This is a genomic window from Niallia sp. FSL K6-0212 (assembly GCF_038007605.1).
In the GTDB taxonomy this organism is placed as follows: Bacteria; Bacillota; Bacilli; order Bacillales; family Cytobacillaceae; genus Niallia; species Niallia circulans.
The window spans coordinates 1-57,671 of record NZ_JBBOXL010000001.1; the positions used below are offsets into that span (position 1 = coordinate 1).

Below are 57,671 nucleotides of genomic sequence, written 5' to 3' on the forward strand. Positions count from 1 at the left end.
ATATTCTGCAGCTCTTCCTGATCCAGCCATAATAGATGTCGGTGTCGCAAGCCCTAATGCACAAGGACAAGCAATAACTAAAACAGCGATCAGCTTTTCGAGACTTTCCGCAAAATCACCAGGTGTAATGATAAAATACCAGAAAAGAAAAGTAATCAGCGCAAGACTCACAACAATGGGCACAAAAATACCAGAAATATGATCGGCCAAACGCTGAATGGGCGCTTTCGAACCTTGTGCTTCTTCGACCACTTTAATGATTTGTGCCAGTGCGGTTTCTTTGCCAACCTTTGTTGCTTTTATTTTTAAAAAGCCATTTTTATTTATGGTGGCCCCTATAACAGTGTCCCCAGCCTGTTTATCAACTGGAATGCTCTCCCCCGTTAACATGGATTCATCAATGGCAGACTGTCCTTCGATAATTTCTCCATCAACAGGAATTTTTTCACCTGGTTTTACAAGCAGTATCTCACCAGCCACAACTTCTTCAAGCGGTATTTCCATTTGTTCTCCGTGGCGAATAACAACCGCTGTTTTTGCTTGAAGCCCCATTAATTTTTTTATCGCCTCAGAGGATCTTCCTTTTGCTTTGGTTTCAAATAATTTACCTAATAGAATTAAGGTAATCAAGATTGCACTTGTTTCAAAATAAAGCCCTGCAGGGTGGCCAGAATGTCCCAATGCTTCAAAGGATAAATAAACGCTATAAAAATAGGCAGCGGAAGTTCCTAACGCAACTAGAACATCCATATTAGCGCTCTTATTTTTCAATGCTTTATATGCCCCTACATAAAACTGCTTCCCGACAAAAAATTGAATAGGAGTTGCCAATGCCATCTGAACCCATGGATTCATCAATAAATCTGGGACATATAGAAAAGAAGTAAAGGAAAAGTGGCCCACCATTGTCCATAAAAGAGGCAGTGATAAAATCATCGAGAAGATAAATTTGCGTTTTTGTCTCTTAAATTCTGCTTCTTTTTGATTGATGGATGCTTGTTTGGATTCTTTCTTCGTTGCCCCATAACCAAGCTTTGTTACTTTACTAATTAGTTCCTCAGGTACCACAGTTGCTGGATTATATTCTACCGTGGCATTTTCTAAAGCCAGATTAACGGTTGCTTTATTCACCCCAGCCATTTTATTAAGTCCTTTTTCAATTCTTGTTGCACATGCTGCGCAGGTCATTCCTGAGATGTCTAATTCAATTTTTTCCGTAACAATTCCATAACCTAACCCTTCCACTTTTTCTTTAATCTTGCTTGGAGAGAGTTCATCCACCCTATATTTAACTGTCGCTTGTTCCAGCGCCAAATTTACAGTAGCATTCTCTACACCTTGCATTTTATTTAATCCTTTTTCAATACGAGTTGCACAAGCAGCACAAGTCATTCCCGTAATTTCAAAGGTTTGTTCTTTTACTTGCTCTTTCCTTTTCATAACACTTTGTTCCGCCATATCACAAAACTCCTTATACCTATATAGGGTATATTTTATTGAAAATAAAAATGTGCAAAAAAACAGCACATTTCCTCTTTAAATTACTTTACATCATAACCTTGCTCATCAATTGTTTCCTTAATCATGTCTAGAGTTACTTCATTTGCATTGTATGAAACATCAACTAATCCTTCTTTTAAATGAACTTTGACAGCAGAAACTCCATTAAGCTCTCCTACGCTTCCTTCTACCGCTTTCACACAATGATTACAAGACATGCCCTCTACTGTTAATGTTACATTTTCCATTTAAAACACTCCTTATTTTTTCATTAATTTCTGAATAGTTGTTAAAACCTCGTCGACTACTTCCATGTCGCCTTCTTGGATACGTTCAACAACACAGTTTTTTAAATGTCCTTCTAATAAAATCTTTGCTACACTATTTAAAGCAGATTGAGTCGCAGAAATTTGTGTAATAACATCATCACAATACGTATCTTTTTCGATTAACCCTTTTATGCCTCTGATCTGGCCTTCAATCCGATTTAGCCTAGTAACTAAGTTTTGCTTTACTTTATCTGAATGATGACTTTTTCGGTCACTCGTTAAATGGCAATTATCTATTCCTTGTTCCTTCTTCTCCAATAAGTCTCCCCCCTTCTTCCATATTCCACCTTATATTTATATCATACCCCCGTATCGTATAAATGTAAACAATAAAGTATGACAAAATAGTGAAAAATACTCTTTTTCCCTAATATAACCAAATTATGATATATTATTGCTATGAAAAATATTAGGCATATTCCTCGTCAATCATTAAGAGATCAAGTATACGAACAGTTAAAATCAGCAATCATTCATCTTGAATTAACACCAGGGGAAAGAATTAACGATAAGGCACTGGCTGAACAATTTGGTGTAAGCAGAACCCCTGTACGAGAAGCAATCAAAAAATTGGAGGATGAAGGATTAATTGTAACTTCTCCAGGTTCAGAAACCATTGTCAGTCTAATAGAAGTAGACCAAGCAATGCATGCCTTAACAGTCGTTGCCGCGCTCCATGCATTAGCAGCTAAATTAGCTTCTATTACTTTGTCTTCTACCGATGTCGAAAAAATGAAGGCCATTAATAACGAATTTGGTGAAGCACTCAAATCTGAGGATAAGTATAAAGCAATTCAAAAAGATGACCAATTTCATGCCGTTATTTTAGAAGCATCTCAAAATCCAGAAATAGTTATCGCTCTAGAACGACTTCTCCCTAAAATTCGGCGTTTAGAATTATTAAAATTTAATACTATTGATGGGAAAAAGTCGATCAAACAGCATCACGAGATTATTACATGTATTGAAAAGGGAAACAAATCCCTGCTTCCAACCTTAATCGAGAATAATTGGCTAAGCTTGGTCGAATATTTAGCAGAAAAATGAAAGTAGGAGGGGAATTTTTTATTCCCCTCCTACTTTCATTTTTCCTTCTCTACCGTCACCATATTACTCATTAATTCTGGATAAATCTTAAATAGTAAGGAAAGTAATTGCTGCTCCTCTTCTTCCGTTAGATTTTTCGTCATCTCTTTATTTAATCTTTCTAGCACTTTTTGTATTTCTGGAAAAATGTTCAATGCTTTTGTAGTTGGATATAAATTATAGGCACGCCGATCGTTATCATCTGTATGCCTAACAATATATCCCACGCTTTCTAGATGTTTTACCGCTCTAGCTGTTGTTGCTTTATCAAATTTTAAAACAAAGGAAAGTTCGTCTTGATTAATTCCTGGTTTCGCAATAATTGTTTTCAAAAAAGCTTGCTGCCCACCATTTCCTAATTTATAAGGTTTTAATTCCTTGGAAAGGAATTTCTGATTCTGCCTGTGAATCATCGATACAATCCTTCCAATTGGTATATCGCTCATTATGTTCCTCCCCCCCTCGGATAGTTTCGCTTCGGAAAGCGAACACTAAAATCACTGATTGTAGCATACAAAATAATAGTTGCCTGCGCAACTAACTTATTTTAAAATAAAGCAATAATAGTTGCTCATGCAACTAAATAAATGAGGTGATTATTTGCATACTTCTGTAACTGAAAATAAAAACGAAGGTCATCAGCGCCGATGGCTCATTTTTATTGTTTTAAATATATTCACATTTATGGGGACGCTCGATGCGAGTATTGTCAATATTGCGCTTCCGACTATATCTAAACAATTAAGTCTTGCTTTTGCTAACTCTCAATGGATTGTGATTAGTTATTTACTAACCATTTGTACCGTTATCCTTTTTTTCGGAAAACTGGGAGACATATTTGGGAAAATCAAAGTTTTTAAATGGGGATCTGTTCTGTTTATTATTGGTTCTTTTCTTTGTGGCTTGAGTGGTTCGCTTGCTTTTTTAGTCTTTTCTCGAATTATCCAAGCAATTGGTTCAGCTATGACGATGGCAAATAGCCAAGGGATTGTGACAGAAATTTTTCCAGTTAAAGAAAGAGGAAAAGCCCTAGGACTTATTGGTACCTTTGTCTCTCTAGGAAGTATTACTGGACCAAGCTTAGGAGGAATTATTATTTCAAGTTTAGGATGGGAATACATATTCTGGATTAACCTCCCCATTGGCGTTATTGCTATATCACTAGCATGGAAGACCCTGCCTAAGGATATAACACTAACTAAGACAAAAATCGATGTAGCAGGAAGTTTATTATTCAGCATTGCGATTATTCTCCTTATCGGCGGCTTACTGCTTGGTCAGCAATATGGCTACAACAACTGGATGATTATTGCTTCTATCCTAATCGGTTTGATTACATTCATCAGTTTTGTCATGGTGGAATATCGAAGAGAAAGCCCAATGTTAGAGCTCTCGATTTTTAAAAATCCACTTTTTTCTATTAGTATTTTTTGTGCATTTATCGTTTTTATTGCGAACTTCTGCTTTAATATCCTATCACCATTTTACACACAGGACATTCTTGGGATGTCTGCATTACATTCAGGATATATTCTGATGCTCTTTCCGATTACGATGGCCATTGTGGCTCCAATAAGCGGCTCGTTATCGGACAAAATTAGCGGTCAGGCCATTACTTTTGCTGGATTATTAGTAATGATTGCTGCTCAAATTGGACTAACATTCCTTCATGAAGGAAGTTCTATAACTCACCTTGCCTTGTGGATTATTATGCTTGGTGCGAGTTCGGGTCTCTTCCAATCCCCTAACAATTCGCTAATTATGTCAACCGTAGAGCGAAAGCAGTTAGGAATAGCTGGAAGCATTAATTCACTTGTTCGAAACTTAGGAATGGTTGTTGGTATTTCTCTTGCTACAAGCATCTTATTCTCTGTGATGAGCATGAAAGCAGGATACCGAGTAACTGCCCTGATTCCTGGTAGACCTGATATTTTTCTAAGCGGTATGCATGTAGTATTTCTTGTATCCAGCAGCCTTTGTTTCATTGGTTTGCTTCTCACCGGCTGGAGATATGCTGCATCGCACAAAGCGGATGAAAAAAAAGTTCGAAACGCTTCTTAATCGATAACTTGTTAAGAAAGCTCCTTGATTTTCATCAAGGAGCTTTTTCATTAACTAGCTATTAATCAGAATCCATACCGGTATAAATTAAAATAGCTTCGCGTAAAAACGCTGTCGTCCCTACTTGCACCTTATCATAATATGCCGTAAATCGTTCATCAGCAATATACATATCAGCAAGTCCTGCATGTGCCTCTTTCTTGTATTCTGGCCAATTGAAGGTTAGCCATTGGCGATGTAAATCAGCAGCATTCTGAGCAGCTTTCCCAGCAGGATTACCTTCTTTTAGCGCTTCTTTAAGAGTGGAAAAAAGCTTATTTTCTATCTCTATCATATTGCGGTAATCCTCTTCAGACATATTCATTAGTTTCGCATTAGATTGGTCGATAATTTTTTCGCCATACTTTTCTCGCAGTTCTTTCCCATACTTTGCTTCATTATCAGAAATCAGCTTATTCTTAAAGCCCTCGAACTTTTCTTTATCAGACATTGTCATACTCCCTTCTAATGTTTTCATCGTTTTCTCAACATTTTCAATCAATTGTATTAACTGTTTATGCTTTGCCAGAAGTTTTTCGTGATGCTCCTTTAACGCTTCTTTGACGTCAAAAGAAGGAGAAGCCATCATTTTTTTTATTGTTTCTAATGGAACATCTAATTCGCGGTAAAAAAGAATTTGCTGTAACCTATCTACTTCATTTGGTCCATAAATCCGATATCCTGATGAATTGATTCTCGCCGGCTTGAGAAGATCAATTTCATCATAATAGCGTAATGTTCGTGTGCTTACTCCAGCTAACTTTCCTAATGACTGTACGGTATATTCCATCTTTTCATCTCCTGACTATTCCATCATAAAAGATTAACGTAACGTTAATGCAAATTGTTTTTTTCATACTTGAACAAAAAAGCAGTTATCACATCGAAGGATAACTACTTTTTTGATTAAAGACAATCAATCTCTCATTTAATTAGTTAAGGAAAAAGATTTCGTCATTCCACCTTGTTTGTATCCAATGATATAAAAACAGACTAAATGAATTTTCCCTATAGTGTTGAGCCACCAATTTATCTTTTTAAATTTACAGTTGTTACTTCAAATTTGTCATAGCGGTGACGGGAAAAGGAATACTCAAATGGAACGCCATTGTTTAAATATCCTACATGCTCTACTTCTAGAATTGGATCATTTAATTCACATTCCAGATGTTCATGGTCCAATTCTGTTGATTTACATGCTCTTATTTTTCGATGGGAACCAGCTATGGTTAACCCTAATGTTTTGGTAATATGCTCATAAACCGATCCATATAACACTGCATCATTTAATCCCGAAATAACTGTCGTTGGCATATAAGTAATTTCTAAAACATATGGTTCACTTTTTACAGATCTTAATCGGATTAAATAATATACAGGTGTTTTAATATCTATCGCTAAGTGGGCTGCAACCTCCTCGGAAGGAAAATGGACTTCAAATTTAATAATTTTGCTTTCAATCTTTTCGCCATCCAATAGCTTGGAAAGTCCAGTTATTTCATTTGTTAACACATTTACTCTGCTAGCATGCAAAGCGGATTGAACTATAAAGGTTCCATGCCCTCTTTTTCGATAGAGCAGCCCTTCCATCACTAGTTTGTCCAATGCTCTTTTCATTGTCATTCTACTGCAAGAAAACTCTTTAGATAATGATATTTCATCCGGTATTGGATGATCCAATGGGTAATAATTTTCTTTAATTCGACGTTTTACTTCGACTGCAATTGCTTCATACTTGTTCATACACGAGCCACCTTAATTAAGAAGAAATAATTCTAAATATGTTATTTGTTATTTTAATTATAAACATTTATCTTTAAAAGTCTATACTTTAAAAACCAACCCTTAGTATATCTATTTATAGTATAGTACATTTTCTTATAAATCGTATACTTTTTTAAAAACGCTTTCAAAAAAATAACAAAGAGAGATAGCCATCTCTCATGCGACTATCCCTTGCTCTTTTTTATTTATTCTTATCAAATATGGGTTATTTCTTCGGAATTTCGCAGCCTTCATCTGTACAAATAGCACCTTCTGCATCAGTTCCTGAAAGATCTTGAAATTTAGGGGCTGGATGGTCTTCCTGCCACACTTGTTCAAGCACACGTTTGAAAGTCTCTGTAGGCTGCGCACCAGAAACAGAGTATTTTTGATTGATTACAAAGAATGGGACACCAGTTACGCCGATTTGGCTAGCAAGCGCTTCGTCTATTCGGACATCATTAGCAAAGCTTGTGGAATCAGCCAATACTTGTCTTAGTGCTTCCTCTTCCAACCCTACTGATTTCCCTATTTCCACCAAAGTATCTGGATCACTTATTAGTTTTCCTTCTGTAAAGTAGGCATGCAATAACTGCTCGGTTAGCTCTTTATCTTTTCCAACCGTTTTCGCATACTTTGTTAGTCGATGGGCATCAAATGTATTGGTAGGTTTCATATTATCAAAATCATATTTCAAGCCTGTGCTTGCAGCTTGACTTCCTACATTGTTATTAGCATTTTTTGCTTCTTCAATACTCATTCTGTATTTACCAGCAAGTACTTCATGAATACTTTTACCACTGTAAACTTCAGCATTTGAATCTAATTCAAAGCTCTTAAATTCTACTTCCACTTGATCTTTATAAGGAAATTGCTCTAAGGCAATCTCTAAACGGCGTTTTCCTATATAACAAAATGGACACACAAAGTCTGACCATACTTCAATTTTCATCATTTCACCTTCTTCATAATGATCCTATAATCCTATCACACCAACAGAAATATTACTTCTATTTTGCTTTAGGTAATGCTGCCCATCTCTTACTAATAGAAAAACCCCTGTTACAGGAGTCCTTCTGGTTATCTTGTTTATTTATATATTTTCACGCGATCCTCTAATGGTTTGAATTCTTTTTCTCCTGGTTCTGCTATTGGCTTGCCGAATGGCATTTGGGCAACAAGCTTCCAAGAAGAGGGTATCGACCATTCTCCTTGTACTGCCTCATCAATAAGTGGATTGTAGTGTTGTAAAGAAGCTCCGAATCCCACTTCCTCCAGAGCAGTCCAAATGACTAATTGATGCATGGCATTTGTTTGATTAGCCCAAACAGGAAAATTCTCAGCATATAGGGCAAATTGTTTTTGTAGTCCTTCTATCACTTCCTGATCTTCGAAGAACAAAATCGTTCCATATCCTGCTTTAAAAGAATTTATTTTTTCTTTTGTAGAAGAGAAATTCTCAGCAGGAACAATTTTTTCTAACTCACTTGCTGTCATATCCCATAGTTTATCATGCTGTTCCTGTAATAAAACCACCACTCTTGAACTTTGAGAATTAAAAGAAGAAGGCGTATGTAGCACAGCTTCATCTACTATTTCTTGGATTTTTTCATCCGACACAACAGCTTCTTTGCTTATACCATAATAGGAACGACGATTTTTTATTGCTTCTAAAAATGCACTCATTTTTTCCTCCAGTAAAAAATTTTTTCTTCTATAATATTACCCATTTGTCTTATTCTTAAAATGACTTCTAAAAAATTTTACAAGGCTTTATCTCTTCGATATTTCTCAAAAAAGAGAGTAATCTTTAAAAGGCTTACTCTCTGTACTGCATTATCCACGAATGGTTTTTAATGCAGTGCTCCAAGCGACTACTTGGTCAAGCATCGCATTCATATTTTCTAAATGTAGAGGTGCTGGTTTAAAGGTTGTAAAGTTCTCAAAATCTGTAAATAGTGAAAGGGTAGGATGAACGCGAACATCTGCAATATGTAATTCGCCCAGAATTCCTCTTAAGTGTTCTGCTGCACGTGCACCACCTGTGGATCCATAACTTACGATTCCTGCTGCTTTATTATTCCATGCTTCTCTTGCAGAATCTAATGCATTTTTTAATGCGCCAGAAATACTGTGATTATATTCCGCTACAACAAATACGAAGCCATCCAGGCTTGCTAACTTTTCATTCCATGCTGCAACATTCTCTTGTCCTTCAGCTGCACCTAAAAATGGTAAGTTAAATTCGGCAATATCAACGATTTCATATTCGGCATCGCCACGCTTGTCAGCAATTTCCTTTACCCATGCCCCAACTTGTGGACTTACTCTTCCTTGACGAGTGCTGCCTAAGATAATTCCAATTTTCATCATCCAACCTCCAAATTTTTAAAATATTATTACATTTTTTATCCTAATACTGAGATTATTTAATTGCAAGCAAAAACACTTACTATTATTCAAAACGTTATTAAAAGTAACTAACTTGTACTTATGTTATTTAAGAGTTCTAACAAACGTCCTTGACTATTTCCCCCAAATTTGTAATTCCCTTTATAATCTTTTCTTCTGACATATAAGAATAATTTATTCGGCAATGATTTTTCTCTTGCTTATTAGGGAAAAAACTCTCTCCAGGAACATAGGCAACCTTAGCGATTGGTAAACTGTGTTCCTGCATGAGTATTTTTGTATCGATATGCTGTGGAAAAGTAAGCCATGTAAACAATCCTCCCTGTGGATTTGTATAGGTAATACTATTAGGAAAAGTATCGCGTAAGGTTTGGAACATTACTTCTTTTTTCTGTTTATACGTTTCACGAATATGGGCAATATGTTCATCTAAATCATACATGTCCATAAATCGGTTCACTGCATACATATTTAAGGTAGAATTTTGTGTATCGGAAGCCATTTTTAATAGGCTTAGTTTTTCCGCCAAATCACGATTAGCAATTAACCAACCTAGGCGGAGACCTGGACTAAGAATTTTTGAGAAGCTGCCAATATGAATCACTCTTCCCTCTGTATCAAAACTTTTAATCGCTGGTAAATCCTTCCCTTCATAACGTATTTCCCGATATGGACTATCCTCTACGATAACCACATTATATTTATTGGCTAAGCTTACTAGGGCCTTTCTTCTCTCTAAGCTCATTGTCACACCTGTAGGATTCTGAAATTCAGGAACCGTATAGATAAGCTTTGCATTGGGATGCTTCTGTAATGCCGCTTCAAGCTCGTCCATACGCATCCCATTTTCATCCATCGAAACACCTACATATTCCGGTTCATATGGGTTAAACGCAGCAAGTGCTCCTAGAAAAGTCGGATTCTCTGTAATTATGATATCTCCTCTATCGATAAATGCTTTAGCTGTAAGGTCTAAACCTTGCTGACCTCCTTGAATAATAAAAAGATTATCAACACTACAGCTTATCCCAATCGTTTTTACTCGACTTACAAGCTTTTCTCTTAATGACATTAGCCCCTCTGTCCCTGTGTATTGAAGCGCTAATTTTCCTTCTTCCTGCAAAACCTGATCATACACCTTCCTTAATTTTCCAATAGGAAAAATTTCCGGGTCTGGATATCCGCCCCCAAATGAAATAATAGCTGGATCTCCACCTAATCTTAATAATTCGCGGATAGCTGATGGCTTTACTCTTTCTATTCGATTAGCAAATTTATATTTCATTTTGTCCTCCTTATGTCTATTCCCCTCTTTTTATTGTAGGCGGAATTTTCAGTATATTTATTCATTATATGGTAATGTTTCAATCTTGGAAATATTATTTTTTAAGATATGAGTGGATAATGGCAAAATAAAAGCTATTCTCTTCCATAGAGAATAGCCCAGCTTGTCGACAAAAGGATATTGGAGAAGTAAAAATGCATTTTCATGCGTTGCTTGGAGTGGAGGGGGTGAGACTCCCTCGAGGAAAGTTGATATACCAACGTTTACAGCGTTATTTTTTTAGTCCAATATTTTTTTAGGAAAACTCTTTGAATCATATTTTAACTAACTATTCCATTAATTATAATATTTGGTAAGTAAGTGGACGCGACGCTAGAGCCAATAGGGATTTATTGACAAATATACACTATTAGATGCATCCGGTATCTCTACTCTTCTTATGAGGACGTACCCTCCCATGTCTCTTAGCGTCGCGCGCTTACATTCCTTCGTTTGGTCTCATCATAAGGCAGAGGCTGGTATCATGCTCCTGTATGGACTCTAAGTCGTAAGTCTCTCTAAAAGCCAGCTTTCCTGTCATCTTTTTGAATATAACCGTCTTATAGATTTTTATTTGGGTTGGAGGATAGAGAGATCTTGTCTCATTCGCTCCTTATCAAACAGTACTTCTTGCTGACAAAGTCCATGAAAAATTTTTAACATTTTATTACATAGAACGACTAATGCTTCTTTCTTCTTCAAAGGGTTTTCTTTTCTAGAGATATAATACTGATATAAATCATAAAAGGTTTCATTATTTCTAATCAAAGGCAAGACAGCACGATAGAGAAGGGCTCGCAGCTTTCTTCTCCCTCTTTTGGAGATTCGCTTTTGTCCAATCATCTTTCCAGAAGAGTTCTCTCGTAAGGTTAATCCCGCTAATTTAATAAGTTGGCGTGGATGTTTATAATGCTTGAGAGAACCCACTTCTGCTAGTAAATCTATAACGGTAGTTTCCCCAATGCCAGGGATTGATAATAAATAATGATATTCCGCTTGTTGCTCTGCTAGTGTCTTTAAACTTTCATTTACCTGTTCTAATTGCTTTGTCAGAAGTTCGTATTGAGTAATTAAAGAGTAAATTTCTATACGAGCCATATTGGAGCCTTCTGTTAATCCAATAGATTGTACCGCCACTCTCTTTAGTTGTGCTATTTTAGGTCTTGCTGGATACTTTAGTTTTTCCTTTTCCAAGTATAAAAGGACTAACTCCTCGATTTCTTTTTCCATTAAGTCTACTGGTAAAGGGGTATGTTTTAATATGGCACATGCATTCAGCCCTAAATCTTTAAATGCTACTTTAAATTCAGGAAAGTAACGATCCGTCCAGCGAATGATACGATTTTTCACTTTCGAAATGTCCTTTTTCAGATTCCACCGAATAGAGGAACCTTCTCTAAGCTCTGCTTCTATTCCTTCTATTTGACGAGGATCACTAAAGTATCCATTGGTTATTAGTTTAGCAATGACTCTCGCATCCTTCTTATCATTCTTCGTTTGTAAGTTATCATCCAACTCCTTGGAACGATTCACATGTAGAGGATTGACCATGACAAAACGAATATCATTTTGGGTAAGAAAAGCAGCTAAATTCATCCAATAGTGCCCAGTAGGCTCGAATCCAATCAATAAATCATCCTTTTGATGAATGGCCTTTAGATTTTGAAGCTTGAGATAAAATTGATGAAAACCATGATGAGACTGGTGGATAGAAAAAGAGGTACTTAACTCAACCCCTCGATCGTCCACCGCACATGCATAGTGTGTATTTTTAGCAATGTCAATTCCAATGATTAAAGTGGAAGTAGACACTTGATTTAAACGGTGATTACGGGTATTATTCATAATAGATTCTCCTTCTGACGCTGTGTTGATTGGTCTCAATATAAGCATCATAAAGGAGGATCTTTTTTTGTGCAATACCACAGAAACTAATCCCACAGGAATGCTCCTGTGGGATTAGCGAGACAGTCTGAGACCCTGCAGGCTGTAAGCAGACCGCGGCTCAGCGCGAGCCCCACGGAAAGCGAACCCCCGGAGCGGAAAGTAACGTCTAAATTCAAAGAGATTAATAAATATACTTTACTCAAACTTCTATTTCCAACATACAGGAGTTTGTCTACAGTCTGAGCTATTCTCTTCCATAGAGAATAGCCTTTTAAAGAAAAATTATATTTTGGTTGGAGTGATTTTTTTTATCCTTTTTTCCATCGTTACCGCTTTGACGGACAGCCCATTAGGATTAGGAGCTGTCTCTTCTTTTGTGATGACAAATCCTATTTTTTCGTATAATTGGATATTTTTTAGGACATTCGCTCTTACTTTACACACTACTTTCTGCTTGCCATTTTGGATGGCATATTCTTCTATCCAAGCTAGCAGTTTTTTAGCTATTCCTTTCCCTCTTGCTGACGGAATGACAGAAAGTCTGGAAAAATAGAGAGAATCATCTTGAAGCTGCAGACGAGAAGAACCAAGGGGAACATCATCTATCCAACATATGATTGCTTGCTCTGTTCCATTTTTAAGAGCATAAAGGAATTTGTCAGCTGGTTCCGTTAGTGCACTAGAAGGTACCTCGCTATAACGGTAATCTTCAAATGCTTCTAGCATTAGTCTATGAACAATCGGAGCATCTTCTTCTGTCACAAGCCTTATCCGCTCTTTTCGCTTCCTATCTATTAAGATACCCTTTAAGGAAGAAATACTGCCTGCAATAAATGTTGCCTTTACTTTGTTCAGCTCGTCATAGGACCCATAGCCGTAAGTAACACCGATTGAATCTATTCCTGCATTGTTCGCTCCAATAATATCATGTTCCCGATCTCCTATCATCACAAACTCTTCAGGCTTATACGCAGGATACAATTCTAATATGTATTGAATTATTTCTGTTTTCGATGATCTAGTGCCATCCAGATTACTTCCAATTATGTGGGTAAAGTACGTTTCTATTTGAAAATACTTCAAAATCTTTTCTGCGAATATAGTTGGTTTTGAAGTTGCCACAATCATAATACAGCCTTTTGCTCTTAAGCTTTCAAGTAATGGAATAATTTCAGGATATAGTTCATTTTCATACATTCCTAACTGCGTAAACCTCTCTCTATAATAGGAAATCGCTTGATCCGTTATTTCTTGATTATAACCATAATATTCCATAAATGATTCTTGTAGAGGTGGTCCAATAAATCTTTCTAGTTTACGTAAATCAGATTCTTTCTTTCCAAGCTTTTGTAGTGCATATTGAATAGATTTTGTTATTCCTTCTTTAGGATCTGAAATCGTACCATCTAAGTCAAATAATATTATTTGATAATTCCCCATTAAGACACCTCTTTTTCTATACTAAAAAACTCAAAATTCTCAATCTTCTCATCCTTTTGCCCTATTATAACGAATGGTTCCCCTCGCCTCAATAGAAATTTTGCCATACAAAAAAATATGATTGTTTATTTTAATTCCTTCTTAACCACTATGAATAGTCAATTATTTGTTGTATAATAAAAGAAAGCTTCGGCAAACTTAATAATTATTATTCTAGTGCACTCAAATTCACTTATTAATAGGAGGAAGTAAAATGGTTTACTATGATAAATCGAAAACCGTTAAAAATATATTGATCCAAAAGATTGTTTGCAATAGCGGTCTCTCCTCTGAAATGCTACAAACTCTCTCTATTCCTGAATTAAAAGAAACATTAAACAAAGTTTACCCCAGCACACATCCACATAATGGCTGCGGTTCTCTTAAATGGAAAAAAGTACGATAATTTCACATACAACCAAAAGGAGAGTGGGACATAACAAAATAATTATTGGAGAAAGACGAACAATCTCTAAATTAGTAGGGAAACCAATTCGTTCCATTACGCTACAGACACTCTATGCGCCAGTGAGCAAACTAAGCCTGTGGGGTCTTAGGCTTTGCTCTACTTCCCGCAGGAGTTGAGTGTCCTCCGCTCCATTTCACTCCGTTTTTAAAGATTATTTAGTTCTAGCATTTTTTTCAAAAGAAAATAAAACGGAGCAGACTGAATACACTGCGCTCGGAAAGCGCAGTGTATTCAGTCTGCGGCGATTACCACAAACCTTCTTTCTTAAAATAAATAAAAAACCCAAACAATTATACGATTTTTTTTAGTGTACACATATAATTGTTCGGGATTAAATTTAATTGAAATACTTATGTCTTAGTATGTTTTTATATGGAGAAATCTTCTGGAATAAATACTTTTAATTGATTGGGCTTCACGTAAACCTGGTCTTTTAAATGAATAGAAAGTGACCGATACATTTCTTTTGTAATTTCTGCTTCTAAAAATTCATCTGAATCCTCTCTCTTTAATTCTAAATGGACAATCGGACCGACTATATGAATATGATGAATCGAGGCTAAAATTGAATCATCTCCTTGTTCTTCTTTACTTATATGAATATCATGGGGACGAACATATCCTATTGCTTGCTTGTTATGTTCATGCTTCCACTCTGGAACAGAAAAACTACTCTTTCCTTGAATAAGCTTTCCAGCTTCAAGTCTGCCATAGAATAAGTTTACATTGCCGAGAAAGTCATATACAAACGGACTATTTGGGTGTTCATACACTTCTTCCGGTGAACCAATTTGCTCTATTTTCCCTTCATTCATAACAACTATTCGATCAGCGACGTCCAGTGCCTCTTCTTGGTCATGGGTAACAAACACACTTGTAATATGAAACTCATCATGTAGCCGCCTTAACCACCGTCTTAAGTCCTTTCTAACCTTTGCATCTAACGCACCGAACGGCTCATCCAGCAATAGCACCTTAGGCTCCACTGCCAATGCCCGTGCTAAGGCGACTCGTTGCTTTTGGCCTCCAGATAATTGGGAAGGATAGCGGTTTTTTAATTCTTCCAGTTTCACTAATTGTAATAATTCATTTACCTTTGATTCGATATCATGCTTTGCAGGTCGGTCTTTTCTTGGTTTTACCTTTAGTCCATAAGCAATATTATCAAAAACAGTCATATGGCGAAAAAGAGCATAATGCTGAAAGACAAACCCAACATTTCTCTCCTTTGTGCTTATTTCCGTCATATTATTTTCTCCAAAGTAAATGACTCCTTGATCCGCGGTCTCCAATCCAGCAATAATTCTTAATAGAGAGGTTTTTCCGGATCCTGAAGGACCTAGTAAGGCAACTAATTCCCCTGAATTAATTTCTAAATGTATATCCTTTAATGCTTGGAAAGAACCAAATGCTTTGGAAACATCTTTTATTAAAATACTCATCCCTATTTCCTCCTCTCATATGACTAATTATTCATAAGCTGTTTTTTTGGTCTTCCACTCTAGTAAGCTTTTAATAATTAACGTGATAATAGCTAATATCGACATAAGTGTTGCGACTGCGAATGCAGCGGCAAAACGATACTCCCCATACAAGATTTCTATATGCAGAGGCATGGTATTTGTCAATCCACGAATATGGCCTGAGACAACAGACACAGCTCCAAATTCTCCGATTGCTCTTGCATTACATAGAATAACTCCATATAATAATCCCCACTTTATATTCGGCAATGTTACATACCAAAACGTTTTCCAGCCTCCTGCTCCGAGTGTCAGTGATGCCTCTTCTTCTGAAGTTCCTTGTGCTTGCATTAAGGGAATTAATTCTCTTGCAACAAACGGTAAGGTAACAAAAACAGTTGCAAGGACAATACCTGGAACAGCAAAGATAATTTTTATATTATGGGCTAAAAGCCATTCCCCAAACAAACCATGGGTACTAAAAAGCAGCACGAATACCAATCCAGCTATTACTGGCGATACGGCGAAAGGTAGATCAATTAATGTAATGAATAGATTCTTTCCTTTAAAATGGAACTTTGATACAGCCCACGCTGCAGCAACTCCGAAAATCGCATTTAACGGTACTGCAATCACTGCTACCAATAAAGTAAGCTTTATTGCAGCTAAAGCATCAGGTTCAGTAATTGCTGCAAGATATAGCTTAGCCCCTTGATCAAATGCTTGAATAAAAATAGTCGCTAAAGGTAGTAACAAAAACAAGGCCAAGAATAAAAGTGCAGCACTAATGAGTACCCAACGCAGCCATTTTGGCTCTGAAGTATTTGATGTAGTTTGAATTGGTGTGGATACTTGCTGTAATCGCACATTTCCTGCCATATTTCACTCCTCCTTTCTTAATTTGGCGTCATATTTCGATTTGTCCACCACTGTAATAGATTTATGCAGAAAAGCAAAATAAAGGAGATAAATAACATGACAGATGCAATCGCAGTGGCACCCGCATAGTCATACTGCTCCAGTTTCGTAATTATTAATAATGGCGTAATTTCTGTTTTCATCGGCATATTTCCCGCGATAAAAACAACAGAGCCATATTCTCCTAACGATCGTGCAAATGCCAGCGTAAATCCTGCAAGAATTGCCGGCAGCAGCTCTGGAATTATTACTTTAATAAATGTCTGGAGCCGTGATGCGCCAAGGCTTGCTGATGCCTCTTCTATCTCCTTATCTAAATTTTGCAAAACCGGCTGAACCATCCGAACGACAAAAGGCAATCCGATAAAGGTTAAGGCAATAGTTACCCCAATAGGCGTAAAGGCAACCTTAAACCAAAGGAGACTGCCTATCCATCCATTTGGAGCATAAAGTGTTGTCAGTGCAATCCCTGCCACAGCAGTTGGAAGTGCAAAAGGCAAATCAACTAATCCATCCACCATTCTCTTGCCTGGAAAGGGATAGCGAACTAATACCCATGCAAGCAGCACACCAAATACTACATTTATTAAAGCAGCCGTAAAAGAAGCTCCAAAGCTTAATTTATAGGAGGCAACTACCCTTGGATCTAGGACCGTATCCCAAAACCTCTCCCAGCCCATTTTGGTTGTATTAAAGAAAATCATCGTTAATGGCAAAATGACCAATATACTTAGATAGAGCATAGTATATCCCAAGGACAAACCAAAGCCAGGAAGAGCATTATTCATTTTAATCCTTCTTTTTTGTTTTTTTCCGTTCCTCATTTCTTCACCTCTTTAGCTTGTAAATTAAATTGTTTTACACAAATTCATCATCATTCCCATATAACTGTATTAAAGGGAATGATGATGTAAAAATATGTTTCTCATAAAAATGCCCTTTTTCTCGTTCACTTAATTAGAAGGTATATAGATTTGATCAAATGTCCCACCATCACTAAAATGTTTTTCTTGTGCCTTTGTCCAGCCGCCGAAATCATCATCAATCGTAACTAATTCTATCTCTTCGAATTGATCTGCATATTTTTTTAACACTTCTGGATTCCTTGGACGATAATAATTTTTTGCAGCAATTTCCTGTCCTTCCTCACTATACAGAAACTGAAGGTACTCTTTGGCAACTTCTGTTGTTCCCTTTTTCTCTGTAATTCCTTCGACAACCGCTACTGGCGGCTCCGCTAAAATACTAAGAGATGGACTAACAATTTCGAACTTTTCTTTTCCTAACTCATCAATTGCTAAATACGCTTCATTTTCCCATGCTATTAAAACATCACCTATTCCTCTTTGAACAAATGTGTTCGTAGAATCTCGCGCTCCTGAATCAAGAACTTCTACATTTTGAAATAGTGCTTTAATAAATGCTTTGATTTTCTCTTCATCGCCATTAAACTGTTTGGCAGCATAAGCCCATGCAGCTAGATAATTCCACCTTGCTCCACCGGAGGTTTTAGGATTAGGTGTAACAACAGAGACATCAGCTTTAATTAAATCATCCCAATCCATAATATTCTTGGGATTTCCCTTTCTGACAAGAAACACAATAGTTGACGTATAAGGTGTAGAATTACTTTCAAACTTTGTTTGCCAATCTTCTGGAATAGCTCCTCTTTCCTTTACAATCGCATCAATATCACCTGCTAATGCTAGTGTAACTACATCAGCTTCGATACCATCAATTACTGCTCGAGCTTGCTTTCCAGATCCGCCATGAGATTGTTGTATCGCTACATCCTGGCCGGTTTTTTCTTTCCAATGTCTTGTGAATGCTTTGTTATATTCTTGGTAAAGTTCTCTCGTGGGATCATAGGAAACATTCAATAGTTCTATCTTAGAAGCATTAGTATTTTCTCCACTACTTTTTTCGCCACTGCATCCAGAGAGTACTAGTGATGCAGCTAAGAGAATGGTAAACATCTTAACAAATGATTTGACCTGTTTTTTCATAAAATAACTCCCCCTCTTTTGCAATAAAAAAGGCTGTTACCCTCTTTATTTAAGGTAACAGCCTTCAGTTTATCTGATCAGCATTCTTCCAATTGGAATATTAAATATTTTCAATAAATTTATTATTATTAATTTATACTCATTTCTCTTATAAGTCAACTAGGAATTATATTTTTCTTAGTGTATTATTTATCTAACTCTCTTCCTTATTTAACTAGTTATCTTTCCATGGAAAAACTCTATAATAGAATTATTATTTAATAAAGAGGTGCATAATTGGAAAATAAAAAAAGCTGTTTCTTGAAGGGAAAGAAAAATTACATGTTTTCTTCTTTTATACAGGCATGCGAAACTATATGGAAGAAGTCCTGCGCTTTATTTATGCTGGTATCGAAGCAAGAGAATATGTAATCCTTATCGACAATGATCGAAATTGCAAAAGGATATTCGAATAATTAAAATACAAACTTACATCTTCGCAATTGAAACAGATCCATTATGTAAATAGCTTAGATTTTTATTTTTCAAGTGGAAGTTATCATCCACCAGCTATTACAGATTATTTTAATAAAATGGTTCAGCCTTATCTAGATCAAAGTATTCCCTTTCGATGTAGAATGGGCAACGATGGAAGAGCCTTTTCATTTAATCGGAAATTTTGAGAAAATAGTTAATAACGCTGCCAACCACGTTTCCTTTCCATTAATTTGTGCTTATGGAGAATGGAAAGTGCCAAGTGTCTTAGAAACTACCTTGCACGAGACTCATCCTTATATTTTAAAAGATGATAAGCTTATTTCATCAAAAAAATACATAACAGATACACCCTTTTATGAAAAAGACGACAATTGAACTTGATTGATACGTAATTAATCGTTTAAAGGAGTAGGAGCAATCACAGTCTTTAATAATTGCTCCTACTCCTTCCCATATATCTCCATTCCTCACTGCCTCCTTTTGCTTCTATTAAACCTCAAATCTGATCTCTATAATTTCCATTAGATTAAAAAAAGCTCGCATAATTTTTTTTACATATTTCACCACGAAATCCTTTACTCTACTAATATGTTAAATTATTTTATTGACAACTTCTTTTTTGGTATGGTAAATTTTATACATTAGTTTATCACTCTAATATATTATCGAACTAAAGGATTTTAGTTTTATAGATTTTTTGTACTGAAAACATAATTTATAAAGGTGGCTTTCACAACATGAAACGTTTAGCAATTAATTTAGTTATTTTGGCATCTGTATTTTTCATTTTTACGGCATGTTCCAACAATTCTAAAGATAATAAGGAAGATACATTAGTCATTGGTATTGATGATAAATTCGCTCCAATGGGGTTTAGGGATGACAATAATGAAATTGTCGGCTTCGATATTGATTATGCAAAAGCTGCAGCTAAAAAAATGAATATGTCAGTTGAATTTCAACCAATTGATTGGAAAACAAAGGAATCAGAATTAAGCAGCGGCCGGATTGACTTAATTTGGAATGGCTATACTATTACAGATGAACGAAAAGAAAAAGTTCTTTTCACAAAGCCTTATCTAAAAAATGCACAAGTTGTCGTAACATTAGCGGACTCAAAAATAACCAAATTAGATGATTTAGAAGGAAAAGTTGTTGGTCTCCAATCTCTTTCTTCTGCATCCGATGCATTAAATGGTAGTCCTATTAAATCAAAAATTAAGGAAGTTACCGAGTTTTCCGATAACGTATTAGCATTAAATGATCTGAAATCTGGTCGTTTAGATGCAGTTGTCATAGATGAAATTGTTATTGATTACTATATGACAAAAGAACAAGATTCCTTTAAAATCCTTGATGAATCACTTGCCCCAGAAGAATACGGAATTGGGGTTAAAAAAGGGAACGAAGCATTATTAGAGAAGCTTCAAAAAGCACTTGATGAGATGAATGAAGATGGCACAGCCGCTGAAGTTTCCGAAAAATGGTTTGGTGAAAATAAAGTATTAAAGTAACATCGCAAATGAATCATAAACAAAACAGGATTTCTTTCCGAAACCCTGTTTTGTTTTGTTGGAGGAATAGAAATGGAAATTGATTATATTATATCGATACTAAAACCAATGTTGGAAGGGGCCAAAGCAACCGTTCTTTTATTTCTTATTGCTATTGTAGTGTCCATTCCATTAGGTTTCCTATTAACACTCGCAATCCGATCTACCATCAAGCCAATTGCATGGCTGGCAAGCTGTTATGTTTACATCATGCGCGGTACCCCGCTCTTACTGCAATTATTGTTTATATGCTTTGGGTTACCAATGATTCCAGAAATAGGAGAATATTTAGTCCTAGATCGTTTTGTCGCTGCCTCTTTAGGATTTATTTTGAATTATGCAGCCTATTTTGCCGAAATTTTCCGCGGAGGTCTGCTTGCAATTGATAAAGGTCAGTATGAAGCTTCTCAAGTGCTTGGTTTAAGTAAATGGCAAACAACCACACGGGTTGTTTTACCACAAATGTTTCGAATTGCCCTTCCTGCTGTGGCAAATGAATCTGTCACATTAGTGAAGGATACAGCCTTGCTGTATGCTGTTGCTGTACCCGAGTTACTGCACTTTGCCCAAACGGCGGTAAACCGAGATTTTACGATTATGCCCTTTTTTATTGCTGGGATTATTTATCTTATCATGACCCTGCTATTAACAGCATTATTTAAATGGCTGGAGCGCAGATTTAAATTTGAATAAGAAGGACGGATACTTATGGCAATCATTGAAATAGAGAATATAAAAAAATCATACGATAAGGTCGAAGTATTGAAGGGGATAACCTTTGATGTCGATAACAATGATGTTGTGGCTGTTATTGGTCCCTCTGGTTCTGGTAAAAGCACAATGCTCCGTTGTCTTGTCGATTTAGAAAAAATCGATGGAGGAACGATTCGTGTTTCTGGAGACGAGTTAGTGAAAGATGGAATATATGCTCCGCAGCAAAAAGTCAAACAAATTACTGCAAGAATGGGAATGGTTTTTCAGCATTTTAATCTATTTCCACATCTTACTGTAATAGACAATATTCAGCTTGCACCAAAATTAGTGAAGAAAGAATCTGCTTCTTCCCTTCAAGAAAGAAGTATGACAATCCTCGAAAAAATTGGTCTATCTAATTTTGCTAATGTCTATCCTGCCAAACTATCTGGAGGACAAAAGCAACGTGTGGCAATTGCTCGAGCATTAATGATGGAACCAGAAATTCTACTGTTTGATGAACCTACCTCCGCTTTAGATCCCGAACTAACAGGGGAAGTCTTAGCAGTGATGAAAGGTTTAGCAAAAGAAAAAATGACCATGATTGTCGTCACACACGAAATGGGATTTGCCAAGGAAGTGGCAAACAAAGTGGTTTTCATGGACAATGGAGTAATCGAAGAATCAGGTCCACCAGAAAGTCTATTCTCAATCCCCAAATCTGCCCGTACAAAAGCATTTCTTAGTGGGAAATTGAAATAATAATAAATCGAAAGAGCTTGAGATTTCAAGTTCTTTTTTTGTAGGAGAGATTGTTGTAAGAAATGATTGTTATTATAACAGACCTATAATTCCTATTAAAAATGAAATAATCGGATGCCCTTAAAATGACTTTGTGTAGAGAATCATGTTGTTATAATTAATATAATATATTTCATTCCTTTTTTTAGTTATATGGTAAAACTTGACTGCAGACTCTGTCTGATCCAGGGTATATGCAGTCTTCTTTTATAGTAAAGAATTGTATCATTGGCTTCTATGAAATACGTGCAACTATCTTAATAAGTTATATATCTTGCAGAGATACTAGCTGATTTTATCATAAATAGATTATTGTTTATAGCAGTCTGATGTAGTTAACGTATATATATAGTACAGGCATCGATAAAAGATAAATGAAGGAGCGTGAAATTATGATTCATAGTTCAGTATCTTGGAGGTGCGATAAGTGACTGATTTTGCATCAATATTTACCATTGCTTCATTCCTAACTACGATGATTTTGATCTTTTGGCGTCCTAAGGGAATGAACGAAGCAACTGCAGCAACCATTGGTGCCGTGTTAATCTTAATTAGTGGAAGTGTAACATTTTCTGATCTAGCAGATATTGGCTCAAAGGTTACTGAGGCAGCTATAACTATCATTGCTACAATGGTTATGGCATTAACAATGGAAAGCATTGGTTTTTTCCATTGGGCTGCTACCCGATTATTAAAAGCCGCAAAGGGATCTGGAAAAAAACTCTTTTGGCTGACTAACCTTCTTTGCTTTCTTATGACACTATTTCTCAATAACGATGGAAGTATCATAATAACTACACCTGTTCTACTGATGCTGTTTAGAAAAATTGGTATGAAGCAAAAGGAAAAATTTCCTTATTTAATTAGTGGAGCACTTATTGCAACTGCTTCTAGTGTTCCTATAGGTGTAAGTAATATTGTTAATTTAATCTCTTTAAAAATAATTGGTTTGGATCTTTATATGCAAACTGCTATGATGTTTGTCCCAGGAATAATTGGTTTAGCATTCCTCTATTTTATGTTGCTGGGAGTATTTTATCGACAACTGCCTAAAAAAATACCACTTGTTACCAAGAATATAGATTATAGACATATCTCTTCCTTGCATCCATTACTTTCAGATCCAAATACAGAAGAAACAAAGCGACAAACAAAACTAATGGTTGGTGTATTTGTGTTCATTTTTATGGTAAGAATTCTTCTATTTGTAGCCTCTTATTATCATATCCCCATCTCCATTGTTGCCGTAACTAGTTCTCTTCTTCTGTTAAGCTGGCGATGGATTTACTTGAAAGTAACTCCAAATGATATGTTGAAAAAAACACCTTGGGATATTTTTCTCTTTGCTTATTCTATGTATATTGTTGTCTATGGACTCCATAACATTGGACTAACAGGTTTCTTAGTTCAATTGGTTGAACCAACCATGGGGGAGCATTTGTTTAAAGGAAGTATAACAATGGGATTACTCTTGTCTGTAATGTCGAATATATTTAATAATCATCCCGCCTTAATGATTGGAACATTTACATTAACTGAAATGAATTTAGAGCCTGTCGTTCTAAAGACTTTATATTTAGCAAATATCATTGGAAGCGATATAGGATCATTGTTGATTCCCTCTGGAACATTAGCTACTTTGATTTGGATGCACATCTTAAAGCGGAATAAAGTAAATATATCTTGGGGGCAATATCTTAAAGTTACCATTCTTGTAATTCCAGCAACTGTATTGTTTACACTAGCCCTTCTTTATATGTGGATAGAACTATTTTTTTACTAATAGAATGCTTCTTTGAGATTGTACTTGAAAACATAGCGCTCTATCCAAAAGCACTTAAAAAAGAATATAACTAAAGGCATTAACTTTTTGATAAAGATTTAATGCCTTTTAACCAGATATAATATCTTACTTTAATGATATGTTATGGCAAATGAACAGATTTTATATGGGAAAGTTTCCAGAAAACTATATTTGCCTCTGCATTAACTAGTTCCACAATATTGTTTGAAATGTTTTGTATTAAACCAACCTTATTTGGATTCTCACCTAAATCAAAAACAAGCAAATGGCCGATATATTTTTTCAATTGCTCTTCAAAAGTACGAGCTAGTGGAATAGTAGAAGGAACAACAGGTAAATCGGTATTGCTTAGTGTGTAAGGGGTTAGATTTGTACTATATGGTATAAGCCACTTTATGTGCTGCATAGATAGAAAAACGGTTTTAAACACAGGAGAGTAAAATACGATATAGTCATTTAAAACACTAGTGATATAACCGTGTATAGACCTATTTCCTGTAACACATAGTTCAATAAATTGACCTTTTGCATTCATTAATATTTTTCGAAAAGATATTGGTTCTGACTCCTCCAGAAATGGCATTTCAGAATAAGGCTTCTCAAGTGAATCCTCTGAATTATTTCTTTTTTTTATATTATGAAGGTGTAGTAATGGGATATACATGTATTTCCGCCCATTGTACAGCACTAGAATGTCTAAACCATTATCTATTAAAATACCAGAGAAATAAGCTTTTCCGGAAATCTCGATATCAACTTCTTCGTCAATTAAATCCTTGAAATTATTCATTGATTTAGCTCCTTTACATTGTGCTCATATCAGAGAGTACCTATTATCTTAATCACTATTAGTACTCTTTTTTTTAAAGATAACCAAATGCATTCTGGAATTGTCTTGGATAGCGATGATTGGAATCCTTCAAACGGTTTGAGGATTTTCTAATTTTCAGCCGGATTGATAAGAGCGAAAAACTAAGATAATATAAAGGTGACTCTTGAGAATTACTTCTTTAATCGTTCATTTCTTAATTTTTTATACATATACTCAGCATGTTTCATTAGAGAATAATATTGTTTTTCTAATAGAAAATTCTGCTCTATAGGGTCTAAATTTTTTTCATTAGTTTCGACTGGTTTGACGTTTTTTTTTGTTCCAGAGGTAAGTTTTGTTTTTTTATTTTTTTTCTTATTTTTACAATTATAAAGTCTACCCAATTCATTTAATGGGTGGCTGATATAGCCAGGAGCCATTTCCATTTTTGGAATACTGCTATAGTTTTTTCTCTTAGCATTTTCTAATGGGGCTTTTTCTATAGCTGGCTTGCTAAAATCTTTTATGGTTGAAGAATCATCATACCCACCATTTTCCGATTGGTAATGAGTATCAGGATCTATAGCTGCTTCCTGATTAATAGTTAAAATGGGATTTTCTAATTTGCTATCTGAAATCAAATTTATAAAGGGATTCGCATTATAATTGGTAACAGTTTCCTTATCTCTTGAAGCAGCGTACAATTCATTAATAGTATCATTGCTAGTAGATGATGAAGATGTGTCTGTAATATTGGGGAAACTTAAACTTTCAGGAAAAGAAACAGCTTCCTGGGTTGCAATATTTTTCTCATTATCATTATCTTCTTTGCGAATCAGGTTATGTGCTGGTGTATTATCCATCAAATACTGTGATTGATTGTCTTCCACAACATCGTTATCTTTCACATGTATAATCTCTTCTTCGAGAATTTGGAATTGGGGAGATTGATTGTTTGTCAAAGGGAGATCTTTATCGTCTTTATGTTCAATATAGTCTTTTGCCTGAATATCTTCCTTTTGCTCAATGGCTGGTATATGGTTTATTACATGGAGAGATTCCTTTTCTTCCTTTTTAGCGTTGTCTTTCTCATCATGAACTTCTTCGTTGGAAATTGGGCTTTCTGCTGATAGATTACTACTGTCTGAAAGGGTAGATTCATTCTCATTATAGATTCCATTATAGATACCGACAATAAAGGATCTTTGTATATAGATTTGGTCATCCTCATTTAAGAGCATGACATAGTCTTCAGTTATTTGGCTTAATAGCCCAACAAAAAGCTGGTTGTTAATGCTTTGAATTGTTATCCAGCTATATTTAAAATCGTACAGCAAATCAAGCAAACTTTTCTTATTTTCGTGAGATAATAAAGAGGTTTGTGGAGAAATATTTTTTGCATTTTTTGTAATGGCGTGAATTTGATCATAGGCAAAATAAAATATCTTATCGTCTAATTGTAATACAATATGGTCCTCTTTCACATCAAGCAAAATTCCAACTATAGTTCGTGTGCTATTCAAAAAAATCCTAATCTTATAACCCTTTAATTGTTCTAGAGCCTGGGAAAAACTAAGCTCCTTCATTGCATAACCTCCTCACCCTATTAGGAAATCTCAAAAGGGTCTTCTCTAAAAGATGAAAAATGAAAAGTTAAAAAAGTTCCGTTATAACTTTCTAACAATTAATAATCCTTTTGAGATCAACCCTTATGAGATGATTATCCATTTTAGTCTATCTTTTCTTCTTTTTGTTCTTCTTGCTTCTCTTCCTTCTCTTCCTTTTCTTTCTCAGGCTTTTCAACTACTGCCCCATAGCTAATATTGTGGATATGGAACAAAGACAGTCTAATAATTTCTTCATTTGAAACAACTGTAACATAATCACTGTTGATGGCTTCTAAAACTCCTTCAATACTATCTTTGCCGCCGCGATTAATTTTGACCCAGTAGTATTCAAGTGAATCAAGTATTTCTGCAAAAGTTGAAGCTTCCTTATATTCAAAACTTTCAGGGATTACAAGTTCAAAAGGAAGTCCTTTCTTTGCATTTTCGGTAATACTCTTTATATGATGTAATTTATAATATACAATCCCATCATTTTCAATTAAGATTGTTAGAAAATCATCTCCTACTGCAAGCAGCAATCCAACTTTAGAATTGGGGCCACCTCTATCAATCTTTACAACTTTTCCTACTAATGTTTGTAATAATTCAACATTCATTCTCCCATTTCCCTCCTAATGATGTTTTCCCTGTATGTATATGTGTGCAGGAAAGATATTGTACTATTGCAATTGCCTATTTTATGGATAAAAACAGCATTTAGCTAAAAATAATAAGTGAAAATGGAAATGAAATTCCCGAAAAAAAACCGCTAAAATTCCACGGCATTAAGTCAGATTTTTTAACTGATTAGATAAGTACCTGTTTCTGTTTTGGATATAGGAGAGAATAAATTGTTTTTCCTTATCAAAAAAAGATGCAAGACGCGATGAAAAGGGGTCTTTTTCTATTTGAGGTTTTATTTTGGTAAATAGTTCTTCGATAATAGGAGATTGTGTTTTAGCAGTGAAGGAATCATTTAATATTTCCTCTAATATATTCTTATAGATTTTTCTAAATGCTGGGATATGAATGAGCCTCGCAGAAAGTGTGTTATATCCTTCTATAGATACAACATCGTAATTTAACACTTTTCCATGTCTATTTCTACCCCATGTTCCATCGCAATCCCACGGAGATATCTCAAATAAATTGGTTGAACTATTGAAGTATATTGCATAGTTATGATCAAATCCATCAAAATGTTGTATACAGACAACTCCTGCAAGCCATTTTAGATATTTTTCGATATCCAGCATTTTAGGAATTATTTGTTCAAACTCAAGATTTAGTAATGTGTTGATTTTAAATAAAAGATCTGAGAATAATTGATTGCTATTACCTATTTGATATTTGGGAGTGTATCCCTGAAGTATCTCTTTTTTTGGTTTTCCCTCAACTGTTAATAATGAAAAATTGGCATCGTCATCTGTGGCATACAAGATGTCTCCATCTGCTAGATTTCTCTTTCTCAACAAGTATTCATCAAGGGACTCTATCTGTAGGTATATTCCTCTGTATTGACCGTTAATAGTCAAGAGAACATGCTGAGTCTGTGGGGAAAGAACACCAATGCTGTTGAAGAAATCCAAAGAAAGTTTACTGCGTATTAAAGAAGGATCCTTAGACTCCGCATTTAAATGAATTTCGTGTGTACCATTTACAGTAGAGGGATTTTGAAAAACAATGCTGTAAGATTTTTTTGTATGATTTCTAGTGGAATGACCACGATAAGATATTCCAATTAAATATTTATTCTTTCCTTCTTTGAGATAACCGGACACATAGTCATCACTCCAGATATCTTTTCTCAGATTTTTATAATCATTAGGATGAATGTAAATGTTGTATGTTTTCATCATTCTAACCTTCTCTCAATTTATTTATTAAATAAAATATGTACTATCTTTATTAAAGTTGCAGAAAAGGCTAGTATAAATCTTTGCAATGCAGTCAAAAGTCTAAACAGTACTTTCATTTAAAGCATAAGATGTATTAAACTTTTTGAAAGTGGTGGGGATTCTTGAGTGAAGATCTATTGGTAAAAGAAGCCATAAAACAAGCCATTGTGAATGGCTTAGATATTTTTCTAAATAACAATCCTATTGAACAGGATGAAGCTACAACAAATAATAAAAAATCCCATGGCGAGAAGGATAAATCTAAAGGCTGCAAATCTCATGGCAAGAAGGATAAATCTAAAGGCTGCAAATCCCATGGCAAGAAGGATAAATCTAAAGGCTGCAAATCTCATGGCAAGAAGGATAAATCTAAAGGCTGCAAATCTCATGGTGAGAAGGATAAATCTAAAGGCTGCAAATCTCATGGTGAGAAGGATAAATCTAAAGGCTGCAAATCTCATGGTGAGAAGGATAAATCTAAAGGCTGCACATCTCATGGTGAGAAGGATAAATCTAAAGGCTACAAATCTCATGGTGAGAAGGATAAATCTAAAGGCTGCACATCTCATGGTGAGAAGGATAAATCTAAAGGCTGTAAATCTCATGGAGAGAAGGATAAATCCAGAGGCTGTAAATCTCATGGAGAGAAGGATAAATCCAGAGGCTGTAAATCTCACGGAGAAAAGGATAAGTCCAGAGGCTGTAAATCTTAGATTGGCAAAAATAAGTCTAAAAGAAAGTAAATCAATCAGTAAAAGGATAGTTAAATTCGTTTAGAAGTTTAGCAAGGATAATTAAGATGGGATGTGTTCATTAATTTTTAGACCCCCGTCTTTTTTTTGTTATTTTTAACTTTTAGTTAGGAAGCGAATAGAGATAGCTGCTGTGATACCCCCATATGAATACTGTTTTCCAATTAGTTGGTCGAATCTATGAAATTGATTTTCATGATAGCTTTCATTCACTTTTTAATTTGAGAAACATTTTTAATCCCATATTTCTGCATGATTTCCTTATTCGTAAACTGACCACTTTTAACACCCTGAATTAGTTTTTGTCTAATCGTGCCATTTTAGAAGGTATTTTATGCATCTCATTTATTTAGGTTAGTCTAGTACCTCATTTTCTTTGACATTCTCTTCACTCCAATGGTTATTGTTGATATTTTTCATTAAATAAGACTTCTTCAGCAACTGCATTTGACATTAACTCTAAGTCAACAATTGCGAATTTTTGAATGGATAAAATACTTAGGTAGAATCCAATACAGATAGTAATAATTGATATATTATATTCCATTTTTCACAAGTATAAAACTTCCATGAGTAATTTTTAGCATTAAGAAAAAAATAAACCTGTACTATTAATTTAAACAAGGAGTGATTGAAATGAAAAAACAGAATTCCGATCAAAGTACTGAACTTGCAGGACGTTACTATAACCCAAGTGATTATGAAAAAAAAGACCAACTTTCTTCTGGCTTGGCAACTACTCATGAACAAGCTACTGATACATATACAGAAGGAGAAATTGGCGCTGTAATTGATGATGTGGATGGCGAGGATATAGAGATAGGGAAGAATAGAACTAAATAACAAATAGAAAAAGGATGCATACTTTTGAGAGAAAGCATCCTTTTTCTATTTTTCATGCCTATGCTATGCTTGCTAAGAAATTGTTACTCTGGAATATATGGTAATTCAAGTGTTTTCGGGATATTAATTACATGGGTCTCTACATAAGATTTTAATCCTTCTTCTCCATACTCTCTTCCAACTCCAGATTGTTTCACCCCGCCAAATGGGAATCGCACATCCAAGCCTTGAACAGCTGCAGTATTAATCATTGTTGTGCCTGCCTCAATGCGACGGGCAACTTTAATTGCATGTTCTTCTTCGCCCCAAACAGAACTTGTTAGACCATAAATACTCTCATTGTGTAACTCAATTACTTGCTCTTCATCATCAAAAGGCAAAATTGGCACAGTCGGTCCAAATTGCTCTTCTACAACAATTGGATCATGAAAATCAGCGCCTAATACTAATGTAGGCTGCAGAAAATATCCATTATCCATTAATTCGGGATTGAGAATTTCCCCTAATGGAATCACTTTAGCCCCTTTACTTTTTGCATCTTCTACAAGACTTTTAACATATTTCACCTGATTTTTATTATTTACTGGTCCTACTGTTACATCAGGATGAAAAGGATCGCCAACGCGAATCCACTTATTCGCTGCTTCGATATATTTCTCTACGAAAGCATCATAGATTGATCGATGAACATAAATGCGTTTCGCTATCATACATATTTGTCCTGCGGTAAGGAAGTTTGAAATTACCATTCTTCGCATCGCTTTTTCATCATTTACATCAAAGTCTTTTAGCACGATCGCGGCATCATTTCCTCCTAGCTCCAGCGTCATCTTTTTAATCGTTTCCGAAGCAGCCTTCATAATACTCTTAGCTGTCTTCGTTCCACCCGTGAAAGCAATCTTTGCAACTTTTGGATTCGATGTAAGCTCTACCCCTACCTCTGCATCCCCATGGACAAGATTGAGCACACCTGGAGGAAATTCTTCTGCGATAATTTCTACTACTTTACTGACAGCTAAAGGAGCAAAGGGACTTGGTTTTACAACCATTGTATTTCCAGTTAACAAGGCTGGTGCTATTTTAATAGTGGATAAAGAAATAGGATAATTCCATGGAGAAATAGCGGAAACCACACCTACTGGATCAAATGTAATGATTGTTCTCCCATTTTCATGCTCTTTTTCTTGGGGAGCAACAACTTTCTTTACATTCTTGCATGCAAATTCCATCCACATGATAGAGATTGCTATTTCACCTTTGGAATCATATAAAGCTTTCCCATGTTCCCGAGATAACAAAGTAGCTATTTCAGGTGTTGCATCCTTTAATTTTTGAATAGCTCGTTCCATTCTTTCGATCCGCTCATCTACATCCGTCCAAGCCCAGTCTTTTAACGCATCATAAGCTGCATCAATCGCTAGTACCGTTTCTTCTTTCGTATTAAGAGGTGCATATCCTACAATCTCATCCGGATGTGTTGGATTTTCACGTGGAGCTTGCTTTTCAGTTGGTACTTTCTCTCCATTGATAATGGCATGTATAGTAATTGGTTCTGTTTGCATATTCCGAATCCTCCTTGCAGTAACTATTTTACTTCATTAGTATGAATTAGGTTGTTTAGGTATATACAGTGAAAACGATAAAAACAAATAGATTTTCTTGAGAGACTAATAATCCCTATAACTGAAATACAGTAACACTATATTAACTTATACACTTTTTAGTAGGGGATTAATCTAAAAAAACTACTTTTTTGTGAAAAGTAGATGAATAAGGACTAAGCAGTTTGTCTGTAAAGGCGAACATTTCCTCCTTTAACTATTATTTGAAACTAGTTCGCACGGATATTTGGAGAGGGAATTTTGGACACTCACTCTATGGAAGAGAAGGTATATTTCAATTTGCAGCAGTTACTAAATGCACAAACATTTATATATTAAAAAAAAACCGAACAATTATACGCATATTGGCTCTCTGTAAAATTGTTCGGAATCTCTTCGACTGGAAGCTTTTCTCTTTATAGGTTAATTTTGGCCATAGTAAGCATATGCTCCGTGTTTTCTAAGATAGTGCTTATCTAATAAATGCTGATCCATAGAAGGAATAGCTGGATTTAGATTAAGTGTGTGATATGCCATTTTGCATACTTCCTCTAAAATAACAGCATGATGAAGTGCATCTTTTGCATTCTTTCCCCAAGCAAATGGGCCATGACTAGATACTAAAACTGATGGAATTTCATTGGGATTTATTCCGTTTTTATAAAATGTCTCTACAATGACATTCCCTGTCTCTCGCTCATAGTCCCCTTTGATTTCTTCTTCTGTTAAACTTCGGGTGCATGGAACAGAACCATAAAATGTATCTGCTTGTGTAGTACCTAAAGCAGGCAATTCCTTAGTTGCTTGAGACCAAATAGTAGCCCATGGGGAATGTGTATGAACAATTCCGCCGATATCTTTAAAGTTTTTGTACAACACTATGTGAGTACTAGTGTCAGATGAAGGTTTTAAATGACCCTCAACTACTTTCCCTTCAAGGTCAACTACAACTAAGTCACCTACTTTCAATCTCTCATATTCCACTCCACTTGGTTTAATAACAACTAGTCCCGAATCACGATCAATACCACTTACATTTCCCCAAGTGAATGTCACTAAATGATGTTGAGGTAAACCTAGATTTGCTTCTAAGACTTGTTCTTTTAATTTTTCAAGCATAGCTTTTCCACCTCTCCTTAATGATTCCCTATTTTTACGACTTTGCGAAAATTTTATCTATCAATCTACTAGTTATCATCAAAAGATACTAAAACCTTATTGTATTTCAATGTTCGCCCTGCCATTTTTTTTAAATATGCACCAACTTCATCAACAGTAATCTTATGAGAAATCATTGGTTTAAATTTCAGAGTGCCTTTTGTCATGAAATCTAAAGTTGCTTTCCAAGCAATTCCCGGATAGGGTGCTGTATATGAATTCCATGTACCTTGAATTTTTATCTCACCTCGAAGAACATGCTCTATTGCCTCTTCTGCTAATGGAAGATTTGAATGTGCAATACCCAAAAAAACTACACGTCCTTTTTTCTTGGCTGCTAATATGGATTGTTGCTGTGTAATTTTACTTCCGGCAGTTTCAGCAACGACGTCTGCTCCTCCATCAGTAAACTTGTGGATTTGTTGAACAACATCAGATACTTTTGCATTTATTACAATATCTGCTCCTAAATCTCTAGCAAGTTCCAGTTTTTCTTCAAATATATCTACCGCAATCACAGTAGATGCTCCAAAGATTTTTGCCCATTGTATTGTTAATTGTCCAATGGGTCCACACCCCATCACGACTACCGTTTCACCCGGTTGAATTTGTGCTTTTTGTAAGCCATGATAACCAATAGTAGCAGGTTCCACTCCTGCTGCCGTTTCATAATCTAGCCGATCATCGATTTGCAGAACATGCTTTTGGGGTACTTTTACATATTCTGCAAAAGCTCCATTACTTCCCGTTCCAATTATTTTATAATTTTCACATAATGCATAATCACTTGCCTGGCAAAATTTACATTCCCCACAAGGTACAAGTGGAGCAACTACTACTCTATCTCCCTGTTTTACATTCATTACATTTCCACCAATTTTAGCGACTTTCCCAGTAAATTCGTGCCCTAAAATAAGCGGATATGTCCGCGCTCCACTTACCATAGAACGCGGTACATCAGAACCACAAATACCACAATAAACTACCTTGATCAAAACTTCATCTTCATTGATTTGCGGTATGTCTATTAACTCTGTTTTGATATCTCCCAATGAGTGTAAAACTGCGGCTTGCATTTTTTGTTGCATTTTCAAACTCCTTTCTCAATTTGTATGAACACTTTCTGTAATTATATAAGATTGTAATTACCAACCATTTATCCGGTATACCAGTCAACTCGATTTGAAAACTTCCCCCTTATTCTCCCGTGCTGACTAGCCACACAATAGGATGCAGAAATCTCTATCTATGCTGCGGAAGATGTTTCTCTGTCTTGAGAATTTTTTTCAGCTTGACGATCTAAATAATCATAAATCGCCATTTTATTTTTTCTAAAAAAGAACCATAGAATGAAATAAGCGACAATCGTTAATCCAATAAAAATAGGATTCTGACTTAAAAATGCTAAAAAAATTAATCCCATTAATGGCTTTCCTAGTATATTGAAACTTGTTATTAACAATGCTCCAGCTGGTAAAGCAATGCCGACATCTTTGGCAATTTCAGTAAATAGAGGAGCTGTATACGTACACATGTATAATCCAAGGCCAAACCAGATAGCTCCATTGACCATAATCTTAGCGATATTGCCATTTGAAATAGCTACCAGACCTTGAACCATAAAGGGAATAGCTAATAAGTCAACAACTGGAAGCACTTTATTCCCTGGAAGAACCATTGCTAGGAATACCATCACTGGTATTAGTAACACTCCCGTCATTAAAGTTGCTTGTTCCCCAAAACCAGCAGCATCATTTACCGCTAAATACCATTCCCGATTAGAGCCCTTTTCTTTTTTGACTGTATTTTTTCTAGCAGCCTCTGTAATTGGACTAAATGCTTGAGCAAAAAGTCCAGCAACGCGTGGGAAAATTGCCATTACCGCACTTGTTGCAATTCCAACCAAAGCAATGGATCCCCAAGCATCCAAACTGTTTAATGTAGTTAAATTACCTAATACTCCAATGAATATTCCTAGAAACAAACCTAAAGTAATAGGTTCACCTAAAAATCCTAACCGCTTTTGCAAGGTTGCTGGATTTAATTTGATTTTATGGAATCCTAGTTTATTTAAAAGGGGATCCATTAAAACTCCAAATATAGTAGGTTCAATATTATGCATCGCAATAATTGTTGCATTTGGATAATTGTAATATTTTGACCATCTTCTTGCCATCAACTCTGCATTCAATAAGCTATAGAGGTTAAGAACAATCATACATCCAATCGATAAAAGCATATTATTTGTGACAAGATAAACCATTGATCCCCAAATAACATAGGAATAATTATTCCATAAGTCTGAAGGCTGGAAAACATCTGTCCATTTCACCAGGAATAATACCGTCTGCAGAATTAAGCCAACCGCTAGGAATATCATTCCAGGTTCGGTAGAAAAACCTACTATTGCTGTGGCTTGCCATCCCACATCAAAACCCGTTAATTCCATTCCAGTAATATCAACCATGTTTTGAATTACAGGTGAAATAATTGGCGTAAAGGCACCTAAAACCATTGTAAATCCTTGTAATCCAATACCGGCATAGAGAGCGGAAATAAATGCTTTCTTCATCGATACTTTAAGTAATAATGCAATAATAAAAATAATGATTGGAACTATAATTGGAGCGCCAAACGTATCAAAAACTTCTTTCAACGTTTCTAAAAACATTCCCATTCCCCCAGTCTATTATTTATTTAGTGCTTTAAGCACTTTTTCCACTTCCTCATAAAACTCCTCTTCTCCTATTCCAGTTAAACAGCTGCTAGCACTAATGGTTGGGATACTATAATCCTCAACTGGCAATGGACTAGTATGTGTAATTAAGTCATAATTTCCACTTTGAGCATAATTTAGAGCTTCTGTTGGTTTTGCTTCTGTAGTTCTAACATGAAAGCCTCTAGTCTCCATTTCCTCTTTCAGCTTCTCAGCTACCATCGATGACGTAACCGTTCCTGAACCACATACGGACAATATGTTGTAACTTTTCATTAAAAGCCCCCCAATTCAAATTTATTTAAGCTAAAGCATTACTTAAAATAGCAGAGATAACTCGACTATCTTCAGCCTTTTCCATTCTATTTAAAAGCTCTTCGTTCTGAAATATAGCCATTAGCTGCTTTAATAATTTCACTTGCTTTTTTGGTTCTTTAACTGCTAGTAAAAAAACTAGTTTCACATCAACTTCCTGGGCAGGATCAGCCATTAATTGAAAACTGACCGGTTCTTCTAAAGTAGCTAAAGCAATGGTTGATTCCTTTACATGTGTTGAGTCTGTATGTGGAATAGCAACATTAATGTGGCCTATTTGCAGACCAGTAGGCAAAGACAGCTCTCGTTGAAGCACTGCATCAATGTAAGTGTCCGTAACATAACCAGATTCTAATAACATCTCTCCCAAAATCTTAATTACTTCCTCAGAGCTATTTACTTTTAATTTTACTTTTACTAAGTCTAAAACCATGATTGTCTCCTCACATTTCACATTTCTAATGAAAATAATAAGCACTTGTGTTAATCCAATTATTAATTAGTGTGCAGCACCTCCATAAATGAATGAAAATCTTTTGTTTGAATTAACTCTTGAACTTTATCTTTAGATTTAACCAATTGATAAAGTTGTTTAAAAACCTTATAGTGATTTTCTCGATCTACTTCACTTGGTAAAATCAAAAAGACAAGCTGCACATTTGTTTTTCCCCATGGGATAGGTTTATGATTGATAGCTATATAAATCATCGTTTCCTCATTTTCCGTTCTTGCAATAGGATGTGGCATAGCTACATAATTCCCAACTTCTGTTGACGACATCTCTTCTCTTGTTAAAATACCGTCTAGCAAATATTCCATTTTCACTTTTTCTGTTAATCTTAATAAGAAGTCATGTTTGTTGTTTTCATCTAAAAGAATGAATCGGTTTTCACTTAAAGTCCGATCAAGAAAGCCTTGATTAATAGCTACAGCTATTTTCTTTAAGTCTTGTTCATCAAGAAACTCATTAACATGAATAATGGGAATACCATTCTTCTTCACATCCATTGTTGAAATAATTAATGAAATATTTTCTTCTATTTGATCTAACATTTGTAAAGAATATTCTCCTGCAATTTCAATATCTAAAAAATGTCTTTGAATTTTCTGCTTCAATATCATCGAAGCACCAATTCCACTTCCAGAAACGATTGCGACTCTTACTTTTTTTCTTTTTGTTCGTTCAATATGTGCAGCAATATGAAGAGCAATGTATCCGATTTCACTTTCTGGCACAACAAAGGTTAAATGTTTCTCCAAACGATGTGCTAAGAGAACTGCAATGTGATAAGCCAATAAGTACTCCATCTTAATATGAGAAATATAAGGATTTTCTACATAAAGCTGATATTGAAGAGGATATTGGGCTTTTGCTAAGTGAAAAAGCAATCCTGACACAAGTAGGCGATCTTCATTAAAGCGAAAATCGTATTGCTTTCCAAGATCATGTAAGCTTTTTTCTAACTCTCGTTTCAGTTCCTGAGGAATATTGGTTTCATTATTATAAAAACTAACTATTATACGCTGGCTTATTAGGTGTAGGCTAAAGTACATTTTCTCTTGATTTCCAATATCTATTTGAAATATCTCCTGAACATCCTCTAAAATCTTAGATGCCAATTCAAATTCTTCATAATCTAAAGATTGCTCTACTTCCTTTCCTTCGCGGATCTCATATCCATGTCGGATACGGTATATCGCAATAATTAAATGCACTAACAAACTACTTAATTTCCCTGTGGGAATATCGTGAATATACTTATTTAGATTCTCAATCACCACTGCTGACAGTAAATTTAATTCTTCTTCTAAAACCCAGCCACCGAAGCGAACTAGTAATTCTTTATACAGCTCTTTTATTGTCATAAAGTTTTTTTCTACTAAACTCTCAAGTAGTAATCTTTTGTCAAATTCATCCCCCTCTAATCGAATCCCTTGAAAAACTAATGCTTCCACGGATAAATTTCTTTTTTGGGAGGTAATCATTTGAGAGATTCGTTGAATATCTGACCGAATCGTTTGTGGAGAGAAATAAATCATTTGGGATAATTGTTCGTATGTTGTCCATTCCTTTGTATCTAGAAGTGCCTTTACAATATAAAATGCACGCTCCTCAAATTCAATATGATGTCTCTGTTTAAAACCAACTAACTCACCTTCAAGTTGATAACCTTGGCGTTTATTTGAAATAATGCGTGCACCAATGAGATAGTTATCATTCAAATCTTTAATGTCGTTTCTCACCGTTCTGGAACTAATATTTAGCTGTTCACTAATATCATTTCCTGTTACAAACCCATCTGAATTTTGAAGTATGTGAAGAAGCTTGGTATATCTGTCTCTCATAGTGAATACCTCCTGTATCTACATCATAAAAAAGAAAGCATTTTCACGCTATTTTGTTCTTTTTCCTATTAGTAAGGAAATGAAAGACTACAACAAAACTTTTCCTATTGATAATGGCAAACTTTAATGATAGTTACAATGAAACTTTGTGTGCAAATGTTTTAGCTGCTGGTTCATTTGTCATTAGTGAATTGAATCGAAAAGCATTGATGGAAAAGATTAAAAAGAGGAGTCTAAGAAAAGAATGATAACGCACAGGAGTGTTATCATTAATAACTAGAGGAAACTTGTTTTAGAATCTATACTTCCACTCAATATAATTAAAAGCCCTTTCCTATTTAACAAAAACAAAAAGACAGGATTCCTATAGTACAGAAATCACTGTCTTTTTGGACCAAAAATAAATGGGAAATGAAAAGTCTATTCATTTCCATTAGATCTAGTATTTAATAAAAAATAAAAAACCACCAAATATGTATTTGGTGGAGACGGTGGGAATCGAACCCACGTCCAGAAATATCGGCACTTAAGCTTCTACGAGTGTAGTCAACATATTCGCATTTCGCTTATTCTTCTGCCTGTTGACAGGCGTCCGATAAGCTAGTCTGGTTGTTCTCTTCCTTCTTCCTCAGACGGTGGAATCCGGCGTAGCCCACTTAAAGTGAGTCCCTGACCCTACCACATGGGCGATGGAGGGAGGAACCGCTAAGCGCTATTAAGCAGCTAAAGCGAAGTTGTTTTGTTGTTTGCCAGTTATAGGCTTTGACGTTTTAACGAGGCCGATCCCCTCGACTCGCAACCTAAGCTCGAACTATCCCTGTCGAATCCGTAGCGTCCCCATTATAGGATAAAATCAAGTAATTGTTACATTACAAGATTCTTAGCATTTAAGCTTAACGTTTCGGAAGCTCTGAAATAGGAGCTTAAAGTTATGTTGTCTTATCGACATAAATTATTATAACATAACTGGAGCGTATTTCAATTGTAAAGTTTTGGATTACATTTTTTGCCTTTCACGTAAAGCACGTTCAATACTGCGATTTGCTTCTTTACGTTTTAAAGTTTCACGCTTGTCATAGTTCTTTTTACCCTTACCTAGACCAATCAAAACCTTTGCATAGCCATTTTTAAAATACAGTTTCAGTGGAACTAAAGCATAGCCCGCTTCTTTTGTATCCCCGATTAACTTATTAATTTGTTTGCGATGTAATAAAAGCTTTCTTGTTCTTAATGGATCATGATTATAGCGATTTCCTTGTTCATATGGACTGATATGCATCCCTAATAGAAATACCTCGCCATTAATAATCCGCGCATATGATTCCTTCAAATTTACTCTTCCTGCACGAATCGCTTTAATTTCTGTTCCTTGGAGAACAATTCCTGCCTCATAAGTCTCTTCAATAAAATAGTCATGGTTTGCTTTTTTATTCTGTGCTACTAATTTCCCTTCACCTTTTGGCATGTCTCTTCCCCCTACTCTGCCAATAATTTTATCAAAAGAACGCTTAATATACAAACATCCTCTGCATGTGGCTTCTTCATCCAAAAGAAACCACATGCATAAATGCATCTATTTATCTCTTAGCGTTTCTTTTTCTTTCTCTTTGCTTTTGGAGCATTCTCGAAGTGTTTTCTATCATTCTTTCCTTTACGTCTTGATTCACCTGTTTTTCCTTTACGATCCGTATCTCTATCTGATTTGCCTTTACGCGGGGCACGAGAGACACTGCCAGTAGAAAATACCTTCCCTTCTTTCTTCGGATCTCTGCGGCGTGTTCCCTTCATTCCAACTATTTCAAAGTCAATGGCACGTTCCTCTTTGTTAACATTCACAACGCGAACAGTAATTTCGTCTCCAATACGGAAAACCTTCCCTGTTCGCTCGCCAATCATAGCAAAATGACGCTCATCATAACGATAGTAATCATCCGTCATATAGCTTACATGGACAAGTCCTTCAATCGTATTCGTAAGTTCCACAAACATACCAAAATTCGTAACAGAACTAATAATACCATCATATTCTTCGCCAATTTTATCAAGCATGTACTCTGATTTTTTCAGTTCATCCGTTTCACGTTCTGCTTCTACTGATCTTCTTTCCATACTAGAGGAGTGCTCAGCAATTTCTGTTAGGCAGCTGTTCCACTTTTCTTGTGTAGCAGAACTAATATCCCCTTCAATTAAATACGTACGAATTAAACGATGTACGATTAAATCCGGATAACGTCTAATCGGCGATGTAAAATGCGTATAAAATTCTGTTGATAAACCAAAATGCCCTAAGCTTTCTGGATAGTATTTAGCCTGCTGCATGGAACGCAGCATGACAGTCGAAATGACCATCTCTTCAGGAGTTCCCTGTACTGACTCAATAATTTCTTGTAACGCTCTTGGATGAACAGAGTTCGCTGTACCTTTCACGATATAACCAAAGTTTGTAATAAACTCGAAAAATCTTCTCAGCTTTTCCTCTTTTGGATCTTCATGAATACGGTAAATAAATGGAACCTGCATCCAATGAAAATGTTCCGCAACTGTTTCGTTGGCAACAAGCATAAACTCTTCAATTAGTTTTTCTGCGACAGAACGTTCTCTTAAAATAACATCCTGTGGCTTTCCATCTTCATCTACAATTACTTTAGATTCTTTAAAGTCAAAATCAATGGCACCACGAGTCATCCGTTTTTTGCGCAGGATGGCTGCTAGCTCCTCCATTCGTTCAAACATCGGGACAAGACCTTCATACTTGGCTCTCAACTCTTCATCTTTATCATGTAGAATCGAGTTCACATCAGCATATGTCATACGTTCCGTTGTTTTAATGACACTTTGAAAAATTTCATGTGAAACTACTTCTCCCTCAGGCGAAATTTCCATCTCACAGGAAAGAGTTAAGCGATCAACCTTGGGATTTAAGGAACAAATTCCATTAGATAAACGGTGCGGAATCATTGGAATAACACGGTCAACTAAATAGACGCTAGTACCTCTCTCCTCGGCTTCTACATCTATTGGTGAGTTTTCCGTTACATAGTAAGAAACATCTGCAATATGAACTCCTAATTTATAATTACCGTTCCCTAACATTGTGACTGTAACGGCATCATCCAAATCTTTCGCATCTGCCCCATCAATCGTGACAATAGTTTCATTGCGCAAATCACGTCTATTGGCAATTTCCTTTTCATCAATCGTATCTGGTGCACTATTCGCTTGTTCTAACACGTTATCTGGAAAGGCAAGTGGTAATCCATGCTTATGAATTACCGATAAAATATCGACACCAGGGTCATTTTTATGTCCTAGTATTTTAACAACTTCTCCCTCAGCATTCTTTCTGCCTTCAGGGTAAGAAGTTAATTTTACGACAACCTTATGACCTTCTATTGCCCCTTTTGTGCTGCCTTTTGGAATAAAAATATCTGTCGCGATTTTTTTGTCATCAGGGATCACAAAGCCAAAATGCTTGCTCTCTGAATATGTACCAACAATTTGCTGTACGCCTCTTTCAATAATTCGTACAATCGTTCCTTCTCTTCTTTGTCCAGAGCTTTCAGAAGTGACACGTGCTAATACAATATCACCATTTAACGCAGTTTTAACTTCATTTGGCGGGATAAAAATGTCATCCATGCCTTGTTCTTCAGGAATAACAAAAGCAAATCCTTTTGCATGACCAGCTAATTTCCCCCGAATAAGGTTCATCTTCTCTGGAAGTCCATAGCGATTGCTTCTTGTCCGAACAACTAGCCCCTTCTCTTCCATCTGTACAAGTGCCTTGACAAAATCTTTAAAGTGAGAAGAATCCTCTATTCCGAAAGCTTCCTCTAGCTCTTGCACGGTTAGTGGTTTATATGCTTCATCTTTCATATAAGTTAATAGCTTCTCGACATTTTCCTTAATTATATCTTCCAAACAAAAAACCTCCTTTACATCTTATTCATTCCAATCTAGTTTTTCTAAAAACTGATAGAAATCTTCAAAAACTTTTTCTTTTTCTTTATCATGTGTAATAACATGTCCAGAGTTTTCATACCATTTAATATCTTTTTGAATCGATTCCACTTCTTCATATATGATATTCGCACTATTTGTATCAATCATTTGATCATGTCGTGCCTGAATAACAAAAACTGGTGAATAAATAAGATCAACCGATTCTCTTACTTCTTTGATTAAATTTTGTAATTCCTTTAATGTATTCATTGGCTTAAATTGAGCCATTTCCTGCTCAATAACTTCTTCTGATTTCTTCTCTCGCTGCTTATAATTACGAGCATATTCAAGTACGCCTTCATACATAACATCTTCACTTTTAATGTACATTGGAGCACACATAGTTACGATACCCTTTACAGGTACAGTGTAACCTAATTTAAGGGAAAATACCCCTCCTAAAGAAAGACCTCCGACGGCAATTTCTTCAAACCCCATCTCCTTTAAATGCTGGTATCCTTCCGTGACATCCTTCCACCAATCCTTTGGACCGTATTCCACTAATTCCTCTGGCGGTACCCCATGACCTTTATATAAAGGTACATAGCAAGTGTAGCCCTTTGTATTTAAATATCTGCCAAGTAAGCGTACATCTGATGTATTTCCCGTAAAGCCATGCAATAAAAGCACTGCACGTTTATTATCTCCTTTAAAAGTTAATGGTTTCTGTTCTACTATTTTCATTAGATAAACGCTCCTTTGTCTTATTATTTTCTCCTTCGCCCTATTCTATAATATAAAGTGACCAATTTATTCGAAAAAGAACTATCCTTTTATTTTAGTAAAAAAGAAAAGAAAGAATCCAGTGATATGATTACACCTTCCTATAGCTCTTTATAAATCTTATTTATGTACAACTCCACTTGTTTTCCGAAAAAAAACCTGACCTTTCTTGGCCAGGTTTTTTTCATCTATACCGAATTTCGTTATTATAGATCAAAATAACTAACTGCAATCGTTAAGACAAAGAATAAAATTGCTAAAACGATTGTTGCATTGTGAAGGATTAATTCTAAACCACGTGCTTTTTGTTTACCAAATAACTGCTCTGCACCACCAGAAATTGCTCCAGATAGTCCAGCACTCTTACCATTTTGAAGAAGTACTACTACGATTAATGCAATCGCAACGATAATCAATAAAGTAATCAAAACTGTGTGTATCATATCAAACACCTCCATTAAAACCAACCTACATTAATTTAAATGTATCATATTTTATGTTTTGTCACAATAGTATGTCGCCTCTTTGTCATAATAATTAGTAGAATACACTTTGGGATAGTAGATAATGATTGAGAAGTCTCTTAAAAAGGATATAGGTATTTCGTTTTTATGTCTGTTATGTTTACGAGTAGAGAGAATGACTCTCTGTTCCCTTCTTCAGGTATCCAGCTAGCTAATGGATACTCCATCTCTCCTAACAAAAGCACATTCTCAACTATAACAAAAACACTCTAGCTTAAAGGAAAACTCCTAAAGCTAGAGTGTTTATCAAGTTAAGACAGGCTTAACTTCCTTATTTTTTAAGGTTGTAGAAAGATTTAAGACCATCGTATACTGCTAATTCGCCAAGCTCGTCTTCGATGCGAAGAAGTTGGTTGTATTTAGCGATACGGTCTGTACGAGATAATGAACCAGTTTTGATTTGACCAGCGTTTGTAGCAACCGCGATGTCAGCGATTGTAGCATCTTCTGTTTCACCAGAACGGTGAGAAACTACTGCTGTGTAACCAGCACGTTTAGCCATTTCGATAGCTTCAAAAGTTTCAGTTAAAGTACCAATTTGGTTAACTTTGATAAGGATTGAGTTTGCAATTCCTTTTTCGATACCTTCAGCTAATTTTTTCGTGTTTGTAACGAATAAATCGTCACCTACTAGTTGTACTTTAGAACCGATACGGTCAGTTAATAATTTGTGACCTTCCCAGTCGTTTTCATCTAAACCATCTTCAATAGAGATGATTGGGAATTCGTTAACTAATTCTTCATAGAAGCTTACTAATTCTTCAGAAGTTAAACCAGTACGGCCTTCTCCTGCAAGATCGTATTTACCAGTTTCTTTGTTGTAGAACTCAGAAGAAGCAACGTCCATACCTAAGAATACATCTTTACCAGGCTCGTATCCAGCTTTTTTGATTGCTTCGATGATTACTTCTAATGCTTCACGGTTAGAACCAAGGTTTGGAGCGAATCCACCTTCGTCACCTACAGCAGTGTTTAAACCTTTTGCATGTAAAACTGCTTTTAATGCATGGAATACTTCAGCACCAGTACGTAGAGCTTCTTTGAAAGTTGGAGCTCCTACTGGTAAGATCATGAATTCTTGGAAATCAACGTTGTTATCAGCATGAGAACCACCGTTGATGATGTTCATCATTGGAGTTGGTAATTGCTTCGCGTTGAATCCACCAAGGTAACGGTATAATGGAAGACCTACTACTTCAGCAGCAGCATGTGCAACAGCCATAGATACACCTAGGATTGCGTTAGCACCTAATTTACCTTTGTTTTCTGTACCATCAAGTTCGATCATTGTTCTGTCGATTCCAACTTGATCTGTAACGTCCATACCGATAATTGCTTCAGCAATTACTTCGTTTACGTTTTCTACTGCTTTAAGAACACCTTTACCAAGGTAACGAGATTTGTCACCATCGCGTAATTCAACTGCTTCGTATTCACCAGTTGAAGCACCAGATGGAACTAGTGCACGACCAAAGAATCCTGATTCAGTTAATACTTCTACTTCTACTGTTGGGTTACCACGTGAATCTAATACTTCACGAGCATATACTTGTTGAATATAAGGCATAATTTTTCTCTCCTTTTAAAATATCTTATTTTTTAATAATAGATGTTCCAGTCATTTCTGCTGGCTTTTCTACACCTAATAAATCTAACATTGTAGGAGCTAAATCTCCTAAAATACCATCTGTACGTAATTCAGCATTTTTATCTGTTACGATAACAGGTACTGGATTTGTTGTATGTGCTGTCATTGGTTTTCCTTCAAGTGTTACCACTTCATCAGAGTTACCATGGTCAGCAGTGATAATAGCTTTACCACCTTTTTGTTCAATTAAAGTGATAATTTTTCCTAAACATTCATCCACTGTTTCAATCGCTTTGATTGTTGGTTCAAGCATTCCGGAGTGCCCAACCATATCAGGGTTTGCGAAGTTTAGAATAATTGCATCAAAATTATCTGCTTCAATTTCCTTCAATAGCGCATCTGTTACTTCATATGCGCTCATTTCAGGTTTTAAATCATAAGTTGCTACTTTTGGTGAATTGATCAAAATACGTTTTTCACCAGGGAACTCTGCTTCACGTCCACCGCTCATAAAGAATGTAACATGTGGATATTTTTCCGTTTCCGCAATACGAAGCTGAGTCAAGCCATTTTGTGCAAGAACTTCCCCTAAAGTGTTATCAAGGTTTGTTGGCTTGAATGCAACATACCCGTTTACTGTTTCACTAAAATGAGTTAAACATACAAAGTAAAGATTTTTTGGATGTTTTTCTCCACGATCAAATGAACGGAAGTCCTCATTTGTGAATGTATTTGAGATTTGAATAGCACGGTCAGGACGGAAGTTATAAAAAATTACAGCATCTTCATCTTCAATCGTTGCAACTGGTTCGCCGTTCTCTTTTGTGATAACAGATGGAAGCACGAACTCATCAAAGATTCCGTTATTGTAATTATCCTCCACTACCTGTAATGGATCGGAATATGCTGGTCCTTCTCCATATACCATTGCGCGGTATGATTTTTCTACTCGGTCCCAACGCTTATCTCTATCCATAGAATAGTAGCGTCCAGAAATAGTAGCAAATTCGCCTACACCGTATTCAGCGATTTTTTCTTGTGTAGCTTTAATGTATTTTTCAGCAGTCTTTTGACCGACGTCTCGACCATCTAAGATACCGTGAATGTATACATTTTCTACTCCCTCTTCTTTAGCTAATCGAAGAAGTGCAAACATGTGCTCAATGTGGCTATGAACTCCACCATCGGATAATAATCCGAATAAATGAAGATTTTTGCCTTTTTCTTTTACATGCTTAATTGCATTAACAAAAGTTTCGTTTTTGTAAAATTCGCCTTCTCTTATAGACAGATTCACTCTTGTTAAACTTTGATATACGATCCGGCCGGCACCGATATTCAAATGTCCAACTTCAGAGTTACCCATTTGTCCTTCTGGAAGACCAACAGCTTCCCCGCTGGCTACTAAAGTAGCATGAGGATAAGAATTCCAATATTTATCGAAATTAGGCTTATTTGCTTGTGCTACTGCATTACCCATGCGTTCGCTTCTTAAAGCAAAACCATCTAAAATGATTAAAGCTACTGGAGATTTACTCATTCTTACCTGCCTCCAATAAAGCTAAAAAGCTTTGAGCTTCTAGGCTAGCTCCGCCTACTAATGCTCCGTCAATATCTGGCTGCGCCATATATTCTTTAATATTTTCAGGCTTAACGCTGCCACCGTATTGGATACGGATTTCTTCTGCAACTTCTGGTGAAAATTGTTCACTTACTACTTTACGAATATGTGCACATACTTCGTTTGCATCTGCAGAAGTAGAAGATTTACCTGTTCCAATTGCCCAGATTGGCTCATATGCAACAACTGTTGCTTTTGCTTGTTCTGGAGTTAAACCATTAAGTGCTTTTGTTACTTGAGTTGCAACAAAGTCATTTGTTTCGCCATTTTCTCTTTGCTCTAGTGTTTCCCCACAGCAAACAATTGGAGTTAAACCATTTTCAAATGCAGCGATTGTCTTTTTGTTAACAGACTCATCTGTTTCATTAAAGAACTCACGACGCTCTGAATGTCCAAGTACTACATATTTTGCACCGATATTTTCTAATGCAACTGGGCTGATTTCGCCAGTGAATGCACCATTTTTTTCGAAATGCATATTTTGTGCACCGATTTTTACATCTGTGCCATCAGTTAATTCTACTAATTGTCCTAAAAATAACGCAGGCGCACAAACAACTGTATCCACTTTTTCACTTGATGGAACAGATGCTTTTACTTCTTGGATAAACTCAACAGCTTCAGGAAGCGTTTTGTTCATTTTCCAGTTACCCGCAATAATTGGTTTGCGCATGTTAAACATCCTTTCATGCATATCTATAAAGATATTATTTGTCGTTTAAAGCCACTACCCCTGGAAGTTTTTTACCTTCCATAAATTCTAATGAAGCACCGCCGCCAGTAGAAATATGACTCATCTTATCTGCTAAATCAAATTTCTCAACTGCTGCTGCAGAATCTCCACCACCAATTACTGAATATGTATCTTGAGATTCAGCAAGTGCTTCAGCTACTGCTTTTGTACCATTTGCGAATGCATCTAATTCGAACACACCCATTGGTCCATTCCAAATTACTAATTTAGAATTTTTAATAACATCTGCATAGATTTCACGTGTTTTAGGTCCGATATCTAATGCTTCCCAATCAGCTGGGATTTCTTCGATAGAAACAGTTTTGATGTTTGCATCATTTGAGAAATCATCTGCAACGATAACATCAACAGGCATATAGAATTTAACGCCTTTTTCTTTTGCCTTTTCCATATAAGATTTAGCAAGATCGATTTTATCTTCTTCTAATAAAGATTTACCAATTTCATGGCCAAGAGATTTAACAAAAGTATAAGCTAAGCCTCCGCCGATAATTAAGTTATCTACTTTATCAAGAAGGTTATCAATTACACCAATTTTATCCTTAACTTTCGCTCCCCCAATGATTGCTGTGAACGGACGGTCAGGATTGGATAAAGCTTTGCCAAGAACATCTAGTTCTTTTTGCATTAATAATCCAGATACTGCTGGAATATAATGAGCAATTCCTTCTGTTGAAGCATGGGCACGGTGTGCAGCACCAAATGCATCATTTACAAATACATCTGCAAGCTCTGCATATTGTTTTGCTAATTCTGCATCATTTTTTTCTTCACCAGCATTGAAACGTACGTTTTCAAGAAGGATTACATCCCCTTCTGATAACTTGCTGATCTGTGCTTTAACAGCTTCACCATATGACTCATCTGCTTTCGCAACTTCTTTCCCTAGTAATTCAGAAAGGCGTTTTGCAACAGGAGTTAAACGCAGCTCTTCTACAACTTCACCTTTTGGACGTCCTAAGTGACTTGCTAGAATAACAATTGCACCACTCTCAACTAATTCCTTAATTGTTGGAAGTGCTGCTTGAATTCTTGTTTCGTCCGTAATTTGTTGATCTTTCATCGGTACATTGAAGTCAACACGAACAAATACTTTTTTCCCTTTTAAATCAATATCACGAATTGTTTTCTTGTTCATTATAGGTACCCTCCACTGCATATTTTTAAAATAGCGGAAACAAAGTTGTTTCCGCTGTTAGATTAAAGGGGGTGCTTATTAACTCGCACATAATTCCATTTATAAAGGGAAATTATTTTGTTGCAAGTTGTGCAAAGTGCTTAACAGTTCTTACTAATTGGTTAGTGTAAGACATTTCGTTGTCATACCAAGCAACTGTTTTAACAAGTTGTTGATCACCAACAGTGATAACTTTTGTTTGAGTTGCATCGAATAATGAACCGTAGCTAATTCCGATAATATCAGAAGAAACAAGCTCTTCTTCAGTGTAACCAAAAGATTCGTTAGCAGCTTCTTTCATTGCAGCGTTGATTTCTTCAACTGTAACTTTTTTATCAAGAACAGTTACAAGCTCAGTTAATGACCCAGTTTTAACTGGAACACGTTGAGCAGCTCCGTCTAATTTACCTTGTAGTTCAGGTAATACTAAACCGATTGCTTTTGCAGCACCAGTTGAGTTAGGAATAATGTTTTCAGCAGCTGCACGAGCACGACGGAAGTCACCTTTTGGATGTGGAGCATCTAAAGTGTTTTGGTCGCCAGTGTAAGCATGGATTGTAGTCATTAAACCAGATACGATACCGTATTTATTTTGAAGAACTTGTGCCATTGGAGCAAGACAGTTAGTAGTACAAGAAGCACCAGAGATAACTGTTTCAGTTCCATCAAGAACATCATGGTTAACATTGTAAACAACTGTTTTCATTTCGCCAGTTGCTGGAGCAGAGATAACTACATTTTTAGCACCTGCTTGAATGTGAGCTTCTGCTTTTTCTTTTGTTGTGAAGAAACCAGTAGATTCGATAACTGTATCTACACCAAGTTCTCCCCATTTAAGATCAGCTGGGTTTCTTTCAGCAGTTGTAACAACTTTTTGACCATTTACTAAGAAGTAACCTTCGTGTACTTCGATTTCACCTTGGAAAGTTCCTTGAGATGAATCATATTTTAAAAGATGTGCTAGCATTTTAGTATCAGTTAAATCATTGATTGCAACCACTTCTAATTCTGGGTTTTCCATGATTTTTCTGAATGCTAAACGTCCGATACGTCCAAAACCGTTAATACCTACTTTTACTGTCATTGTAAATTTCCTCCTCTAATTTTAAGAGTATTAAATATATAAAGGGATTTCCCATTATATCAACTTTTTTGCGGCTCCTTCATCTGTTATTAAAATAGTTGAAGTTGGTGCTTCTTTTAGATAAGCACGAATAGCCTTTGACTTCGATGCTCCACCTGCTACTGCGATGATATTAGGTACAGTAGATAAGTCTTCCAGTCTAAGGCCAATTGTTTGAACCTTGTGGACAACTTCTCCATCTTCATTAAAATAGTACCCAAATGCTTCGCCAACAGCTTCTGCATTTTTAATCTTTTCTAGATCACTTTTGCTGGTATTTCTGCGATTCGCCATTGTAAGCGCCTCGCCAATGCCGTGAACTAAAAGATTTGCGGAACGAATGAGTTTTAATACTTCGCTTATACGAGGATCTGTGGAAATGCTTTTGTACATTTCTTCGCTGACCTCATCAGGAGCGTATAAAACTCGATGTTTAGATGCAGTATGATCTGCCATCATGGAACAAATTGTATTTGCCTGATTTTTAACATCTTCTCCTATTCCACCACGTGCAGGGACAAATAATAATTCTCCATCTGCAATACTAGGTGTCAGTGCCTCTGCAACAGAGGACATAGTAGTCCCACCATTAACTGCGATGATATTATTTCCCTTTAGAAGAGATTTCATACAATTTGCTGTGGCAAGTCCTAATTCTTTTTTTACCCATGGAGAGTGATCACTGTCCCCAGCTACAATGATAACTCGGTTAATACCTAGTTTTCTTTGCAGCAGCTGCTCCATTTCGTTAATACCCGTTACTTCTCTCATTACACTGGAAAGACTTTCCAACACCTCTTCCCCTATCGAAGTGACTGTCATGCCGATGTTTGAAATATGTATAAGCTGCTGATCCTTTAAAAACTCGACTTCACTTCTCAAGACTCTTTCGGTCAGTCCTAGGCTCACTGCCAGACTTCTTCTTCCGACAGGCTGCATATTCTTGATATACTGCAGAATATAGTACCTTTTTTGCATAACTGTAAGTAAATCTGGTAATAATCTTTTTTGAATCTCAATAAATGAAACCATGCTTTTGATGCGCTCCTTCACTTACAGTGGTCGTCAGAAGTCCCACATAGACATTTTCCGTCCCGGGTACTACAAAAAAATAATTCCTTGCTACAAGAACAATTCTAACACCAGTATAGTATGAATTCAACTGATAAGTGTCTATTTTTTGTTAAATTTGGCGAAAAAGTGTCGTTCTATCTTTTCATATTATTTGGAAAAAACTAATTATTATTCATGTTATTGATTTGTTAAGAAAATATACCTTTAAATATGCTTTCTTTATAAGAAAAGCCTTCATTTACTATACTAATCATTTTATGAGAATAACTTTCATCATGATACGAAATCGGATAAAGTTTGGTTATTTTAGCAGTAACGCTGAGGATTAGCCACAAATTAGAGTTTTCAGCCTTAATTATGGGAATATCATCCATACTTCTGATTTATCTGCAAAACCAAAAAGGGTAGAATATTAATAAGGAATGGATAAATCTGAAAAGAGCGTTAACTGATTGAAAAAAGAGTCTATCTAAATAATTGGATGAATACCCCCAAAAATTTAGATAAACCCTTTTACAGGAATGCTTAGCACCCTCGGAGGGAATCGAACCCCCATTTTAAGAACCGGAATCTTACGTGCTATCCGTTGCACCACGAGGGCATTATGTTAAAGTTACGCTTTCATATTATAAGCGAACTTTCCGTTTATTGCAATAGAAGATGTTTAAAAAAAGGTGCAGTGGGTATCATGGAGAAAGGATTGTAACCGGAATAAAGGGATGGTATTTGATAATAGCTTTCTATATCTCCAATAATGAAAAAGATGTCGAATGATATTTTCAGGGAATCAAGCTTTAACATTTGACCTTAATTGACCATCCGTGTATCATTAGGAATACATACAGTTTAGATGTTATGCATCTTTCTGAAGAAACAAATACTTATGCTTTACGAACAGATATTAAAAAGGAGGATTTTAAATGAATTTAATTCCTACAGTTATTGAGCAAACAAATAGAGGAGAACGTGCTTACGATATCTACTCTCGTTTATTAAAAGACCGTATTATTATGCTTGGCAGTGCTATCGATGATAATGTTGCTAACTCTATCGTATCACAGCTTTTATTCTTAGAAACAGAAAATCCAGAAAAAGATGTATCTATTTATATCAACAGCCCTGGTGGAAGCATCACTGCAGGTATGGCAATTTATGATACAATGCAGTATATTAAGCCGGATGTCCAAACAATTTGTATTGGTATGGCTGCTTCTATGGGTGCATTCTTACTTGCTGCTGGTGCAAAAGGTAAACGTTATGCATTGCCTAATAGTGAAGTGATGATTCACCAACCACTTGGCGGAGCACAAGGTCAAGCAACTGAAATTGAGATTGCTGCTAAACGTATCTTATTCCTACGCGATAAATTAAACGGTATTTTATCTGAGCGAACTGGTCAACCAATGGAGGTAATCGCAAGAGATACAGAACGCGATAACTTTATGACTGCTGAAAGAGCAAAAGAATATGGTTTAGTTGACCATGTTATCAGTCGTAATTCTCTTGAAGACAAGAAAAATTAATAAAAGAACTCTTAATAATTAAAAAAGGTCGTTCCAAATTAGATTTCTATAGATGATATCCTCTATAAAATCTTCCTATTTGGAACAGCCTTTTTTATTAGGAGAGTATTCTACATATTAAACAGCTTTACTTTAATAATCCTTTTAAATTCTGAAGCGCTTCCACTTCATCGCTGCCATCAACTATTAATTTTATTGTTGCTCCTGAATGAATGGCTAAACCCATTATCCCCATGATACTCTTTGCATTCACTCTTCTTCCATCTTTTTCAATAAACACTTCAGATAAATAGTTACTTGCCTCTTGAACAAATAAAGCTGCGGGTCGTGCTTGAAGTCCAGATTTTAAGTCCACTGTAATCTCTTGCTCTACCATCGAACATCCTCCCCTTCATCAATGTAGTAATAATATCTATTATACAAGGAAAAGGAAATTTTTGCTCGATTCACCTCCAATAATATTCAGTTTAGAATAATTTTTCTGATAATAATTCTAAAAAATAAAAATGGATAATATATATCGTTTACTTGATATATTATCCATTCTTATTAATTGACTTTTTCTCCACGACGAAGTGCATCGGCAATTTCATCTATTTTTCTTAGACGGTGATTGATGCCAGATTTACTGATATTACCAGATGACACCATTTCTCCTAATTCTTTTAAAGTTACATCTTGATAGGCAACTCGAAGTTCTGCAATTTCTCTAAGTTTATCAGGTAGAATTTGTAAGCCAACTGTTTTATCAATATAACGAATATTCTCAACCTGTCGTAATGCAGCCCCGATTGTCTTATTTAAATTAGCCGTCTCGCAATTGACTAAGCGGTTAACTGAATTTCTCATATCTCTCACAATTCGAATGTCTTCAAAACGAAGAAGTGCTCCATGGGCTCCGATAATATTAAGAAATTCGGTGATTTTTTCTGCTTCCTTTAAATAAGCAATAAAACCTTTTTTTCTTTCTAGCGTCTTGCTTTTTAATCCAAATGTATTCATTAAATCACTGAGCGCGATAATATGTTCTTTATATAAAGAAGCAATTTCCAAATGGTATGAAGAAGTTTCTGGGTTATTAACCGAACCTCCTGCTAGAAAGGCTCCGCGTAAATAAGATCGTTTACAGCATTTTTTCTTAATTAGGTCTGGTGAGATTTCATGAGTAAACACAAAACCTTCTTTAAGTATACTCAGTTCCTCAAGCACTTCTTTGCCCTGATTAGAAATGCGCACAATATAGACATTGTTCTTTTTTAAACGCATTTTTTTGCGGACTAATAGTTCAACCGGGATATCAAAATATCTTTTTATTAGAGTATAAATTCTTCTTGCGATAGCTGCATTCTCTGTCTGGATATTTACAACTAGCCTCTGGTTAGAAAAGGAAAGTGTCCCATTCATTTGAATTAGTGCTGATAATTCTGCTTTTCCACAACAATTTTTGGCTTCAATTGTTGTTAATTCTTTTTTAGTTTCTGAAGCAAAAGACATGTCCTTCCCCCCTTATAGACTCGGAGCATATTTTTCCAATACCTTGTCTAAAAAGTTACTCTTCCTTCAATCAATAATTGAATAGAGAATTTTCGCCACTTCTAGTGTGTTATGGCGAATAACACCTTGATCAAGCTTAATGATATCACCAGCTATTACATCCAAATCCATCCGTTCCAGCCGATTAATATCAAAAACTACAGGCTTTGCTTTTTCTTCATCATATCTTTGTTGTATATTTGCAGGAATATTCGTTTTGTTCACGATTATTGTATCAATAAATGGCTTTTCTACATGTTCATATAATGCTTTCACATGATCACTCGCCGTATAATCGGATGTTTCTCCTGCTTGTGTCATTATATTGCACACATAAACTTTTTTTGCTTTCGCTTCTCGGACTGCCTCTTTGATTTCTGGAACTACTAAGTTTGGCAAGATACTAGTGTATAAGCTTCCAGGCCCCATCACAATTAAGTCGGCTTGCTCGATAGCATGTATCGTTTCAGGAAGCGGCTCAGAATCTTCGGGAGTAAGGAAAACTTTCTTTATCTTTTTCCCAGCCTCCGGAATATTAGATTCTCCCACTACTACCGTTCCATCTTCCATTACCGCATTTAAGATAACACTATGACTAGTCGCAGGTAATACTTTACCACGAACATTAAGTACTTTGCTCATTTCTTGAATCGCATAGGTAAAATTACCAGTAATGGAAGTCATGGCAGCTAAGATTAAATTACCTAATGAATGTCCATCTAAATCCTTGCTATTCGTGAAGCGATGTTGAAACATTTCCTCCACTAAGGGCTCGACATCCGATAACGCGGCTAACACATTACGAACGTCTCCAGGAGCAGGGATATCGAGGTCCTCTCTTAACCTTCCAGAGCTTCCTCCGTCATCGGCTACTGTTACGATTGCCGTTATATCTACTGGATACTTTTTCAATCCACGCAGAAGCACAGAAAGGCCAGTTCCTCCTCCGATGATTACAATTCTTGGCTGTTCCTTTTCACTCATGCCTGTTGGTCCTTTCTCCTCTCCATATCACGGTGAGCAATAGCAATATTATATTCTTTTTCAAAATGATGGCCGATATACTCAGCTAATGCAACAGATCGATGCTGTCCCCCGGTACAGCCAATCGCAATAACAAGCTGCGATTTTCCTTCTCTCTTATATTGGGGCAGCATAAATGTTAATAAATCAATGACTTTTTCTAAAAATTGGCCTGTTTCCGTCCATTTCAATACATAACTAGATACCTCTACATCTAATCCAGTTTTTGGTCTCATATGCTCAACGTAATGAGGGTTTGGTAAAAAACGCACATCAAATACTAAATCCGCATCAATAGGAAGTCCATGTTTAAATCCAAAACTCATCACATTTACAGTAAAGATAGATTGTTTATTAACAGAGAATTCTTTTAAAATCTTTTCGCGTAGTTCTCTCGGAGAGCTTTGTGATGTATTATAAATAATTTGTGCTCTCCCTTTGAGTTCTTCTAACAATTCTCGTTCCAATTTAATTCCTTCTAAAGGAAGCCCAGCCGGTGCAAGGGGATGAACTCTTCTAGTCTCCTTATATCTTCTAACAAGGGCGCTGTCATCAGCGTCAAGAAAAAGAATCTTGGGAACAACCCAGGAAGTTGCCAAATCATCTAATGCAGTAAACAAATCATCAAAAAATTCTCTCCCCCGCAAATCCATCCCAAGAGCAACCTTATTCATCTTATTCTCCGACTCTTTCATAAGTTCGAGAAACTTAGGTAAAAGTGTAGGTGGTAAGTTGTCCACACAAAAAAAACCTAAGTCTTCAAAGCTTTGAATAACAACTGTCTTTCCTGCTCCTGACATTCCTGTGATGATTACGACTTGTGGTTCCATTTTAATTCCCCCTATAAATCTTTAGCTTGGATCTAATCGGTAACTAATTAATTCGAAATCTGGTGTATAAGTAAATGTTCCATAGATTATTCCATTTCCATGGATCATGTAATCTAAAATATGATAATCGCCCTCAGCCATTGGCAAATTTTTCACATCATCTAAATCGTGCCAGACAATTTTCCCTTCAGCTGATTCGTCTACATTGACACCATCTGCATTCGTAGAGAAAAAGGTGAACATCATCCACTCCGATATAATTTTATCTCCCTCTTTAATAATAAAGGTAAAAATTCCTTTGATGTTAGGATTTCGTAAATAAATACCTGTTTCTTCTCTATACTCACGAATACAGGAATCTCTCACAGACTCTCCCGGCTCCATTTTTCCGCCAGGCGCTACCCACCAGCCACGTCTTGGCTTTTGTAGCAATAAGACTTTATTATCTTTAAGTAACAAACAATTCGTCACACGTTGCAAAATTATTCACCCCAATTTTCTCTATATGTAGGCACTGCTTTTTATCCATTCCTTTTATTATACTATTATTGTCATGCCCCCACAATCAATTGCCTTTTCCAATTATGAAGGATTCTTTATTCCTGACAGAGAAATGATTATATATCTTTAGAAAAGGATGTGGGTACTTTTGTATGTTAACCTTGTTAAAAAGGATTTAAAGTTAAGAAAATTAGAAGCACTCTTAAAACGCGGAGATAAACATTCGGCCATCAAAAAAGATGTTTCGATTTATTTACGCGGCTATAAAGGAGAAAAGCATCTAACCTATTATCTCGATTTTATCCCTGAGAAAGATTGCTTTATTATTCATAACCTTCGTTTATACGATGGAAAATCTTATTTTCAAATCGACTATCTCTTGTTGACACATTGCTTTTTTATTATTATTGATTGTAAAAACTATTTAGGCACATTACTATTTGATACAAACTTAAACCAATTTACCCGAACACGAAATAATCAAGAAGAGGGTTACCTGGATCCCATCTCTCAAGTAAAAAGATTAAAGCACCAACTAGAATCATTCTTACAAAAACGCCACTTTCCTATTCCTCCTATCGAGCCAATCGTTATTATATCCAAACCTTCTACTATCATAAAAGGAAATCCCTCGATAAAAAGTCATGTTCTACACAGTCATAGTTTTCTTGAAAAATGGGATCAATTACAAAGAAAATACAAAGGAAATATTCTCGATGACAAAAACCTTCGCAAAATCTCCAAATTCCTGCGCAAGCATCACACTCCAGATCATACTAATGTATTGGAAAAATACAATTTAAGCAAAGAGGATATTATAACAGGCGTTCAGTGTCCACATTGCATGGCATTTGCAATGGTTAGAAAAAAGCGCAGCTGGTTTTGTCCATCCTGTTCCACATTTGATAGAAAAGCCCATATTAAAGCAGTGGAAGATTATTTCCTTTTAATCAAACCTTCTATAACCAGTAAGGAATTTCGTGAATTTGTCCATATTTCTTCCAAAGATACCGCTAATCGACTTCTTGTCTCGATGAAATTACCTTATACAGGTGAAAATCGAGGAAGAATTTATTACCCGACAAAAGATTTTTTGGAATAAGTAGCAGTTATTACACTATATTCGCGTAATTACCTCTTAAATTCGCGAAATACACAAAGTATTCGCGAAAACATTCCAGTTATTCGCGAAAAATAACATTTATCAGCCAAAGCCTAAATCGAGCAAAATCCATAAAAAAAGGCATAGGCTCCATTTTTGAGCCTATGCTAAAAAATATATCTTAAAAGGGGGTCAATTTCTATTTCTATGATACCCTAACTATGTTTCACTACTGTTACATTCCAATTAAAACGTAATGACACTTTCTTATGCTTGTTGTTTTAGCTCTTCAGCCAGCTCTTCTACATAGTGCTGTGCACTTTGCGCTGCGATACTTCCGTCTCCTGTTGCTGTAACAATTTGACGAAGTGTTTTTTCACGAATATCACCAGCTGCAAAAATTCCAGGCACCTTCGTTTCCATTTGGTCATTCGTTTCAATATAACCATTTTCATTGGTAA

At 35.8% G+C, this 57,671-nt stretch carries 55 protein-coding genes, 1 tRNA gene and 1 other RNA gene (1 of these 57 running past the window's edge); 12 read left to right on the forward strand and 45 right to left on the reverse strand.

Features of this window, described 5'->3' with window-relative positions; translation table 11 throughout:
* From MHH96_RS00005 to MHH96_RS00015, 3 genes are all read right to left on the reverse strand, one after another.
* Positions 1-1,458: heavy metal translocating P-type ATPase (locus MHH96_RS00005; RefSeq protein ID WP_341116250.1), on the reverse strand; the 1,458-nt coding region annotated here is incomplete at its 3' end.
* Positions 1,459-1,541: 83 nt separating this feature from the next.
* Positions 1,542-1,748: a copper chaperone CopZ gene (gene copZ, locus MHH96_RS00010; protein ID WP_047942331.1), complete on the reverse strand. Its 207-nt coding sequence runs from the start codon at positions 1,746-1,748 to the stop codon at positions 1,542-1,544.
* A gap of 12 nt (positions 1,749-1,760) precedes the next feature.
* Positions 1,761-2,087: a metal-sensitive transcriptional regulator gene (locus tag MHH96_RS00015; protein WP_047942332.1), complete on the reverse strand. Its 327-nt coding sequence runs from the start codon at positions 2,085-2,087 to the stop codon at positions 1,761-1,763.
* A gap of 141 nt (positions 2,088-2,228) precedes the next feature.
* On the opposite strand from MHH96_RS00015, the gene MHH96_RS00020 reads away from it, so the two are divergent.
* On the forward strand, positions 2,229-2,876 hold the full coding sequence (locus tag MHH96_RS00020) for a GntR family transcriptional regulator (RefSeq protein WP_047942333.1): 648 nt from the start codon (positions 2,229-2,231) through the stop codon (positions 2,874-2,876).
* 35 nt (positions 2,877-2,911) lie between these two features.
* Here the strand turns inward: MHH96_RS00020 and MHH96_RS00025 are convergent, their stop codons facing one another.
* Positions 2,912-3,361, reverse strand: a complete 450-nt coding sequence (locus tag MHH96_RS00025; RefSeq protein ID WP_047942334.1) for a MarR family winged helix-turn-helix transcriptional regulator — start codon at positions 3,359-3,361, stop codon at positions 2,912-2,914.
* Between the two features lie 154 nt (positions 3,362-3,515).
* Between MHH96_RS00025 and MHH96_RS00030 the strand changes: the two genes are divergently transcribed.
* Positions 3,516-4,976 carry an MFS transporter gene (locus tag MHH96_RS00030; RefSeq protein WP_047942335.1) on the forward strand — a complete coding sequence of 487 codons (1,461 nt, stop codon included), beginning with the start codon at positions 3,516-3,518 and terminating at the stop codon, positions 4,974-4,976.
* 61 nt (positions 4,977-5,037) lie between these two features.
* Here the strand turns inward: MHH96_RS00030 and MHH96_RS00035 are convergent, their stop codons facing one another.
* From MHH96_RS00035 to MHH96_RS00070, 8 genes are all read right to left on the reverse strand, one after another.
* Positions 5,038-5,805 (reverse strand): MerR family transcriptional regulator, encoded by a 768-nt coding sequence (locus MHH96_RS00035; protein WP_061799149.1) that lies wholly within the window; start codon positions 5,803-5,805, stop codon positions 5,038-5,040.
* A 239-nt stretch (positions 5,806-6,044) separates the two neighbouring features.
* Complete coding sequence (locus MHH96_RS00040; protein ID WP_047942337.1) at positions 6,045-6,758, reverse strand: GntR family transcriptional regulator; 714 nt, start codon at positions 6,756-6,758, stop codon at positions 6,045-6,047.
* A 247-nt stretch (positions 6,759-7,005) separates the two neighbouring features.
* Positions 7,006-7,731: a DsbA family oxidoreductase gene (locus tag MHH96_RS00045; protein ID WP_144546574.1), complete on the reverse strand. Its 726-nt coding sequence runs from the start codon at positions 7,729-7,731 to the stop codon at positions 7,006-7,008.
* A gap of 137 nt (positions 7,732-7,868) precedes the next feature.
* Complete coding sequence (locus tag MHH96_RS00050) at positions 7,869-8,465, reverse strand: nitroreductase family protein (protein WP_144546521.1); 597 nt, start codon at positions 8,463-8,465, stop codon at positions 7,869-7,871.
* Between the two features lie 150 nt (positions 8,466-8,615).
* On the reverse strand, positions 8,616-9,149 hold the full coding sequence (locus tag MHH96_RS00055) for an NADPH-dependent FMN reductase (protein ID WP_095258633.1): 534 nt from the start codon (positions 9,147-9,149) through the stop codon (positions 8,616-8,618).
* A gap of 139 nt (positions 9,150-9,288) precedes the next feature.
* Positions 9,289-10,476: an aminotransferase-like domain-containing protein gene (locus tag MHH96_RS00060; protein ID WP_144546519.1), complete on the reverse strand. Its 1,188-nt coding sequence runs from the start codon at positions 10,474-10,476 to the stop codon at positions 9,289-9,291.
* Positions 10,477-11,085: 609 nt separating this feature from the next.
* Positions 11,086-12,360, reverse strand: coding sequence for an IS110 family transposase (locus MHH96_RS00065; RefSeq protein ID WP_047945042.1), 1,275 nt, complete (start codon positions 12,358-12,360; stop codon positions 11,086-11,088).
* Positions 12,361-12,684: 324 nt separating this feature from the next.
* Positions 12,685-13,842 carry a GNAT family N-acetyltransferase gene (locus tag MHH96_RS00070; RefSeq protein ID WP_144546328.1) on the reverse strand — a complete coding sequence of 386 codons (1,158 nt, stop codon included), beginning with the start codon at positions 13,840-13,842 and terminating at the stop codon, positions 12,685-12,687.
* 253 nt (positions 13,843-14,095) lie between these two features.
* Here MHH96_RS00070 and MHH96_RS00075 point away from each other — a divergent pair, with 253 nt between their 5' ends.
* Positions 14,096-14,287 (forward strand): hypothetical protein, encoded by a 192-nt coding sequence (locus tag MHH96_RS00075; protein WP_144546326.1) that lies wholly within the window; start codon positions 14,096-14,098, stop codon positions 14,285-14,287.
* Positions 14,288-14,718: 431 nt separating this feature from the next.
* On the opposite strand, the gene MHH96_RS00080 is transcribed toward MHH96_RS00075, so the two are convergent.
* From MHH96_RS00080 to MHH96_RS00095, 4 genes are all read right to left on the reverse strand, one after another.
* Positions 14,719-15,792 carry a sulfate/molybdate ABC transporter ATP-binding protein gene (locus tag MHH96_RS00080; protein ID WP_144546324.1) on the reverse strand — a complete coding sequence of 358 codons (1,074 nt, stop codon included), beginning with the start codon at positions 15,790-15,792 and terminating at the stop codon, positions 14,719-14,721.
* A 27-nt stretch (positions 15,793-15,819) separates the two neighbouring features.
* Positions 15,820-16,692 (reverse strand): sulfate ABC transporter permease subunit CysW, encoded by an 873-nt coding sequence (cysW, locus tag MHH96_RS00085; RefSeq protein WP_061799163.1) that lies wholly within the window; start codon positions 16,690-16,692, stop codon positions 15,820-15,822.
* A gap of 17 nt (positions 16,693-16,709) precedes the next feature.
* Positions 16,710-17,555: a sulfate ABC transporter permease subunit CysT gene (gene cysT, locus MHH96_RS00090; protein WP_144546322.1), complete on the reverse strand. Its 846-nt coding sequence runs from the start codon at positions 17,553-17,555 to the stop codon at positions 16,710-16,712.
* Between the two features lie 129 nt (positions 17,556-17,684).
* On the reverse strand, positions 17,685-18,737 hold the full coding sequence (locus tag MHH96_RS00095) for a sulfate ABC transporter substrate-binding protein (RefSeq protein ID WP_144546320.1): 1,053 nt from the start codon (positions 18,735-18,737) through the stop codon (positions 17,685-17,687).
* 627 nt (positions 18,738-19,364) lie between these two features.
* On the opposite strand from MHH96_RS00095, the gene MHH96_RS00100 reads away from it, so the two are divergent.
* The 5 genes from MHH96_RS00100 to MHH96_RS00120 all read left to right on the forward strand — a co-directional run bounded on the left by MHH96_RS00100 (position 19,365) and on the right by MHH96_RS00120 (position 24,044).
* Positions 19,365-19,589, forward strand: coding sequence for a hypothetical protein (locus MHH96_RS00100; protein ID WP_251688454.1), 225 nt, complete (start codon positions 19,365-19,367; stop codon positions 19,587-19,589).
* A gap of 362 nt (positions 19,590-19,951) precedes the next feature.
* Positions 19,952-20,728 (forward strand): amino acid ABC transporter substrate-binding protein, encoded by a 777-nt coding sequence (locus tag MHH96_RS00105; RefSeq protein ID WP_061799168.1) that lies wholly within the window; start codon positions 19,952-19,954, stop codon positions 20,726-20,728.
* Positions 20,729-20,800: 72 nt separating this feature from the next.
* A complete protein-coding gene (locus tag MHH96_RS00110; protein WP_144546318.1) occupies positions 20,801-21,460 on the forward strand; it encodes an ABC transporter permease subunit in 660 nt (219 codons plus the stop codon).
* A 15-nt stretch (positions 21,461-21,475) separates the two neighbouring features.
* Positions 21,476-22,222 (forward strand): amino acid ABC transporter ATP-binding protein, encoded by a 747-nt coding sequence (locus MHH96_RS00115; RefSeq protein WP_047943803.1) that lies wholly within the window; start codon positions 21,476-21,478, stop codon positions 22,220-22,222.
* A 493-nt stretch (positions 22,223-22,715) separates the two neighbouring features.
* Entirely contained in the window at positions 22,716-24,044 is a 1,329-nt protein-coding gene (locus MHH96_RS00120; RefSeq protein WP_144546336.1) for an arsenic transporter, read from the forward strand.
* A gap of 142 nt (positions 24,045-24,186) precedes the next feature.
* Here MHH96_RS00120 and MHH96_RS00125 read toward each other — a convergent pair whose 3' ends face one another.
* The 4 genes from MHH96_RS00125 to MHH96_RS00140 all read right to left on the reverse strand — a co-directional run bounded on the left by MHH96_RS00125 (position 24,187) and on the right by MHH96_RS00140 (position 28,342).
* On the reverse strand, positions 24,187-24,855 hold the full coding sequence (locus MHH96_RS00125) for a hypothetical protein (protein WP_047943802.1): 669 nt from the start codon (positions 24,853-24,855) through the stop codon (positions 24,187-24,189).
* Between the two features lie 212 nt (positions 24,856-25,067).
* Entirely contained in the window at positions 25,068-26,462 is a 1,395-nt protein-coding gene (locus tag MHH96_RS00130) for a DUF2642 domain-containing protein (RefSeq protein ID WP_047943801.1), read from the reverse strand.
* Positions 26,463-26,605: 143 nt separating this feature from the next.
* Positions 26,606-27,100, reverse strand: a complete 495-nt coding sequence (locus MHH96_RS00135) for a hypothetical protein (protein ID WP_047943800.1) — start codon at positions 27,098-27,100, stop codon at positions 26,606-26,608.
* A 168-nt stretch (positions 27,101-27,268) separates the two neighbouring features.
* Complete coding sequence (locus MHH96_RS00140; RefSeq protein ID WP_321198342.1) at positions 27,269-28,342, reverse strand: CotH kinase family protein; 1,074 nt, start codon at positions 28,340-28,342, stop codon at positions 27,269-27,271.
* Between the two features lie 252 nt (positions 28,343-28,594).
* Here MHH96_RS00140 and MHH96_RS00145 point away from each other — a divergent pair, with 252 nt between their 5' ends.
* Complete coding sequence (locus MHH96_RS00145) at positions 28,595-29,158, forward strand: hypothetical protein (protein WP_341116271.1); 564 nt, start codon at positions 28,595-28,597, stop codon at positions 29,156-29,158.
* A 611-nt stretch (positions 29,159-29,769) separates the two neighbouring features.
* Positions 29,770-29,976 carry a YozQ family protein gene (locus MHH96_RS00150; RefSeq protein ID WP_047943797.1) on the forward strand — a complete coding sequence of 69 codons (207 nt, stop codon included), beginning with the start codon at positions 29,770-29,772 and terminating at the stop codon, positions 29,974-29,976.
* Positions 29,977-30,059: 83 nt separating this feature from the next.
* Here MHH96_RS00150 and MHH96_RS00155 read toward each other — a convergent pair whose 3' ends face one another.
* The 19 genes from MHH96_RS00155 to MHH96_RS00245 all read right to left on the reverse strand — a co-directional run bounded on the left by MHH96_RS00155 (position 30,060) and on the right by MHH96_RS00245 (position 51,299).
* Positions 30,060-31,538 carry an aldehyde dehydrogenase family protein gene (locus MHH96_RS00155; RefSeq protein ID WP_047943796.1) on the reverse strand — a complete coding sequence of 493 codons (1,479 nt, stop codon included), beginning with the start codon at positions 31,536-31,538 and terminating at the stop codon, positions 30,060-30,062.
* 462 nt (positions 31,539-32,000) lie between these two features.
* A complete protein-coding gene (gene araD / locus MHH96_RS00160; RefSeq protein ID WP_047943795.1) occupies positions 32,001-32,696 on the reverse strand; it encodes an L-ribulose-5-phosphate 4-epimerase in 696 nt (231 codons plus the stop codon).
* A gap of 68 nt (positions 32,697-32,764) precedes the next feature.
* A complete protein-coding gene (locus tag MHH96_RS00165) occupies positions 32,765-33,823 on the reverse strand; it encodes a galactitol-1-phosphate 5-dehydrogenase (protein ID WP_061800329.1) in 1,059 nt (352 codons plus the stop codon).
* Positions 33,824-33,981: 158 nt separating this feature from the next.
* A complete protein-coding gene (locus MHH96_RS00170) occupies positions 33,982-35,406 on the reverse strand; it encodes a PTS galactitol transporter subunit IIC (protein ID WP_061800330.1) in 1,425 nt (474 codons plus the stop codon).
* Between the two features lie 18 nt (positions 35,407-35,424).
* Positions 35,425-35,727, reverse strand: a complete 303-nt coding sequence (locus tag MHH96_RS00175; protein ID WP_047943792.1) for a PTS fructose transporter subunit IIB — start codon at positions 35,725-35,727, stop codon at positions 35,425-35,427.
* A 25-nt stretch (positions 35,728-35,752) separates the two neighbouring features.
* On the reverse strand, positions 35,753-36,199 hold the full coding sequence (locus MHH96_RS00180; protein ID WP_144546312.1) for a PTS sugar transporter subunit IIA: 447 nt from the start codon (positions 36,197-36,199) through the stop codon (positions 35,753-35,755).
* Positions 36,200-36,261: 62 nt separating this feature from the next.
* Positions 36,262-38,112 (reverse strand): BglG family transcription antiterminator, encoded by a 1,851-nt coding sequence (locus tag MHH96_RS00185; RefSeq protein WP_047943791.1) that lies wholly within the window; start codon positions 38,110-38,112, stop codon positions 36,262-36,264.
* A 480-nt stretch (positions 38,113-38,592) separates the two neighbouring features.
* Positions 38,593-38,951: a transfer-messenger RNA gene (ssrA, locus tag MHH96_RS00190) on the reverse strand.
* Between the two features lie 158 nt (positions 38,952-39,109).
* Positions 39,110-39,577 carry an SsrA-binding protein SmpB gene (smpB, locus tag MHH96_RS00195; protein WP_016203855.1) on the reverse strand — a complete coding sequence of 156 codons (468 nt, stop codon included), beginning with the start codon at positions 39,575-39,577 and terminating at the stop codon, positions 39,110-39,112.
* Between the two features lie 119 nt (positions 39,578-39,696).
* Entirely contained in the window at positions 39,697-41,988 is a 2,292-nt protein-coding gene (rnr, locus tag MHH96_RS00200) for a ribonuclease R (RefSeq protein WP_412759315.1), read from the reverse strand.
* A gap of 66 nt (positions 41,989-42,054) precedes the next feature.
* The gene (locus tag MHH96_RS00205) at positions 42,055-42,798 is read right to left on the reverse strand and encodes an alpha/beta hydrolase (protein WP_047943789.1); all 744 of its coding nucleotides are present in this window, start codon (positions 42,796-42,798) and stop codon (positions 42,055-42,057) included.
* A gap of 245 nt (positions 42,799-43,043) precedes the next feature.
* On the reverse strand, positions 43,044-43,277 hold the full coding sequence (gene secG / locus MHH96_RS00210; protein ID WP_031540682.1) for a preprotein translocase subunit SecG: 234 nt from the start codon (positions 43,275-43,277) through the stop codon (positions 43,044-43,046).
* A 355-nt stretch (positions 43,278-43,632) separates the two neighbouring features.
* Positions 43,633-44,928, reverse strand: a complete 1,296-nt coding sequence (gene eno, locus MHH96_RS00215) for a phosphopyruvate hydratase (protein ID WP_047943788.1) — start codon at positions 44,926-44,928, stop codon at positions 43,633-43,635.
* Positions 44,929-44,953: 25 nt separating this feature from the next.
* Positions 44,954-46,489: a 2,3-bisphosphoglycerate-independent phosphoglycerate mutase gene (gene gpmI, locus MHH96_RS00220; RefSeq protein ID WP_047943787.1), complete on the reverse strand. Its 1,536-nt coding sequence runs from the start codon at positions 46,487-46,489 to the stop codon at positions 44,954-44,956.
* Positions 46,482-47,243: a triose-phosphate isomerase gene (tpiA, locus tag MHH96_RS00225; protein WP_047943786.1), complete on the reverse strand. Its 762-nt coding sequence runs from the start codon at positions 47,241-47,243 to the stop codon at positions 46,482-46,484. Before tpiA ends, gpmI begins: the two co-directional genes overlap by 8 nt.
* A gap of 34 nt (positions 47,244-47,277) precedes the next feature.
* On the reverse strand, positions 47,278-48,462 hold the full coding sequence (locus MHH96_RS00230; RefSeq protein WP_328283304.1) for a phosphoglycerate kinase: 1,185 nt from the start codon (positions 48,460-48,462) through the stop codon (positions 47,278-47,280).
* Positions 48,463-48,574: 112 nt separating this feature from the next.
* Positions 48,575-49,585, reverse strand: a complete 1,011-nt coding sequence (gap, locus tag MHH96_RS00235; protein ID WP_047943784.1) for a type I glyceraldehyde-3-phosphate dehydrogenase — start codon at positions 49,583-49,585, stop codon at positions 48,575-48,577.
* 54 nt (positions 49,586-49,639) lie between these two features.
* On the reverse strand, positions 49,640-50,656 hold the full coding sequence (locus MHH96_RS00240; RefSeq protein ID WP_047943783.1) for a sugar-binding transcriptional regulator: 1,017 nt from the start codon (positions 50,654-50,656) through the stop codon (positions 49,640-49,642).
* A 571-nt stretch (positions 50,657-51,227) separates the two neighbouring features.
* Positions 51,228-51,299: transfer RNA gene (locus MHH96_RS00245), tRNA-Arg, on the reverse strand.
* Between the two features lie 319 nt (positions 51,300-51,618).
* Between MHH96_RS00245 and clpP the strand changes: the two genes are divergently transcribed.
* Positions 51,619-52,221, forward strand: coding sequence for an ATP-dependent Clp endopeptidase proteolytic subunit ClpP (clpP, locus tag MHH96_RS00250; RefSeq protein ID WP_047943782.1), 603 nt, complete (start codon positions 51,619-51,621; stop codon positions 52,219-52,221).
* A gap of 127 nt (positions 52,222-52,348) precedes the next feature.
* Here clpP and MHH96_RS00255 read toward each other — a convergent pair whose 3' ends face one another.
* The 5 genes from MHH96_RS00255 to MHH96_RS00275 form a co-directional block, all read right to left on the reverse strand.
* Entirely contained in the window at positions 52,349-52,597 is a 249-nt protein-coding gene (locus MHH96_RS00255; protein WP_047943781.1) for an HPr family phosphocarrier protein, read from the reverse strand.
* Positions 52,598-52,770: 173 nt separating this feature from the next.
* A complete protein-coding gene (gene whiA, locus MHH96_RS00260; RefSeq protein WP_047943780.1) occupies positions 52,771-53,715 on the reverse strand; it encodes a DNA-binding protein WhiA in 945 nt (314 codons plus the stop codon).
* Positions 53,716-53,781: 66 nt separating this feature from the next.
* The gene (locus MHH96_RS00265) at positions 53,782-54,738 is read right to left on the reverse strand and encodes a gluconeogenesis factor YvcK family protein (RefSeq protein ID WP_047943779.1); all 957 of its coding nucleotides are present in this window, start codon (positions 54,736-54,738) and stop codon (positions 53,782-53,784) included.
* Positions 54,735-55,607: an RNase adapter RapZ gene (rapZ, locus tag MHH96_RS00270; protein ID WP_047943778.1), complete on the reverse strand. Its 873-nt coding sequence runs from the start codon at positions 55,605-55,607 to the stop codon at positions 54,735-54,737. Before rapZ ends, MHH96_RS00265 begins: the two co-directional genes overlap by 4 nt.
* Before the next feature lie 21 nt (positions 55,608-55,628).
* Positions 55,629-56,087: an NUDIX hydrolase gene (locus MHH96_RS00275; RefSeq protein WP_047943777.1), complete on the reverse strand. Its 459-nt coding sequence runs from the start codon at positions 56,085-56,087 to the stop codon at positions 55,629-55,631.
* A gap of 169 nt (positions 56,088-56,256) precedes the next feature.
* On the opposite strand from MHH96_RS00275, the gene MHH96_RS00280 reads away from it, so the two are divergent.
* On the forward strand, positions 56,257-57,210 hold the full coding sequence (locus MHH96_RS00280) for a nuclease-related domain-containing protein (protein ID WP_082138400.1): 954 nt from the start codon (positions 56,257-56,259) through the stop codon (positions 57,208-57,210).
* Positions 57,211-57,477: 267 nt separating this feature from the next.
* Here MHH96_RS00280 and trxB read toward each other — a convergent pair whose 3' ends face one another.
* On the reverse strand, positions 57,478-57,671 hold the 3' portion of the coding sequence (trxB, locus tag MHH96_RS00285; protein ID WP_047943775.1) for a thioredoxin-disulfide reductase. 757 nt of this gene lie beyond the right edge of the window; only the last 194 of its 951 coding nucleotides appear in the window; its start codon lies off the right edge, out of view; it ends in the stop codon at positions 57,478-57,480.

Excerpts from the sequence above, each read along its gene's own strand:
- gpmI (WP_047943787.1), bottom strand. The coding sequence starts at position 46,489 with ATGAGTAAATCTCCAGTAGCTTTAATCATTTTAGATGGTTTTGCTTTA.
- whiA (WP_047943780.1), bottom strand. The coding sequence starts at position 53,715 with ATGTCTTTTGCTTCAGAAACTAAAAAAGAATTAACAACAATTGAAGCC.
- MHH96_RS00265 (WP_047943779.1), bottom strand. The coding sequence starts at position 54,738 with ATGAGTGAAAAGGAACAGCCAAGAATTGTAATCATCGGAGGAGGAACT.
- MHH96_RS00180 (WP_144546312.1), bottom strand. The coding sequence starts at position 36,199 with ATGGTTTTAGACTTAGTAAAAGTAAAATTAAAAGTAAATAGCTCTGAG.
- araD (WP_047943795.1), bottom strand. The coding sequence starts at position 32,696 with ATGCTTGAAAAATTAAAAGAACAAGTCTTAGAAGCAAATCTAGGTTTA.
- MHH96_RS00110 (WP_144546318.1), top strand. The coding sequence starts at position 20,801 with ATGGAAATTGATTATATTATATCGATACTAAAACCAATGTTGGAAGGG.
- MHH96_RS00230 (WP_328283304.1), bottom strand. The coding sequence starts at position 48,462 with ATGAACAAGAAAACAATTCGTGATATTGATTTAAAAGGGAAAAAAGTA.
- MHH96_RS00240 (WP_047943783.1), bottom strand. The coding sequence starts at position 50,656 with ATGGTTTCATTTATTGAGATTCAAAAAAGATTATTACCAGATTTACTT.
- MHH96_RS00170 (WP_061800330.1), bottom strand. The coding sequence starts at position 35,406 with ATGTTTTTAGAAACGTTGAAAGAAGTTTTTGATACGTTTGGCGCTCCA.
- MHH96_RS00155 (WP_047943796.1), bottom strand. The coding sequence starts at position 31,538 with ATGCAAACAGAACCAATTACTATACATGCCATTATCAATGGAGAGAAA.
- MHH96_RS00070 (WP_144546328.1), bottom strand. The coding sequence starts at position 13,842 with ATGGGGAATTATCAAATAATATTATTTGACTTAGATGGTACGATTTCA.
- MHH96_RS00080 (WP_144546324.1), bottom strand. The coding sequence starts at position 15,792 with ATGAGTATTTTAATAAAAGATGTTTCCAAAGCATTTGGTTCTTTCCAA.
- MHH96_RS00135 (WP_047943800.1), bottom strand. The coding sequence starts at position 27,100 with ATGAATGTTGAATTATTACAAACATTAGTAGGAAAAGTTGTAAAGATT.
- eno (WP_047943788.1), bottom strand. The coding sequence starts at position 44,928 with ATGCCTTATATTCAACAAGTATATGCTCGTGAAGTATTAGATTCACGT.
- rapZ (WP_047943778.1), bottom strand. The coding sequence starts at position 55,607 with ATGGAACCACAAGTCGTAATCATCACAGGAATGTCAGGAGCAGGAAAG.
- MHH96_RS00035 (WP_061799149.1), bottom strand. The coding sequence starts at position 5,805 with ATGGAATATACCGTACAGTCATTAGGAAAGTTAGCTGGAGTAAGCACA.
- MHH96_RS00130 (WP_047943801.1), bottom strand. The coding sequence starts at position 26,462 with ATGAAGGAGCTTAGTTTTTCCCAGGCTCTAGAACAATTAAAGGGTTAT.
- MHH96_RS00050 (WP_144546521.1), bottom strand. The coding sequence starts at position 8,465 with ATGAGTGCATTTTTAGAAGCAATAAAAAATCGTCGTTCCTATTATGGT.
- MHH96_RS00095 (WP_144546320.1), bottom strand. The coding sequence starts at position 18,737 with ATGAAAAAACAGGTCAAATCATTTGTTAAGATGTTTACCATTCTCTTA.
- rnr (WP_412759315.1), bottom strand. The coding sequence starts at position 41,988 with ATGAAAGATGAAGCATATAAACCACTAACCGTGCAAGAGCTAGAGGAA.
- MHH96_RS00020 (WP_047942333.1), top strand. The coding sequence starts at position 2,229 with ATGAAAAATATTAGGCATATTCCTCGTCAATCATTAAGAGATCAAGTA.
- tpiA (WP_047943786.1), bottom strand. The coding sequence starts at position 47,243 with ATGCGCAAACCAATTATTGCGGGTAACTGGAAAATGAACAAAACGCTT.
- clpP (WP_047943782.1), top strand. The coding sequence starts at position 51,619 with ATGAATTTAATTCCTACAGTTATTGAGCAAACAAATAGAGGAGAACGT.
- MHH96_RS00040 (WP_047942337.1), bottom strand. The coding sequence starts at position 6,758 with ATGAACAAGTATGAAGCAATTGCAGTCGAAGTAAAACGTCGAATTAAA.
- MHH96_RS00175 (WP_047943792.1), bottom strand. The coding sequence starts at position 35,727 with ATGAAAAGTTACAACATATTGTCCGTATGTGGTTCAGGAACGGTTACG.
- MHH96_RS00145 (WP_341116271.1), top strand. The coding sequence starts at position 28,595 with ATGAAGCTACAACAAATAATAAAAAATCCCATGGCGAGAAGGATAAAT.
- MHH96_RS00140 (WP_321198342.1), bottom strand. The coding sequence starts at position 28,342 with ATGATGAAAACATACAACATTTACATTCATCCTAATGATTATAAAAAT.
- MHH96_RS00205 (WP_047943789.1), bottom strand. The coding sequence starts at position 42,798 with ATGAAAATAGTAGAACAGAAACCATTAACTTTTAAAGGAGATAATAAA.
- MHH96_RS00125 (WP_047943802.1), bottom strand. The coding sequence starts at position 24,855 with ATGAATAATTTCAAGGATTTAATTGACGAAGAAGTTGATATCGAGATT.
- MHH96_RS00115 (WP_047943803.1), top strand. The coding sequence starts at position 21,476 with ATGGCAATCATTGAAATAGAGAATATAAAAAAATCATACGATAAGGTC.
- MHH96_RS00105 (WP_061799168.1), top strand. The coding sequence starts at position 19,952 with ATGAAACGTTTAGCAATTAATTTAGTTATTTTGGCATCTGTATTTTTC.
- MHH96_RS00045 (WP_144546574.1), bottom strand. The coding sequence starts at position 7,731 with ATGAAAATTGAAGTATGGTCAGACTTTGTGTGTCCATTTTGTTATATA.
- cysW (WP_061799163.1), bottom strand. The coding sequence starts at position 16,692 with ATGGCAGGAAATGTGCGATTACAGCAAGTATCCACACCAATTCAAACT.
- MHH96_RS00025 (WP_047942334.1), bottom strand. The coding sequence starts at position 3,361 with ATGAGCGATATACCAATTGGAAGGATTGTATCGATGATTCACAGGCAG.
- MHH96_RS00060 (WP_144546519.1), bottom strand. The coding sequence starts at position 10,476 with ATGAAATATAAATTTGCTAATCGAATAGAAAGAGTAAAGCCATCAGCT.
- smpB (WP_016203855.1), bottom strand. The coding sequence starts at position 39,577 with ATGCCAAAAGGTGAAGGGAAATTAGTAGCACAGAATAAAAAAGCAAAC.
- MHH96_RS00185 (WP_047943791.1), bottom strand. The coding sequence starts at position 38,112 with ATGAGAGACAGATATACCAAGCTTCTTCACATACTTCAAAATTCAGAT.
- MHH96_RS00055 (WP_095258633.1), bottom strand. The coding sequence starts at position 9,149 with ATGAAAATTGGAATTATCTTAGGCAGCACTCGTCAAGGAAGAGTAAGT.
- MHH96_RS00100 (WP_251688454.1), top strand. The coding sequence starts at position 19,365 with ATGGAAGAGCCTTTTCATTTAATCGGAAATTTTGAGAAAATAGTTAAT.
- gap (WP_047943784.1), bottom strand. The coding sequence starts at position 49,585 with ATGACAGTAAAAGTAGGTATTAACGGTTTTGGACGTATCGGACGTTTA.
- MHH96_RS00075 (WP_144546326.1), top strand. The coding sequence starts at position 14,096 with ATGGTTTACTATGATAAATCGAAAACCGTTAAAAATATATTGATCCAA.
- cysT (WP_144546322.1), bottom strand. The coding sequence starts at position 17,555 with ATGAGGAACGGAAAAAAACAAAAAAGAAGGATTAAAATGAATAATGCT.
- copZ (WP_047942331.1), bottom strand. The coding sequence starts at position 1,748 with ATGGAAAATGTAACATTAACAGTAGAGGGCATGTCTTGTAATCATTGT.
- MHH96_RS00255 (WP_047943781.1), bottom strand. The coding sequence starts at position 52,597 with ATGGTAGAGCAAGAGATTACAGTGGACTTAAAATCTGGACTTCAAGCA.
- MHH96_RS00165 (WP_061800329.1), bottom strand. The coding sequence starts at position 33,823 with ATGCAACAAAAAATGCAAGCCGCAGTTTTACACTCATTGGGAGATATC.
- MHH96_RS00150 (WP_047943797.1), top strand. The coding sequence starts at position 29,770 with ATGAAAAAACAGAATTCCGATCAAAGTACTGAACTTGCAGGACGTTAC.
- MHH96_RS00065 (WP_047945042.1), bottom strand. The coding sequence starts at position 12,360 with ATGAATAATACCCGTAATCACCGTTTAAATCAAGTGTCTACTTCCACT.